The sequence below is a fragment of the Microbacterium sp. NPDC078814 genome (assembly GCF_040702645.1).
Lineage (GTDB): Bacteria > Actinomycetota > Actinomycetes > Actinomycetales > Microbacteriaceae > Microbacterium.
This window is the reverse complement of sequence record NZ_JBFBLT010000007.1, coordinates 112,964-155,194: the sequence shown is the minus strand read 5'-3', so window position 1 is coordinate 155,194 and position 42,231 is coordinate 112,964. Positions and strand designations below refer to the sequence as shown.

General features: G+C 69.0%; 45 protein-coding genes and 1 tRNA gene (1 of these 46 running past the window's edge). 16 read left to right on the top strand and 30 right to left on the bottom strand.

Features of this window, described 5'->3' with window-relative positions:
* Window positions 1–161 precede the first annotated feature (161 nt).
* The gene (locus tag AB0300_RS14940) at window positions 162–494 is read left to right on the top strand and encodes an ATP-dependent DNA ligase (protein ID WP_366216309.1); all 333 of its coding nucleotides are present in this window, start codon (window positions 162–164) and stop codon (window positions 492–494) included.
* Between the two features lie 83 nt (window positions 495–577).
* On the opposite strand, the gene AB0300_RS14935 is transcribed toward AB0300_RS14940, so the two are convergent.
* The 10 genes from AB0300_RS14935 to AB0300_RS14890 all read right to left on the bottom strand — a co-directional run bounded on the left by AB0300_RS14935 (window position 578) and on the right by AB0300_RS14890 (window position 6,405).
* Window positions 578–2,035 (bottom strand): right-handed parallel beta-helix repeat-containing protein, encoded by a 1,458-nt coding sequence (locus tag AB0300_RS14935; RefSeq protein WP_366216308.1) that lies wholly within the window; start codon window positions 2,033–2,035, stop codon window positions 578–580.
* A gap of 98 nt (window positions 2,036–2,133) precedes the next feature.
* Entirely contained in the window at window positions 2,134–2,367 is a 234-nt protein-coding gene (locus AB0300_RS14930) for a hypothetical protein (protein ID WP_366216307.1), read from the bottom strand.
* A gap of 37 nt (window positions 2,368–2,404) precedes the next feature.
* Complete coding sequence (locus tag AB0300_RS14925) at window positions 2,405–3,052, bottom strand: hypothetical protein (RefSeq protein ID WP_366216306.1); 648 nt, start codon at window positions 3,050–3,052, stop codon at window positions 2,405–2,407.
* A 138-nt stretch (window positions 3,053–3,190) separates the two neighbouring features.
* A complete protein-coding gene (locus AB0300_RS14920) occupies window positions 3,191–3,976 on the bottom strand; it encodes a hypothetical protein (RefSeq protein ID WP_366216305.1) in 786 nt (261 codons plus the stop codon).
* A gap of 8 nt (window positions 3,977–3,984) precedes the next feature.
* Entirely contained in the window at window positions 3,985–4,347 is a 363-nt protein-coding gene (locus AB0300_RS14915; protein ID WP_366216304.1) for a hypothetical protein, read from the bottom strand.
* 332 nt (window positions 4,348–4,679) lie between these two features.
* Window positions 4,680–5,234 carry a hypothetical protein gene (locus AB0300_RS14910; RefSeq protein WP_366216303.1) on the bottom strand — a complete coding sequence of 185 codons (555 nt, stop codon included), beginning with the start codon at window positions 5,232–5,234 and terminating at the stop codon, window positions 4,680–4,682.
* Between the two features lie 66 nt (window positions 5,235–5,300).
* Complete coding sequence (locus AB0300_RS14905) at window positions 5,301–5,423, bottom strand: hypothetical protein (protein WP_366216302.1); 123 nt, start codon at window positions 5,421–5,423, stop codon at window positions 5,301–5,303.
* On the bottom strand, window positions 5,420–5,596 hold the full coding sequence (locus AB0300_RS14900; protein WP_366216310.1) for a DUF3039 domain-containing protein: 177 nt from the start codon (window positions 5,594–5,596) through the stop codon (window positions 5,420–5,422). The genes AB0300_RS14905 and AB0300_RS14900 overlap by 4 nt, the downstream gene beginning before the upstream one ends.
* 50 nt (window positions 5,597–5,646) lie before the next feature.
* A complete protein-coding gene (locus AB0300_RS14895; protein WP_366216301.1) occupies window positions 5,647–6,138 on the bottom strand; it encodes a hypothetical protein in 492 nt (163 codons plus the stop codon).
* Window positions 6,139–6,207: 69 nt separating this feature from the next.
* Window positions 6,208–6,405: a DNA-binding protein gene (locus tag AB0300_RS14890; protein WP_366216300.1), complete on the bottom strand. Its 198-nt coding sequence runs from the start codon at window positions 6,403–6,405 to the stop codon at window positions 6,208–6,210.
* A 221-nt stretch (window positions 6,406–6,626) separates the two neighbouring features.
* Here AB0300_RS14890 and AB0300_RS14885 point away from each other — a divergent pair, with 221 nt between their 5' ends.
* Window positions 6,627–7,364, top strand: a complete 738-nt coding sequence (locus AB0300_RS14885; protein ID WP_366216299.1) for a helix-turn-helix transcriptional regulator — start codon at window positions 6,627–6,629, stop codon at window positions 7,362–7,364.
* On the top strand, window positions 7,351–8,463 hold the full coding sequence (locus AB0300_RS14880; protein ID WP_366216298.1) for a tyrosine-type recombinase/integrase: 1,113 nt from the start codon (window positions 7,351–7,353) through the stop codon (window positions 8,461–8,463). Before AB0300_RS14885 ends, AB0300_RS14880 begins: the two co-directional genes overlap by 14 nt.
* 62 nt (window positions 8,464–8,525) lie before the next feature.
* On the opposite strand, the gene AB0300_RS14875 is transcribed toward AB0300_RS14880, so the two are convergent.
* Together AB0300_RS14875 and AB0300_RS14870 are read right to left on the bottom strand one after the other, a co-directional pair.
* A tRNA-Ser gene (locus AB0300_RS14875) sits at window positions 8,526–8,616 on the bottom strand.
* 45 nt (window positions 8,617–8,661) lie between these two features.
* Window positions 8,662–9,708, bottom strand: coding sequence for a hypothetical protein (locus AB0300_RS14870; RefSeq protein WP_366216297.1), 1,047 nt, complete (start codon window positions 9,706–9,708; stop codon window positions 8,662–8,664).
* A 176-nt stretch (window positions 9,709–9,884) separates the two neighbouring features.
* Here AB0300_RS14870 and AB0300_RS14865 point away from each other — a divergent pair, with 176 nt between their 5' ends.
* On the top strand, window positions 9,885–10,667 hold the full coding sequence (locus AB0300_RS14865) for a hypothetical protein (protein ID WP_366216296.1): 783 nt from the start codon (window positions 9,885–9,887) through the stop codon (window positions 10,665–10,667).
* A 3-nt stretch (window positions 10,668–10,670) separates the two neighbouring features.
* Here AB0300_RS14865 and cydC read toward each other — a convergent pair whose 3' ends face one another.
* From cydC to AB0300_RS14840, 5 genes are read right to left on the bottom strand one after another with little or no spacing between them, the layout of a single operon-like run.
* Window positions 10,671–12,338, bottom strand: a complete 1,668-nt coding sequence (cydC, locus tag AB0300_RS14860; protein ID WP_366216295.1) for a thiol reductant ABC exporter subunit CydC — start codon at window positions 12,336–12,338, stop codon at window positions 10,671–10,673.
* Complete coding sequence (gene cydD / locus AB0300_RS14855; RefSeq protein ID WP_366216294.1) at window positions 12,335–13,993, bottom strand: thiol reductant ABC exporter subunit CydD; 1,659 nt, start codon at window positions 13,991–13,993, stop codon at window positions 12,335–12,337. The genes cydC and cydD overlap by 4 nt, the downstream gene beginning before the upstream one ends.
* Window positions 13,990–15,018 (bottom strand): cytochrome d ubiquinol oxidase subunit II, encoded by a 1,029-nt coding sequence (cydB, locus tag AB0300_RS14850; protein ID WP_366216293.1) that lies wholly within the window; start codon window positions 15,016–15,018, stop codon window positions 13,990–13,992. Before cydB ends, cydD begins: the two co-directional genes overlap by 4 nt.
* A gap of 14 nt (window positions 15,019–15,032) precedes the next feature.
* Complete coding sequence (locus AB0300_RS14845) at window positions 15,033–16,448, bottom strand: cytochrome ubiquinol oxidase subunit I (RefSeq protein ID WP_025105485.1); 1,416 nt, start codon at window positions 16,446–16,448, stop codon at window positions 15,033–15,035.
* Window positions 16,435–17,109, bottom strand: coding sequence for an ArsR family transcriptional regulator (locus tag AB0300_RS14840; protein WP_025105484.1), 675 nt, complete (start codon window positions 17,107–17,109; stop codon window positions 16,435–16,437). The genes AB0300_RS14845 and AB0300_RS14840 overlap by 14 nt, the downstream gene beginning before the upstream one ends.
* A 100-nt stretch (window positions 17,110–17,209) precedes the next feature.
* Here AB0300_RS14840 and radA point away from each other — a divergent pair, with 100 nt between their 5' ends.
* Window positions 17,210–18,577, top strand: coding sequence for a DNA repair protein RadA (radA, locus tag AB0300_RS14835; RefSeq protein ID WP_085605982.1), 1,368 nt, complete (start codon window positions 17,210–17,212; stop codon window positions 18,575–18,577).
* A gap of 18 nt (window positions 18,578–18,595) precedes the next feature.
* Here radA and AB0300_RS14830 read toward each other — a convergent pair whose 3' ends face one another.
* The 4 genes from AB0300_RS14830 to AB0300_RS14815 all read right to left on the bottom strand — a co-directional run bounded on the left by AB0300_RS14830 (window position 18,596) and on the right by AB0300_RS14815 (window position 23,104).
* Window positions 18,596–19,015 (bottom strand): hypothetical protein, encoded by a 420-nt coding sequence (locus AB0300_RS14830; RefSeq protein WP_025105482.1) that lies wholly within the window; start codon window positions 19,013–19,015, stop codon window positions 18,596–18,598.
* Window positions 19,016–19,255: 240 nt separating this feature from the next.
* Window positions 19,256–19,900 (bottom strand): hypothetical protein, encoded by a 645-nt coding sequence (locus AB0300_RS14825; protein WP_126894385.1) that lies wholly within the window; start codon window positions 19,898–19,900, stop codon window positions 19,256–19,258.
* Window positions 19,901–19,961: 61 nt separating this feature from the next.
* Complete coding sequence (locus AB0300_RS14820) at window positions 19,962–20,462, bottom strand: amino-acid N-acetyltransferase (RefSeq protein ID WP_025105480.1); 501 nt, start codon at window positions 20,460–20,462, stop codon at window positions 19,962–19,964.
* Window positions 20,463–20,572: 110 nt separating this feature from the next.
* Complete coding sequence (locus tag AB0300_RS14815; RefSeq protein ID WP_025105479.1) at window positions 20,573–23,104, bottom strand: ATP-dependent Clp protease ATP-binding subunit; 2,532 nt, start codon at window positions 23,102–23,104, stop codon at window positions 20,573–20,575.
* Window positions 23,105–23,278: 174 nt separating this feature from the next.
* On the opposite strand from AB0300_RS14815, the gene AB0300_RS14810 reads away from it, so the two are divergent.
* The 5 genes from AB0300_RS14810 (at window position 23,279) to AB0300_RS14790 (ending at window position 26,940) form a co-directional block, all read left to right on the top strand.
* Entirely contained in the window at window positions 23,279–23,887 is a 609-nt protein-coding gene (locus tag AB0300_RS14810; protein WP_366216292.1) for a hypothetical protein, read from the top strand.
* Window positions 23,887–24,639: a hypothetical protein gene (locus AB0300_RS14805; protein WP_126894384.1), complete on the top strand. Its 753-nt coding sequence runs from the start codon at window positions 23,887–23,889 to the stop codon at window positions 24,637–24,639. The genes AB0300_RS14810 and AB0300_RS14805 overlap by 1 nt, the downstream gene beginning before the upstream one ends.
* A complete protein-coding gene (locus tag AB0300_RS14800) occupies window positions 24,636–24,872 on the top strand; it encodes a helix-turn-helix domain-containing protein (RefSeq protein WP_366216290.1) in 237 nt (78 codons plus the stop codon). Before AB0300_RS14805 ends, AB0300_RS14800 begins: the two co-directional genes overlap by 4 nt.
* A gap of 162 nt (window positions 24,873–25,034) precedes the next feature.
* Window positions 25,035–25,376, top strand: coding sequence for a hypothetical protein (locus AB0300_RS14795; protein ID WP_366216289.1), 342 nt, complete (start codon window positions 25,035–25,037; stop codon window positions 25,374–25,376).
* A 142-nt stretch (window positions 25,377–25,518) separates the two neighbouring features.
* Window positions 25,519–26,940, top strand: coding sequence for a dicarboxylate/amino acid:cation symporter (locus AB0300_RS14790; protein ID WP_174235396.1), 1,422 nt, complete (start codon window positions 25,519–25,521; stop codon window positions 26,938–26,940).
* 161 nt (window positions 26,941–27,101) lie between these two features.
* Here AB0300_RS14790 and AB0300_RS14785 read toward each other — a convergent pair whose 3' ends face one another.
* Both AB0300_RS14785 and AB0300_RS14780 read right to left on the bottom strand, forming a co-directional pair.
* Window positions 27,102–28,832 (bottom strand): cation:proton antiporter, encoded by a 1,731-nt coding sequence (locus AB0300_RS14785; RefSeq protein ID WP_366216288.1) that lies wholly within the window; start codon window positions 28,830–28,832, stop codon window positions 27,102–27,104.
* 45 nt (window positions 28,833–28,877) lie between these two features.
* On the bottom strand, window positions 28,878–29,186 hold the full coding sequence (locus AB0300_RS14780) for a MerR family transcriptional regulator (protein ID WP_025105471.1): 309 nt from the start codon (window positions 29,184–29,186) through the stop codon (window positions 28,878–28,880).
* Window positions 29,187–29,315: 129 nt separating this feature from the next.
* Between AB0300_RS14780 and AB0300_RS14775 the strand changes: the two genes are divergently transcribed.
* From AB0300_RS14775 to AB0300_RS14755, 5 genes are all read left to right on the top strand, one after another.
* Complete coding sequence (locus AB0300_RS14775) at window positions 29,316–29,738, top strand: Hsp20/alpha crystallin family protein (protein WP_025105470.1); 423 nt, start codon at window positions 29,316–29,318, stop codon at window positions 29,736–29,738.
* Window positions 29,739–29,802: 64 nt separating this feature from the next.
* Complete coding sequence (locus tag AB0300_RS14770; protein WP_025105469.1) at window positions 29,803–30,030, top strand: DUF2795 domain-containing protein; 228 nt, start codon at window positions 29,803–29,805, stop codon at window positions 30,028–30,030.
* A gap of 36 nt (window positions 30,031–30,066) precedes the next feature.
* Window positions 30,067–31,104, top strand: coding sequence for an LLM class flavin-dependent oxidoreductase (locus AB0300_RS14765; protein ID WP_366216285.1), 1,038 nt, complete (start codon window positions 30,067–30,069; stop codon window positions 31,102–31,104).
* 516 nt (window positions 31,105–31,620) lie between these two features.
* Window positions 31,621–32,556: a hypothetical protein gene (locus tag AB0300_RS14760; RefSeq protein ID WP_366216284.1), complete on the top strand. Its 936-nt coding sequence runs from the start codon at window positions 31,621–31,623 to the stop codon at window positions 32,554–32,556.
* 100 nt (window positions 32,557–32,656) lie between these two features.
* Window positions 32,657–32,863 (top strand): hypothetical protein, encoded by a 207-nt coding sequence (locus tag AB0300_RS14755; RefSeq protein ID WP_025105466.1) that lies wholly within the window; start codon window positions 32,657–32,659, stop codon window positions 32,861–32,863.
* Between the two features lie 262 nt (window positions 32,864–33,125).
* Here AB0300_RS14755 and pheA read toward each other — a convergent pair whose 3' ends face one another.
* Window positions 33,126–34,076, bottom strand: coding sequence for a prephenate dehydratase (gene pheA / locus AB0300_RS14750; protein ID WP_029990079.1), 951 nt, complete (start codon window positions 34,074–34,076; stop codon window positions 33,126–33,128).
* A gap of 78 nt (window positions 34,077–34,154) precedes the next feature.
* On the opposite strand from pheA, the gene pgm reads away from it, so the two are divergent.
* A complete protein-coding gene (pgm, locus tag AB0300_RS14745; RefSeq protein ID WP_315109252.1) occupies window positions 34,155–35,798 on the top strand; it encodes a phosphoglucomutase (alpha-D-glucose-1,6-bisphosphate-dependent) in 1,644 nt (547 codons plus the stop codon).
* Window positions 35,799–36,643: 845 nt separating this feature from the next.
* Here pgm and AB0300_RS14740 read toward each other — a convergent pair.
* The 6 genes from AB0300_RS14740 to AB0300_RS14715 form a co-directional block, all read right to left on the bottom strand.
* Entirely contained in the window at window positions 36,644–37,462 is an 819-nt protein-coding gene (locus AB0300_RS14740; protein WP_060922883.1) for an ABC transporter ATP-binding protein, read from the bottom strand.
* A gap of 11 nt (window positions 37,463–37,473) precedes the next feature.
* On the bottom strand, window positions 37,474–38,508 hold the full coding sequence (locus tag AB0300_RS14735; protein WP_025105462.1) for an ABC transporter substrate-binding protein: 1,035 nt from the start codon (window positions 38,506–38,508) through the stop codon (window positions 37,474–37,476).
* A 30-nt stretch (window positions 38,509–38,538) separates the two neighbouring features.
* Window positions 38,539–39,390 (bottom strand): ABC transporter permease, encoded by an 852-nt coding sequence (locus tag AB0300_RS14730; protein WP_025105461.1) that lies wholly within the window; start codon window positions 39,388–39,390, stop codon window positions 38,539–38,541.
* 141 nt (window positions 39,391–39,531) lie between these two features.
* Window positions 39,532–40,635 (bottom strand): glycerate kinase, encoded by a 1,104-nt coding sequence (locus AB0300_RS14725; protein WP_366216283.1) that lies wholly within the window; start codon window positions 40,633–40,635, stop codon window positions 39,532–39,534.
* Complete coding sequence (locus AB0300_RS14720) at window positions 40,632–41,699, bottom strand: LacI family DNA-binding transcriptional regulator (protein WP_081811653.1); 1,068 nt, start codon at window positions 41,697–41,699, stop codon at window positions 40,632–40,634. Before AB0300_RS14720 ends, AB0300_RS14725 begins: the two co-directional genes overlap by 4 nt.
* Window positions 41,700–41,742: 43 nt before the next feature.
* Window positions 41,743–42,231, bottom strand: partial view of a sugar phosphate isomerase/epimerase gene (locus tag AB0300_RS14715; RefSeq protein WP_366216282.1) — the 3' portion only. The gene runs 276 nt beyond the window's last position; 489 of the gene's 765 nt are visible here — the last part of the coding sequence; its start codon lies off the right edge, out of view — the gene reads right to left on this strand; its stop codon occupies window positions 41,743–41,745.

The following is a 42,231-nucleotide window of genomic DNA, read 5'->3' as shown; positions in this document are numbered from 1 at the left end:
AACCGTCATCGTCATCTCAGTATTGGTCCGTTCTCGCCCCGTGCAGTGCGAAGGTCAGCAGTGCTGGTGTCTCACCCCATCCTGACGCACAGGGAAGTGGGGTGACCGTCCGTGCTGTTAGGTGGGATTGTGGGTATGACCACGAGCGATAGGAACCCGTGATGGGCAAGTTCATCTACGACGGCGGACCGAAGACTGAGATCGAGGACCGTGCGCTCACACACCTCCAGCTCGTCATCACCGCGAAACTCCGACGTGGTGAGCCGTTTGCGTTCACCTGGAAGGACGATGCGAGCATCGGGGGCGGCCGCACGACCGTGTGGGTTCACGCTGGTTCGTCTCTTGTTTTCAAGTATGCGGGCAGCCGACAGCCTGCTATCAACCGCGCATGGGTTGACGCTCTTGCCTTCACCGCCAACGCTCCCACCGGCTTGTACCTCGTACCGGAGCCCGCAAACACAGGAGCGGTCGAGCACTTGCCGGGTGTGGTCTAGGCCGCTCGTTAGTAGTTCTCTAATGGCAGGACGTCTCTCCGTGCGGCTATCCAATTGATAGAGCCACACGGAGAGACGTCACCTCAGGCGGTAGTGCCGTCGACGATGATGCCGCGCGCGGTGAGCGCAGTAATTAGCGACGCCAGGGCTGCGTTTCCACCGCGCGATCCGGCGACGGTCGGCGTTGCGACCGTATCTAGGTCGAGGCGGGAGGAGGCCGTATCGGCCAAGCTGCGGGCGCCCAGAGAGTTTTCTCGGTAGGTGTTCCCGACGAGCATGACTCGCGTGATGGCGGCCGAGTTCGTGGTCTGGAAGCCGTACCTCTGACTCACGCCCTCCGACGTGTTCCCGAGGTAACGGATGTTCGTCGAAGCGAGCTGCGGGTTGATGATGCAACCGGCGTAGCTTCCCGGGTTGCCGGTCCCGTTGTCGCGGATCGTGCAGCCAGTGATGGCGAGGTCATCCACGCCGGAGCGCACATGGAACCCGTGCTGGCTGTTGCCCTCAATCGTCACGCCCTGGAACTTGATGCCTCGTGAGATCGCGGTCCAGTCAATGAAGACACCGGGGCCTACGTTGTTTCGGATGACTCCGCCAGTCATGGTGAAGTCGCGAGCAGCTCGGAGGTTGAGCCCGCCGCCGAAGTTGACGCTGTCCACCCCGTTCCCTTCGATGGTGCAGCCCATCAGATCGATACCGCCCTGGTTCACCGTGGGCGTGTATGCGAACGCGACGAGGAAACCGAAGTGTCCGTTGCCGGAGAAGGTGCAGGAGACGAACTTGATGTTCTCGCACACGACGGTGCCGGTGTTCGGTTCGATGTCGACGCCAGCCCGCGGGTTGGTTCCCGACGTCGTGCGGAACGTGCATCCGATCGCGGTCAGCCCCGAAACGTGGCTCACCGACATGCCCTGCCTGTTGTTGCCGTAGGAGTGCACGTTGATGAGCGTGATGTTCTTCGACGCCCCGCCCTGGTGGCCGACGTAGATGCCGTCGCCGTTGCAGTTGAACACCTCGACGTCGCGGAGGGTGATGCGCTGAGCGTTCGGTGCGATGTAGAAGCCATGCTGGTGTTCCGACGAAGCAAACAGTGCGCGTTGCCCGTCGACGCGCAGCCCGTCGATCGTCACGTCCGAGACGCCGGCGATCACGAACGCACTTGAGGCCAGCGCGGCCGACTTCCGTACCGTCGCACGGTTGCCGTACACGCGGGTGCCGGTCGGCACAGTGATTGCGGCACCAAGCAGGAGTGTGGTTCCTGCCTCGAGCGTCACGGAAGCTCCGAACGTTGCGGCCTTACTGAGAAGTGCTTGGAAAGCCGGGGCATCATCTGCTGCACCGTCGCCGACAACGCCATGCGCCGAGGCATGAAGCGTTGTCGCGTACCGGTCATCCGCCACCGCCTGCGACGCAGATGGGGTGGCGGACGACAGGAACCCGGCGACCGCCTGGTCGTTCTCATCAGAGAGGACCGCCGCATCCAACACAGGCTGCGGAAGACGGTAGTCCGCAGTATCAACAGAAACAAGACGATTGGTCATAGGTGTCATTCCTTCGAGTAGGGGAGCGGTGTTAACGCAGTCGGCCCCGTACTGCATGAAGCAATACGGGGCCAACGGGTGTGTGCCGATTGAGGATTTCAGAGCGTGTCAGGAACCGAATCGTCAACTTCACGCACCATCGTGGTAGCCATCAGGATCTCGTTCTCACCGAGGACCGTGACCACGGAGTTGCCGACTACGGTCCAACCCTCGCCCTCGTTTCTGATGAAGTTCTCGTCGTGGATCCACGCGAGCTCGCTGTAGGTGAAACTCTGAGGGGAATCGGGCACCTGGAGCCCGGTACGCCAGTAGAAAATCTTCACTCGTTGCATTGGTTTCTCCTTCTTTCGGATGGTTCGTTCCGGCCGGTCACGCCGCCCGATATAGCTTCCCGCTTGCCGGATCCACGAGAACCGCTTTCGCCCCAGACGGTGCGCCGGTCGGCAACGTGTCCAGGATGATCGTTGGTGCCGAAATGCGCGCCTGAGCCGTCGTGACTGACACTGCCGCTCCCGTCGCCCGCAGCCATGCGGTGAGGGTGTTCACAGAGATGTCGGCCGACCCACCGGGCAGCAGGCCGATACTCGAGGTGCCACCCGTCAGACCTACCGCGACCTTCGCGCCGTTCGACAAGACCAGCTCGCCATCCTCCAACCACGCAGATCCCACCGTCACCCGGTTGGGCTCGACCGTGACGTTGCCAGCGGTGACCTTCCCGCCACCGGTAAGGTTCACGTTCCCCTGTTGCGTAGTGTTGCCGGTCTGATTCACATTCCCGGTGATCGTCCCTGGCCCTTCAAGCCGCCATGGACCCGTCCATCGATACTGCCCGTTACCGATCAACGTACCTACGATTTGCAGCGTCCCGTCTGAGTCGATCAGCAGCAGCCCGCCGATGAAACGAACCCGACCGTTCGTAACCGAAGACGCCTCAAGAGGGTTCGCCGTCTCCAACACCCTCACCCGCTCCTGCAACCTACGCAACTCCGCATAAACATCAGACAAGTCATCAGCCATAGCATTTCCCTTTCGTAAAAAAACGGGGTTACCGCGCACGTAAAACGTGAGCGGCTATCCCCGGCGACCGACAGGGTGCGGGAGGAGTCCCCCGCACCCTGTCGGTCGCCCTGTCAGATTCGATGGACTCCGGTTCGATCAGTTGTTGCTGCGTGCCTGCTCTGCGGCGGCTTCGGCGTCGGTGTGGATAGTGGGCTGCATCCCGTACTGCATGCCCATGAGGAACCATGTGAGGTTGTCGGGCCGCATGTTCTCACGCAGGCTCGCAATGAGGTGGTCACCGCCTCGTCGCTCGTGGTACTCACCGTCTCCTGCCCACTCGAACCAGTCGTTGCGGCGTTGGGCGGCGGGTACGATGCGGTAGCGGCGCAGGCGTCGCGCTACCTCGTACAGTCCGGTGATGGCTTCCCACGCTTCGACTACTCGCGGGTTGCTCAGCCAGTGCTCGGCGGCATTCGGGTCACGGAATGCGTCGTACTCGGGCGCGTGTGCTGTCTCGGTAGACAGTGTTGTGATCGCGGTCTTGAGTGCCGGTCGGATGATGCCCGTGATCCACTTCTCGCCGTGCTCGGCTAGTACGGTCTTGAGATCCTGTGCGGCCATATCCCGGCCTTGGTTGAGGATCTTCTGGTACGGGGAGCTGGGGTCACGCTGCGCAATCGACTGTGCGGCTGCTGCGAGTGTCACCTGTTCGGGGGTGGCTGTTCCGTCAGCGAGTGCACGTGCTGCTGACTGCTGGGCCGAGTCGCTGTCTGTTCCCTCCCCGATGACCTTGATCTTGGCGACGATCTCAGCGTGACGGGCGGTCGCTTCGAGAACATCCTTGGGCACCTTGACGCCGTTCTCGCTTAGGATGCGCGGGATCTCGGTGAGGGCTCGGATGCTGTCCCCGTCGATGCGGGAAATCTTCGTAGTTGCGTACATGGGTCTCCTCAGTTGTCGAACACTCGGGCCACGATGTCTTCGACTTCGCGGTCGCTGCTTTTCGTCTGGCTGGTGTTGAGTGCTCGCTGCTCGTTGCTCATCCGGCCGGCGAGTTTGGCTGCTGCTGCTTCGGCCTCTACCGTCGCGTTGGCGTGGGCGCCGGTTCCGTTGATCGCGGCGATGCGTCGGGCTTCACGAATGATGTCCGCGCGGAACGCGTCGAGGCTGTGACCGCTGGGCAGTCGCTCGTTTGACACGTCGGTGAGTAGCTGGTCGAGGTCGTTCGAGCTCGGCTGTCGACCGTGTGCAGCGTTGTCGAGGATGACCCGCACGGGGTGAGCCCGGGAGATGTAGTTGGGGTTCTCAGTCATGTTGGTGTTGCTCCTAGTTCTTCTCGTGGTCCGGGCAGGTGTTCGACCATCTGCCCTTGTGAAATGTCGAGGCCCACCCATCTGCGTGCGCTAGCCGGCTGACTGGTTCACGCCCGTTGGGTGGGCCTTCTGGGACGTAGATGTTGTCGCACTCGTCGCAGAGCATGACGATGGATATGGTCACGGTCCCCCTGTTCTCTGCACCTTCGGAAACACGGTGCAGTGTGTTTCGTGTTGTTCCTGTCGCACCCATGCCCCAGAGCCGGTGCGGAACCATCGGACCCACGGCCAACAGGTGTGGCACGTCGCCGGCATGATCGTGATCGGGCGATTCACCTCACACCACCAAGCACGTTCCCGGGAGCATCCGTACTCCCCCACTCGCCATCAGGAATCGGGGCCGTGTCCCAGTCGAAGACCGCACCCGATTGCTCATTCATGAACGGCTCGTTTTCGCTGAAACTGACACCCCCTGTATTCCCTGCCTGCCTGTCCTGCCTTGCCTGTGCTGTCCCCTGGGACATGTCCCCCGGGACATCCCCCGGGACATCCCCCTTTGAAGCTCTCTGCCTCGCCTTCTTCTCTCGCTCGCGACGTCGGTTGTTCTCCAACGTCTCGAACTCGGCTCTGCTGGTCTGGGTGGCTTGATAGTCGGCCATCAACCACCCGTTGGCGTCCTGCCGCCATAGGCCGGCTGCGACGATCCCCTTTACGCTGTTTCTGTTGAAGCGGGGGATGAAGTCGAGGTCGTCTGCCGTGACTCGTCCGTCCGTGCGGTTCTCCACCATCCACGCCCCAGCGCAGATGAATGCCTTGAAGTCGTCACCGGTCAAGCCCATGACTCGACGGTCGTTCAACCATCGGCCGGTAAATCGAAAGTCGCTCATCCCTCCTCCTTTCTCTGTTCAGTTGGGCACTGCCCCTCACCAGGCCGGCGGTGAGGGGCAGTGGGTCTAGCGCTCGACGCGATCGAAGCTCAGCCCGCCCGCGCGGATCAACTCGGCCTCGAGTAGGTCGTCCGCGATCGCGAACAGGTCCGGCCGCAAGTTGCGCGCCTGCATCTCGGTCGCGTTCATGACGGCAACCCGGCGTAGACGCTTTGGCACGGCAGGCACAGGCTCGCAGTCGTGTCCTCTGTAGACCCCCCACCCTGGGACGACGGGACGAAGATCACGCCACAGAGAGCACGGGCAGGTTCGCCGTTGACCACGCCTGCGAGGATCGCCGACTTGTGTACCCAGTGATTCACGACATCGGTTCGTGTGTGGGTCGGAGTCGGACGCGTGATCGTCTGCGCGCTCACTGTTCCCGCTCCCGAAGCGCTTCCTCCGTAGCCGCATCGCGCTTCAGCAACCTAGGCTCGCCTTTCAACAACAACGCTGCGGCAACAAGGTCTTCGGCCACGTCCATCGCCCAACGCGCCACATCCGGGTCTTGGTCGGCGCGAAGTTCCTCACGGATGTAAATGTTCGGAACCCCGTTGTCGTAGAGCTCGACGCGGCCATCCGGGTGGAGGCGTCCACCGCCATAGATCTCCACGTCCCGGATCGTCCGAGAGAAGGAGAAGACAGTTCCCTCCACCTCGTCTTCGATGTCGAGGAACTCGAGTTCCTCGGTCCACGAGGGCGCTGCTGCGGACACCTCAGGGTGCGCGCGGAGATAGGCGGCCGAGTACTCTTCCCAACCGGGGTCGCGGCGGGTTGGGGGTGGAGTTGCTGCTTTGCTCTCCACCCCCGCTGCCAACAAGGTGCGCTTGGTGCGCGAATCTGCTTTACTGGTGTGACTAGTCATTTCGAATCTCCTTCATTTGACTACTTGGCTCAGATCCGGTTGCCGCCGGTCTGGGCCTTCTTTTTCTTGTTAGGCGGGCACACGCGTATCGGTGCGCGTGTACTGGTTGGCGTCGAGATAGGCCTTGCAGTCCGCGACGCGATAGCGGACGTACTTCCCCACCTTGATGAACCGCGGACCGCGACCCAGGTAGCGATCATTGGCGAGCATCTTGGTCGACGTCTTGAACCACTCCGCGACCTCTTCCGGTGTAAGCAGCTCATCCATTGCTTCTCCTCTCGTGTAGCTGCCGCGATCACATCGTTGGGATCGCTACTCACTGTCCTCGTAGGCGGTTACGGCCTGTCCCCGGTTCCCTGATGGGCCTTGTCGGGCTGTTACTCCAGCAAGCTGTCAAACTGACAATCGCGCGAGCGCTCGTCTGTTATATCTACAGCGTACCCCCTGATTCCCCCAAATGGCAACTGGTACCACCTAGGATTGTGAAAATGACGAAGCCAAACCCCATCGGCGACCGAATCGCCCTCTTCAGACGGAAGGCCGGGTTCGACAAGGCGGCCGATCTGGCGGATGCGATCCCGAACGAGCGCATCACTACATCGGTCATCCAGAACATCGAGAGCGGACGAAAGGCGGACATCTCGGTCACACAGTTGCTTGAGATCGCGTTCGCCCTGGAGATCTCGCCGCTGTTTCTGCTGGCACCCATGAACGACCGGATGGCGCGCGTGGACCTTCCCAACGTGAGCGAACCCATCTCATCGATGAGGGCAGACGACTTCGACCGATGGATCTCGATCCTGTCGGGCGCGTCACTCCCGACGCTTCGCACGGGCAAGGATTGGGCGTGGACCGCGAGCGTGTCAGCGCGGCTGCTCCGCGATCTCGTCGAGGCGATGCACGAGTGGGACGAACTCGGTGATCGCCCCAGTGGTGACGACGCGATAACGCTGACCAACGGTGGCGTCGTAATTTTCGACGAGACGGAACACTACGAGCGCCAACTGGAGACGATTCTCGCTCGAGTCAGTGGCCTCCTTAGCCGACTTGGAAGACTCCCCGCGGTAGACCTCAGTTGGCTTCCGGACGCGCTAACGAGTGAAGTTCGCCAGTACGAAACTGCCCTAGCCGCAGAGTTTGATCGGACTCTGGCCGATGAGCGACGTGTCAAGAACCTACAAGACGCGGAGACGCTGCAACCGGACTCGCGCGATGGCGACGATTGAGCCGTACACGGCAGGCGGGAAGACGCTCTATCGCGTCCGCTACCGGACGCCCGACCGAAAGCAGACATCGAAGCGTGGCTTCACGACGAAGCGTGATGCACGCGAGTTTCTGCACAGCATCGAGTCGTCGAAGAGTCAGGGGACGTTTGTTGACCCGGCCGACAGCAAGGCGACGATCGGCGCTCTAGGGGCCGATTGGCTCGCTGGCCAGTCACACCTCAAGCCGTCGTCTCTGAGGCCCGTCGAGAGCGCCTGGCGGCTGTACGTGGAGCCCCAGTGGGGCAAGCGCAGCGTCGGCGCCATCCGGCACAGCGACGTGCAGGCATGGGTGACCACGCTGACGGCTGAGCTGTCGGCGACATCCGTGCTGAGGATCTACGGCGTACTCGCCGGCATCCTCGATGTGGCGGTGAAGGATCGGCGCCTGTCGTCCAACCCGGCTCGAGGTGTGAACCTCCCGCGAAAGGTCGCTCAGAGGAAAACCTACCTGACGCATGAGCAGGTCGCCCACCTGTCGACGGCAGCCGGGACGAACGGCCTGCTGGTCGAGGTGCTGGCCTACACGGGGCTGCGGTGGGGCGAGGTGACGGGGCTGCGTGTTCGCGACGTTGATCTGCGGCAACATCGCCTGAACGTGCATGAGAACGCCGTCATGGTCGGTTCCGTCGTTCACGTAGGTACGCCCAAGACTCACGCGTCTCGGTCGGTCCCCTATCCAGCGTTCCTCGCTGACCAAATCGCGCTCCTTGTCGCGTCACGACGAGGAGCCGACTCGATCCTGTTCGGAGACGGTCACGATCACATGCGCCTACCCAACTCTCGGGATGGGTGGTTCGCGGCGTCGGTGAAGCGAGCTCAGGCCAAGGATCCGACGTTCCCGAAGGTCTCCCCGCACTCATTGAGACACACGGCGGCGTCACTGGCCATCTCGGCCGGCGCGAACGTGAAAGCCGTGCAGAGGATGCTTGGACACGCCTCCGCAGCGATGACGCTGGACGTCTACAGCGACCTGTTTGACGACGATCTGAACGCTGTTGCCGACGCTCTCGATCAGGCTCGGTCCAAGGTGAATGTGTCCACTGAGGTGTCCACGGACTAGCGCCGGAAACAGAAAAAGCCCCGCGATCCCAGTGTTTCCAACGGGATGCGGGGCTTCTATTCTGGCGGTGACGGTGGGATTTGAACCCACGGTAGGGGGTTACCCTACACAACTTTTCGAGAGTTGCACCTTCGGCCGCTCGGACACGTCACCGCGGATCAGTTTACGACACCGGGGCCGAGCGCGCGAATCGGCGGGTCACCAGGCGGCGGCGACCTCGGCGTGGGCGCGGAGGATGCCCTCCGTGGAGCCGGCGGGGGCGCGCCCGATGCCGCACTCCGTGGCGACGCCGAACTCCGGCGCGAACGGGACGGCGGCGGCGATCCGGCGACGCGCACCCTCCGCGCCGTCCTCCCGGTGCACGAGGCCGAGGTAGAGCTCCTCGACCGGGGTGAGCGCGGTGAGCGGGGCGAAGTAGGCCTCGTCATCGTGGCCGATCGGCACGGGAAGGTGCAGCCACGTGAGCGGCCGGTGGGCCGCGGCGATGACGGCGTTGGCGTAGCCGACGAGGGAGGCGGCGTCGGTCGGCTCGAAGAAGTGCTTCTCCCCCGCGTCGCCGTAGCAGAGGTGCACGCCCACCTCGACGTCGTCCGGGACGGCGTCGACGAGGGCGGCCAGACGCGAGACGAGGCCGTCGAACGGGTCGCCGGGCCACCACGCCTCCATGACGGCGCCGTAGCCGGAGGCACCCTCGAGGATCCCCATCTCGCTCGCGACGTCCCACTGCACCGCGAGGTCCTGGTGGGGGATCACGGTGAGGATCTCGTCGAGCTCGCGGAGCATCGCGGCGGTGTACACGGGCTCGATCGCGGCCCGGTCGTCGCCGTGGAAGAACGAGGAGATGACGGCGAGCGGGGTGGGCAGCGACACCTGGAACCGGGTGCCCGCCGCGACCACTCCCTCCTCCCGCAGCCGGGTGAAGAGCCCGTACGACTCGATCGCCGCGGAGGCGTACCCCAGCGGAGGCAGCGCGATGGTCGCCGGGTCCACGCCCTCGGCGATCCGGAGGCCCCGGGCGTCGATTCCGGCGGGGAACGGGATGGGCTCGTCGCCGATCCGCTCGATGCCGTCCGCCTGGCCGATGACGTCGGGCTGGAACATGATCCAGTGGAACCGTTTGCCCACCTCGCCGTCCGGGATGCGACGCAACCGGTCGCCGAGCAGCTCCGCCGCGGTGCGCATCGTCGTCTCGGCGTCGTCGAAGTTCACACTGCCCACGAGAAGGGCACCCTGGGGCTGCGTCATGGCCTCAGGATATCCCTCGCCGACCCACCCCCTTCCGGCCGAGCCACCCCTCTGCGTGCGGCCGAAAGGGGGTGGGACACACGCAAGGGGGTGGGTCGGCGAGGGGAGGTCGGGATTAGGATTGCCTAAGAACCCGCCGCCTCCGGGGGCAGAACGACGGGAAGGATGCAAGCAGCATGGGATTCATCACGTCTGCGGCGCTCGCCGAGACCGGATACGTGGTCCTCGACGACGAGACCACCCCGGTGGACCCGTCCGAGTGGCAGGACCTCGAGTACGTCGGCTGGCGCTCCTCCGGCATCACCCGCTTCGCACCCCTGACGAGCTACGCGGGCGAGATCGACTGCAACGGCTTCTGGAACCACACGCCGCCGCGCACCGACAAGGACGGCGTCTGGATTCCCTCGCAGGTCGCGATCGCCTCGACCCTGCAGCGCCGTGCCCTGGCCCCCGGCGCCGGCGTCGGCCGCTGCCGGGTCATCGAGCTCCAGCCGAACGACTACGCCGACGCGATCTACAACCTGCACCAGGACGACAACAACCGCCTCAACGAGCCGGGCACGGGCTGGGTGGTCCGCGGGTATTACAACCTCACCGACGACACCGACTCGATGCTCATCCTCCGCTCCGACCGGTTCGACCCGGCCACCGAGGTCCGGCTGCCGCTGCGCGCCGGCTCCCGGATCATCGTCGACACGCAGCGCTTCTGGCATGCCGTGTGGCATCGCGGGACAGGCCCCCGGTACGCGCTCATCACCTCCTGGACCAGCGGCCCCGAGCTCGATGCGTACATCGCCGCGCACCACGGCGACCCGCATCCGCCGACGGTCGACCTCGACCCGCGTGTGGTGGACGAGGCCCAGGTCGAGATGCACCGCCGGATCGAGGAGCGCCGTCGCGCGTTCGAGGCGCAGGGCATCGTGATGGAGCCGCCCGCCGACATGAACCTCGTCGGCTGAGGCTCAGACCGTCCGGCCGCCCTCGATCCGCACGGCCCGGTCGACCGTCCCCGCGGGCGGCGCCACGTGCGAGATGAGCAGCACCGACTGCTCCCCCGTCGCCTGCAGCAGGTCGCGCAGGAGAGCGTCTGAGGCCTCGGGGTCGACGCCCGCCGTCGGCTCGTCCAGCACGAGCACCGGGAAGCCGCGGAGCAGCGCGCGAGCCAGAGCGATCCGCTGCGCCTGACCGCCGGACACCAGCGCACCGCGGTCGCCCACCCGCGCATCGAGCCCTCCGCGCTCGCGCACCCACGCCGCGAGTCCCACACGGTCGAGCACGGCGAGGAGTTCTTCGTCGGTGGCCGTGTCCCTGGCGAAGAGGAGGTTCTGCCGCACGTCCTCGTCGAAGAGCTGCGGCTGCTGCTCGCATAGGCCGACGACGCGGCGCAGCGACGGTCCGGACAGCGCCGCCGCGTCGAGATCGCCGATCCGGTACTCGCCGTCCACGCGGAGGAAGCCCACGAGCGCGGCCGCCAGCGAGCTCTTGCCCGCCCCGCTCGCCCCGGAGACGAGCACCCGCTCGCCGGGCGCGAGGTCGAGGTCCACCCCGGTCAGCGCCGCCGCTCCTCCGGGCCAGTGCGCCGTGGCTCCCCGCAGCGTGAGCGCGGGGACGCCGTCGACCGCGACGTCCTCCCCCGCGTCGGTCCGCAGCTCCGGCGGCATCTGTTCGGGCAGCACGTCCACGATGCGCTCCGCACTCGAGCGGACGCTCCGCCACGAGGCTGCCGCGATGGGCACGGCGCCGAACACCTCGAACACGACCATCGGCACGAGCACGGCGACCGCGAGCCACGGAGCGTCGATGGCTCCGGTGGCGAGACCCGGGGCCGCCACCGCCAGCGCCCACACCGAGGCGGCGCCGGCCATCAGCGAGACGACGCCGGCGGCGACGGCCTGCGCCAGCGACGCCCGGCCGACGACCCGACGCAGGGCGGCATCCGCGACGCGGATCCGCTCTCGGGCTTGTGACTCCGCGCCGAACGCGAGCAGCACGTCGAGGCTGCCGAAGTAGTCAACGAGGGCGGCGGACACCTCAGCCCGACGCGCCGACACCGCGGCCTCCGCACGGGAGCCGAAGATCCAGCCCAGCCCGACGGCGGCGAGCGCGGCGACGAGGAGGCAGACGGCGAGGGTCAGCGCGGCGGGCGGCGACACGAAGGCGAGGAAGCCGACGGCCCCCAGGGCGACGACGCCCGAGGCGGCGAGCGGCTGCACGACCCGGAGCGGGAGGTTCTGCAGGTTCTCGACGTCGTCGACGAGGGCCGCGAGCACCTGGCCCCGGTCCGTCGCGCCGAGCCCCGCCGGCGAGAGCGGGATGAGGCGGCGCACCATGTCGGACCGGGTCGTGGCGAGCTGTCGGAGGGCGGCGTCGTGACCGCTCAGCCGCTCGAGGTACCGCGTGACGGCCCTGGTCACGGCGAAGAACCGCACCCCGACGACCGCGATGGACAGCGGCACGAGGGAGTCGACGATCGACGCGCTCACGATCAGCCAGCCGCTCACCGCGAGGAGGCTCACGGCGGCGGCCGCCGACAGCACGCCCCAGATCAGCCCGGGGAGGAAGCGGCGGAACGGCGGCTGCGCGAGCCGGAGCACCTCCCGGACCCGGTCGCTGCGGGTCGTCTCGTTCATGCGCTCACCCCCAGCGCCACGATCCGGTCGGCGATGTCCCTGGCCGAGCGGCGGTGCGAGACGAGCAGGACGGTGGCGCCGGCATCCGCTCGCGCGCGCAGCGACCGCCACAGCCGCTCCTCGGTGTCGGCGTCGAGGGCGCTGGAGGGCTCATCGAGCGCGAGCATCCGCTCCGGCATTCCGTCGTGGCGGTACAGCGCCCTGGCCACCGCGACGCGCTGCGCCTGTCCTCCCGACAGCCCTGCGCCCTGCACACCCAGCACACGGTCGGCCTCGATTCCCTCGGCGCACGCGGCGTCAAGCGCCCGGCGAACACGGGCGAGGTCGGGACCGGCATCCCCGAGGGCGACGTTCTCCGCGACCGTGCCGCGCATCAGCCCCGGCGTCTGCCCGGCCCAGGCGAGCCAGTCGGACGGTGCGAGCTCGGCGATGTCCCGTCCGCCCCAGGTCGCCGTGCCCGTGGACTCCACCGCCCCGCGGAGGGCGGCGAGCAGACTCGACTTCCCGGAGCCGCTCGGCCCCTCGATCAGGGTCACCGACCCCGGCTCCGCGACGAAGGACACCGGCGGGAGGTCCCGCACGCGGAGTCCCTCCACCACGAGTTCCCGCCCCGCCGGCACGACGTCGACCCGGCTGCCGGACGAGTCCACGGGGTTCGGTCGTGCGTCCGTGCCGAGGTCGTGCGGGCGCATGCCGCCCCGGTCCCGGTCGCGCGCCGCGTCCAGCACGTCGAACACGTCTTCCGTGGCCGCGACGCCCTCGGCCGCCGCGTGGAACTGCACGCCTACCTGACGGATGGGGAGGAAGGCCTCCGGGGCGAGCAGCAGCACGAAGAGACCGACCTCCAGGCTCAGGTCGCCCGACAGCAGCCGGAACCCGACCGCGACCGCGATGAGCGCGACCGCGAGCGACGACAGCAGCTCCATCGCGAACCCCGACAGGAAAGAGAACCGCAGCACCTTCATGGTCTCGCGGCGGTACTCGTCGGCGGTCGCCTCGATGCGGTCGGCCGCCCGACGGTCCCGGCCGAACAGCCGCAGCGTCGACAGCCCCTGCACCGTGTCGGCGAAGCGGGCGGCGAGGTGCTGCAGCGTCTGCCACTGCTTCTTCTGCACCGTGCGGGTCGCGATGCCGATGAGGATGAGGAAGAGCGGGATGAGCGGCAGGGTGATGACGGCGGTGAGCCCGCTCGGCCAGTCCTGCCACCACATGACCGCGACGAGCACCGGCGTCGCGATGACGGTGAGCACGAGCTGCGGGATGTACCGCGCGAAGTACGCGTCGAGGGCTTCCAGGCCGTGACCGGCGGTGACGGCGATCTGCGTCTGATTCCGCTGCGCGAGCCACCCGGGGCCGAGGCGTCCGACGGCCGCCACGAGCGCGGCCCGCAGCTGCATCCCGGTGCGGGCGGCGGCCTGCGTGCCCGCGGCGTCGGAGGCGGCGATGAGCAGACCCCGAAGGAGAGCGGCCCCGAGCAGCCAGACCAGGGTCACGGTGACATCGCGCCCCGCGATCGCCCCGACGACCGCCTCGGTGAGGAGCCACGCGAAGGCGATCGTCACCGCGGTCTGGAAGACGCCGATCGCGGCCGACGCCAGGAGGAACCCCCGGGCGGCGGCCGCGTATCGGAGCAGCCTCGGATCGACGGGTTTCACGCGTGCGCCGGAGCCCCCTCGATCGACCGGCGGGTGACGCGCTTGCGGAACACCCAGTAGGTCCAGGTCTGGTACGCGATGACCAGCGGGAGGGCGATCAGCGCGGTCCAGCTCATGATCTGCAGCGTATACGGAGTGCTGGACGCGTTGGCGATCGTGAGACTGTACGCCGGATCGATGGTCGACGGCATGACGAACGGGAACAGGGCGGAGAACAGCATGACGACGGCGAACATGACCGTGAGCATGCCGGAGAAGAACGCCCACCCCTCGCGATGGACCAGCGAGAAGCCGACCGCCGCGATCAGGCTGACCGCCGCGAGCGCACCGGCTCCGATGACGAGCCAGAGCAGCGGAGCCTCGCGGCCCATCGCGATCGCGACCGTCCAGATCACCGTCGCGGCCGCGACGAGGATCGTCGGGATGGCGGCCTTCTTCGCGAGCTTCTGCGCGTCCTCGTGCACCTGGCCGTCCGTCTTCAGCGCGACGAACAGCACGCCGTGCAGGAAGAAGAGCAGCAGGGTCGTCACGCCGACCAGCAGCGCGTACGGGTTGAGCAGCGAGAAGAAGCCGCCGACGTAGATGTGGTTCTCATCGATCGCCACCCCCTGCACGATGTTGCCGAAGGCGACGCCCCAGAGCAGCGCCGGGACGACCGAGCCGATCACGATCATCCGGTCGAAGCCCTGCTTCCACTTCCGGCTCTCCCGCTGATGGCGGTACTCGAACGAGACGCCGCGGAGGATGAGCGCGAGCAGGATGAGCAGCAGCGGCAGGTAGAACCCGCTGAACAGCGTGGCGTACCACTCGGGGAACGAGGCGAAGAGCGAGGCCCCGGCCACGATGACCCACGTCTCGTTGAGGTCCCACACGGGACCGATCGTGTTGATGACCTGTCGGCGCGACACGTCGTTCTTGCCGAGGAACGGCAGCGACATGCCGACACCGAAGTCGAACCCGTCGAGGACGAAGTAGCCGACGAACAGGAAGGCGACCACCCAGAACCAGATCGTTGCGAGATCCATGATGCTCGTTCCTCTCAGTACACGACCGACGGCAGCTGAGCCGTCTCCTCATGGGGCTGTTCGTCGGTGTCCGGCCCCTTCTGGGCGGCCTTGACGATCAGCCGGACCTCGACCACGGCCAGCGCGGCGTAGATCGCGGTGAAGGCGATCAGCGAGATCAGGACCTCGAGTCCGCTCACGCCGGGCGAGACGCCGTCGCGGGTGGACATCAGACCGAACACGATCCAGGGCTGTCGACCCATCTCGGTGAACACCCAGCCCATGATGTTGGCGGCGAGCGCGAGCGGGAACGACCAGATCGCGACCTTCCACATCCACGGCGCGACCGGCTTGGTGGCCTTCTTGCGGGTGACCCAGAGGCCGGCGACGGCGACGAGGGCGGCGGCCATGCCGAGGCCGATCATCCAGCGGAACGACCAGTAGGTGATCCACAGAACAGGGGCGAAGTCGGTGAGACCGGTGCTCGCATAGGTCTGGGCGTACTCGGCGTTCAGGTCGTTGATGCCGTGCACACAGGCGTCGAGCGTGTGGGTCGACAGCAGCGACAGCAGGTACGGCACCCGGATCGAGAACAGCTCCGAGCTGCCGTCCGGCGTGCCCAGCGTGAAGATGCTGAAGGAGGCATCGGCGCCGCAGACGGTGTTGAACGTCGCCTCGGCGGCGGCCATCTTCATCGGCTGCGCGGCGTACATCGCCAGACCGAGCTGGTCGCCGGTGAGCACGACGCCCGCGGTGGAGAAGATCATCGCCCAGAGGCCGAACTTCAGCGAGACGCGCATGGTGTCGAAGTGCTGCCCGCGGGCCAGGTGCCAAGCGGACACCGAGATGACGACACCCGCGGCGAACATGAGCGCGCCGAAGATGGTGTGCGGGAACGCGGCGAGGGCGACGGGGTTCGTCAGCAGCGCCCAGAAGTCGGTGAGCTCGGCGCGGTTGGTCACCTCGTTGTACGTGTAGCCGACCGGGTTCTGCATGAACGCATTGGCGGCGATGATGAAGTACGCCGACAGGATGCTGCCGATCGAGACGCACCAGATGGTGGCCAGGTGGATCTTCTGCGGGAGCTTGTCCCAGCCGAAGATCCAGAGGCCGATGAAGGTCGCCTCGAAGAAGAACGCCAGCAGGCCCTCGAAGGCGAGCGGGGCGCCGAAGACGTCGCCGACGAAGCGGGAGTAGTCCGACCAGTTCATACCGAACTGGAACTCCTGCACGATGCCGGTGACGACCCCCATCGCGAAGTTGATGAGGAAGATCTTGCCGAAGAAGCGGGTGAGGTGCAGGTACTGCACCTTGCCGGTACGTACCCACGCCGTCTGGAAGATGGCGGCGACGAGCGCCATGCCGATCGTCAGCGGGACGAAGAGGTAGTGGTAGACGGTCGTCAGGCCGAACTGCCATCGGGCCAGGGCGAGCGGATCAAGCCATTCCATGAGCGACTCCCGTTCTGTTCGACGCCTGCGCGGCGGTGTCGCGCAGCTGCACGGTGCATTCGGAGGGCAGCGCGGCCTCGCGCACGCACTCGGCTTCGAGCGGACCCCCCGCTTCTGCAAGGATGCCCTGCATCAGCCCGAGATGCACCTGGCACAGCATCGGGCGGTCCTCCGGCCGGCCGGCCGCGTGCGGGCACGGACTCAGATCGACGGTCAGACCGCGGTCGTCCACGACCGGCTCGAAGCCGCTCTCCTCCAGGTGCTCGACGAGCGCGTCGAGCTGGTAGGTGGCGTCCTTCCCGAGGGCGGTCCCGGTGCCGGGGAGGACGCTCCGGAGCAGGTCGCCGCGACGGGCGGCGGCCTTGGCCTTGTTCCGTGCGACCGGGCTGGAGGCGTCCGGGGCCCCGGTGGCCGCGCGGTACAGCGTGCGCGGGCGCCCCCGGGTGGTGCGGTGCTCCACGGTCGGGATGACGTAGCCGCCCTCGATGAGCCGCTGCAGGTGCTCGCGCACCGTGTTCGGGTGCAGGCCGGTGGCCTCGCACAGGTCGCCGATCGCGAGTTCTCCGGAGGCACCGGAGTGCCCGGCCTCGAAGAGGAGGTGCAGGATGCGCACCCGGGAGTAGCTGGAGATCGGCCCGCAGACGGACCCGCCGTTGGACATGTCTCAATTATCGGCCGGGGCCGGCGGCCGGCGGGGGAACCGGGCCGTGAATAATCGCCTGGTCGATAGGGATGTCTGATCCCGCCGATAGCCTGGGGGCATGGCCACCCGGAAACCCGCTCCCCCCGCGTACGTCTGCACCGAGTGCGGGTGGACGACGGCCAAGTGGGTCGGTCGCTGCGGGGAGTGCCAGCAGTGGGGCACGGTCCAGGAGCAGGCCGCGCAGACCGGCATCCTCCGCCGTGTGAACGCGCTCGCGCCGACCGCCGATCGCGCGGCGCGCCCGATCACGCAGATCACCACGCAGGACGCGCCGCGCCGCACGAGTGGGGTCGGCGAGTTCGACCGGGTGCTCGGCGGCGGCATCGTGCCGGGAGCCGCGATCCTCCTCAGCGGCGAGCCCGGCGTCGGCAAGTCCACCCTGCTGCTCGAGGTCGCCGCGCAGGCCGCGCGGAGCGGGCGACGGGTGCTCTACGCCAGCGCCGAGGAGTCGCCGGCCCAGGTGCGCCTGCGAGCGGAGCGGACGGGCGCCCTGCACGACGAGCTCTACCTCGCGAGCGAGACCGACCTCGCCACGATCCTCGGCCACATCGACGAGGTGCAGCCGCAGCTCGTCATCGTCGACTCCGTGCAGACCGTGTCGTCGTCGCTCACCGACGGCGCGGCCGGTCAGCCCAGCCAGGTGCGGGAGGTCGCCGCGACCCTGATCCGGGTGGCGAAGGAGCGCGATCTGCCGATCATCATCGTCGGCCATGTGACCAAGGACGGCCAGGTGGCGGGGCCCCGGGTGCTGGAGCACCTCGTCGACGTCGTGTGCCACTTCGAGGGCGACCGGCAGACCTCGCTGCGCTTCATCCGTGCCCTCAAGAACCGCTTCGGTCCCACCGACGAGGTCGGCTGCTTCGAGATGACCGGAGACGGCATCGCCGAGGTGCCCGACCCCTCCGGCCTGTTCCTGTCGCAGGGCGCCTCCGAGCCGGGGACCTGCGTGGCCATCTCCCTCGAGGGCCGTCGCGCCCTCCCCGTCGAGGTGCAGGCGCTCACCGTGCCGAGCAACGCGCCGAACCCCCGGCGCATCGTGCACGGCCTCGACTCCTCGCGGGTGGCCATGGTGCTGGCGATCCTCGAGCGCCGGGCGGGCGTGCCCACCGGCAGCCTCGACGTCTACGTGTCCACGGTCGGCGGGGTGCGCTTCACGGAGCCCGCCGCCGATCTCGCCATCGCGATCGCCGTCGCCGGGTCCATCCAGATGATCTCGGTGCCGCGCACGGTCGCTGCCGTCGGCGAGCTCAGCCTCGCGGGCGAGGTGCGGCCGGTGACGCAGGCGGCGCAGCGGCGCTCCGAGGCCGCCCGGCTCGGCTACGAGCAGGTGGTGGACGACCGCTCGAAGACCCTGCGCGCGGCGCTGGGCGACGTGAGGGCGCGGAACAGCGCCCGTCGCCCCGACCGCGACATCCCGCCGTTCTGAGTCGGAGGGGCGCCCGGGTCAGGCGTCGAGCGCCTTGAGCAGCTCCACCGGGTCGGCCTGCATCGGGTGAGGCCCGGCGATGTCGAGGAACACGGTCGTGATCGGGTGGGCGGAGAGGAACGCGCGCAGCCAGGCGGCGTCGTAGATGCCGACCCCGGGCGGCAGGTTGGCGGGCTTGTTCTTCGCGTCGCTGAAGAGCAGCAGGGCGAGGTCACCCGAGTTCGGGTCCCGATAGGTCCACACCTCGCCGCTGTCGAGCGGATTGTCGCGCGCTCCCGGCTTGATGAGCGGGACGACGGTGGTGCCGTGCCGCAGCGCGAGGGCCACCGCGGCGACGTCCTGCTTCTCGAGGGCGAGCGCCAGAGCCTCGGACCGGAAGTCCTCGGGCGCCGGCTTCTTCTTCGCGCTCTTCCCGGACTTCGCCTTCTTCGCTGCCATGCCTCCAGCTTAGGCATCGGGGCGGCGCGGCGGCGCCGGGGAAAGATTGGGCCCTCTCGAGTCCTCCATTGGGGACTGGGGTACTCGAGAGGGCCCTCGGACTCTCGAGCGGCGGTGTCGAAGCGCTGGGGACGCTGTAATTCGACGCCACTGGGGATGGCATGTTGCCGCATAGCGGGAGAGTCACCTCTATGGTATCCCAAAGACCGGGCCCTGTCAGCACAAGTGCCCGTCGCGCGCTCAGAACAGGAGGATCTGGGTGGTCGTGGCGCTGGGGAACCCGCCGATCGAGACGCCCACGTGATACGAGGCGCCACCGCCGGGAGCACGCTGACGGTTCTCCTGTGCGCAGGTCTCGACACTGGACCGGGTGCGGTCCCAGACGACCGGCTCCTTGCTCACCACGGTGGACCCGGCGGTGAGCGTGGCGATCATGCTGCTGGGGTTCTCCTGGCAGTCCGTCGAGCGCCACCACTCGTCCGAGCCGCTGGAGATCGTGAACACCTGGGTCGTGGAACCCACGTCGATCGTGCAGTCCTTCGTGCCCTTGTTGGTCAGGGAGATGGAGAGCTTCGGCAGAGCGCCGTCGGGATAGGACTCCGCATCCGTGACGGCCGTGACCTCGATGTCCTTCGCCTCGCAGGGGACGACGGCCGGAGTGGCATCCGCCGACGGCGAGGGGGCGGGCGAGGCCGATCCGGACGGTGTGGGCCCCGAGGAGGCGGAGGAGGTCGGTGCGGGTGCCGGCTCCTGCGCCCCCGTGGACGCCCACGGCCGGGCGATGAGGAGCCAGACGGACGCGCCGACGATCGCGAGGACGAGGATCAGCCCGAGCAGTACCGCCAGACGCCGACGACGGTACACGGCGGCGGAGTGACGGGGCATGCCTCCAGGTTAAGCGATCCCCGTCCGCGAGCCTGGGAGGCGCGAGGCGGTGGTCCGGGGCTCAGAGCACCTTGAGCATGCGCGTGTTGCCGAGCGTGTTCGGCTTCACATGCGCGAGGTCGAGGAACTCCTCGACGCCGGCGTCGCCGCTGCGCAGGAGCTGCGAGTACACGTCCGGATCGACGACCTGCTCCCCGATCGGGGTGAAGCCGCGACGCCCGAAGAAGTCGACCTCGAACGTGAGGCAGAACAGGCGGGTGAGCCCGAGCGACCGCGCGTTCTCCTCGAGCCGCTCGACGATCGCCCGACCGACGCCGTGGTGGAGCCAGTCGTCGCGGACGAGCAGGGTGCGCACCTCGCCGAGGTCTTCCCAGATCACGTGCAGAGCCCCGCAGCCGATCAGCTCCCCGTCCGCCTCGGCGACGACGAACTCCTGCACGGCGCCGTAGAGCACGGCGAGATCCTTGCCGAGCAGGATGCGCTGCTCCACCATCGGCTGGAGCAGGTTCCGGATGCTGACGATGTCGGCGCTGCGGGCCGGCCGGACGATGTACGCGCTCACCCGACCAGCCTAGGACCCGCTCCTCCCGACGACTCCCAGACGCGGCGGAGTGGGGACGACGAAGGGGCGGACGCTGTCGCATCCGCCCCTTCGGGTGACCGTGTCGAGGATCAGTCGTTGCCGGTGATCGCCAGGTCGGGCGTGCCGGAGATCGCGCCGCCGCCGGTGTTGACGCCGACCGCGACCTTCTCCCCGCGCGGGCCGTGCTCGAACAGGAACTCCCCGTCCTTCGCATCGACCTTCACGTGGTCGCCCGAGTCGAGCTCGCCGTGCAGGATCTTCTCCGACAGACGGTCCTCGATCTCGTGCTGCATCGCGCGACGCAGCGGACGGGCACCCAGGGCCGGGTCGAAGCCGATCTCGATCAGACGCTCCTTGGCGGACTGCGACAGCTCGATCGTCATGTCGCGGTCGAGCAGACGCTCGCCGAGGCGCTTCGTGAACAGGTCCACGATCTGCACCAGCTCGTCCTTGCTCAGCTGCGGGAAGACGATGATGTCGTCGACGCGGTTGAGGAACTCGGGCTTGAAGTGCCGCTTGAGCTCCTCGTTGACCTTGCCCTTCATCCGCTCGTAGCTCGTGGCGTTGTTGCCCTCGATCTGGAAGCCGACGGGGCCGCCGGCGATGTCGCGCGCACCGAGGTTCGTGGTCATGATGATGACCGTGTTCTTGAAGTCCACGATCCGACCCTGACCGTCGGTGAGGCGACCCTCTTCCAGGATCTGCAGCAGCGAGTTGAAGATGTCCGGGTGCGCCTTCTCGATCTCGTCGAAGAGGACCACGCTGAACGGCTTGCGCCGCACCTTCTCGGTGAGCTGGCCACCCTCTTCGAAGCCGACGAACCCGGGAGGGGCACCGAACAGCCGCGAGACGGTGTGCTTCTCGCCGAACTCGCTCATGTCGAGCGAGATGAGCGCGGCCTCGTCGTCGAAGAGGAACTCCGCGAGCGCCTTGGCGAGCTCGGTCTTTCCGACGCCCGTGGGGCCGGCGAAGATGAACGAGCCCGAGGGACGCTTCGGGTCCTTGAGGCCGGCACGCTGACGACGGATGGTCTTGGAGAGCGCCGCGATGGCCTCCTCCTGACCGATGACGCGCTGGTGCAGCGCCTTCTCCATGAAGACGAGTCGGCTGGACTCCTCCTCCGTCAGCTTGAACACGGGGATGCCGGTCGCCTGAGCGAGCACCTCGGCGATCAGGCCCTCGTCGACGACAGCCTGGGTCGCGACGTCACCCGCACGCCACTGCTTCTCGAGACGCAGCCGCTCGGCGAGGAGGCTCTTCTCCTCATCGCGCAGGGAGGCGGCCTTCTCGAAGTCCTGCTCCTCGGAGGCGATCTCCTTCTGCTCGCGCACGGCGGCGATCTTCTCGTCGAACTCGCGCAGCTCGGGCGGGCTGGACAGGATCGACAGACGCAGACGTGCGCCCGCCTCGTCGATCAAGTCGATGGCCTTGTCCGGGAGGAAGCGGTCGGAGACGTAGCGGTCGGCGAGGTTCGCCGCGGCCACGATCGCGCCGTCGGTGATCTGCACCTTGTGGTGCGCCTCGTAGCGGTCGCGCAGCCCCTTGAGGATGTTGATCGCGTGCGGCAGCGTCGGCTCGTTCACCTGCACCGGCTGGAAGCGGCGCTCGAGCGCGGCGTCCTTCTCGAAGTGCTTGCGGTACTCGTCGAGCGTGGTGGCACCGATGGTCTGGAGCTCACCGCGGGCGAGCAGCGGCTTGAGGATGCTGGCCGCGTCGATCGCGCCCTCGGCGGCACCCGCACCCACGAGGGTGTGGATCTCGTCGATGAAGACGATGATGTCGCCGCGCGTGCGGATCTCCTTGGTGACCTTCTTCAGACGCTCCTCGAAGTCGCCGCGGTAGCGGGAACCGGCGATGAGCGAGCCGAGGTCGAGCGAGTAGAGCTGCTTGTCCTTCAGCGTCTCGGGCACATCGCCCTTGACGATCGCCTGGGCGAGACCCTCGACGACGGCGGTCTTGCCGACGCCGGGCTCGCCGATCAGGACGGGGTTGTTCTTGGAACGGCGGGAGAGGATCTGCATGACCCGCTCCGCCTCCTTCTCGCGCCCGATCACCGGGTCGAGCTTGTTGTCGCGCGCGGCCTGCGTGAGGTTGCGACCGAACTGGTCGAGCACCTGCGAGCCGCCCTGCGCACCCGACGGGGTGTCGTTGGACTGCGCGCCGACGGACGCGGGCTCACGGCCCGGAGCGCCGGAGAGCAGCTGGATGACCTGCTGCCGCACCTTGTTGAGGTCGGCGCCCAGCTTGACGAGCACCTGAGCGGCCACGCCCTCACCCTCGCGGATGAGCCCGAGGAGGATGTGCTCGGTGCCGATGTAGTTGTGACCGAGCTGCAGGGCCTCGCGGAGGCTCAGCTCGAGCACCTTCTTGGCGCGCGGCGTGAACGGGATGTGCCCGGTCGGCTGCTGCTGACCCTGGCCGATGATGTCCTGCACCTGCTCGCGCACGGCGTCGAGGGAGATGCCGAGCGACTCCAGCGCCTTGGCTGCGACGCCCTCGCCCTCGTGGATGAGGCCGAGCAGGATGTGCTCGGTGCCGATGTAGTTGTGGTTGAGCATCTTCGCCTCTTCTTGGGCGAGGACGACCACTCGACGGGCTCGGTCCGTGAATCTCTCGAACATGTTGACTCCTTATTCGCACGGGGCGAAGACGCATGAAGCGCTTGTACATCGAGAGTAACGACCAGAAATGGCGGGTATGCCCGTGTTCGCCGTGGGCATAGCGAGGCCTTGACGGGTTTATCGACAGTCGTTATGTTAACGAAAGTCGATAAACACCGGGTGGGAGGAGCCGACGTGCGGAACAAGGAACGAGTGCTGTCGACGGGGGACCGCGTGGCGCTGGCGCTGTTCATCCTGGCGGGAGCTTTCATCGCGATCACCTCCGTCAGCATGGCCACAGTGCGGATCGTGGAGCTCACGTCAGGAGCGACGATCCCCGTCAGCGTGGAGTTCATCGATGCACCCGCGATCGCGACCGCAGGCGACGAGAGCCTCCCCGTCCTCATCGATACCGGGGTGGTCACGGTGACCGATCTCCCCGCGACCGGAGTCGTGCCCGGCGTGCTCGGCCAGATCGCGTTCGCGGTCACCGCGGCCGGACTCGTCGCCGCTCTGATCACCCTGAGCCTGCGCATCCTGCGCGGGACCGTCTTCGATCGCACGAACACCAGACTGGTGATGGGGGCGGCCATCCTGGCCCTCGTGGGGGCGGCCGCCGCCCGCTTCTTCGACAACATGCTCGCCGGCGCCGCCATGGCCCATGTGACCGAGGGGTCCTTCGACACCGCGGTGCTCACCGTCGAGCCGTTCCCCTATCTCCTCGGGGCCTTCGCCGCCGCCATCGTGGGAACGGTCTTCGTCGTCGGGGACCGCCTGCAGCGCGACACGGAAGGGCTGGTCTGATGATCTCGTTCGGCTCCGAGGCCGTCTGGCCGTCTCTGCTCAACATCGGGATCGCGCTCGCGGTCTGTGCGGCCGTCGTCGCCCTCGTCGTCTGGAACAGCCGCCGCCGTGGCAGCCGCACGGTCGCCCTCGACGCGGCGCTCACGCTGTCCGGATGGTGGATCACGCTCTCCGCACTGGGCGCGGTGGTCATCGTCGTCAAAGCGTTCGCCGTGGACTGGGCGGAGCTGCACGGTGCGACGACGATCTTCCTCGACTGGCCCTCGAGCCTCCCGTGCTCGGAGTACGGCGACAGCACGACGACGATGCTCAGCTGCGGCGGCACGGAGCTCTCGGACTTCACGGTGGGCCACGCGTCGCTCGGGCTGCGCCTCCTCGCCGCGGCCGCACAGCTCAGCAGCCTCGCCCTCACGACGATCCCCGCGGTGGTCCTCGCACTCATCTGCTTCCATACCCTCCGCGGCCGCGCGTTCTCCCGCACCGTGACCCGCGCCCTCGTCGGGGGTGCGATCGCGTTCGGGGTGCTGGGCGTGCTCTCCGATCTCCTGAGCGGAATCGCCGCCACCACCGGACTGCGCGAGGCCCTGCCGGCGGACAGCACCTGGTATCCGCAGACCTACTGGCTCACCGTCACCCCGCTGCCGTTCGCCGCGGCGCTCGGCCTCCTCGCCCTCGCCGCGGTGTTCCGTCAGGGCATGCGCGTGGAGCAGGAACGGGCCGCCCTGGAACGCGAGACGGAGGGCCTGGTGTGAGCCCGGCGGAGAGCGACGACGAGTCCACGGGCATCCACTGCCGTCTCGATGAGCTGCTGACGGCCCGCGGGATGACGCTGACGGAGCTGAGCGCCGCCGTCGACGTCAGCATCGTGAACCTGTCCGTGCTGAAGAACGACCGCGCCCGCGCGATCCGCTACTCCACGCTGCGGGCCATCTGCGAGGCGCTCGACTGCGAGGTCGGCGACCTCCTCGTCCTCGCCGACCGCTGACTTCTGCCGGCCCACCCCCTTCCGCGCGCCCCGGTCCCTTACGGACGCACGCAGAGGGCCGGGACGCACGAAGAGGGGTGGGTCGGCGGGAGGGCGAGCACGATCGCACAGCGCTCCGCAAGCCCCTTCTATGAGTCGGCTGTGAGTGGATAGCGTCGTCGCATGATCAGCACCCGCATCCCCTCGCGTCGCGGCCTCCGCCTCCTGGCGATCGTCCCGGCCGCTGCCCTGGCCTTCTCCCTCGCCGCCTGCGCGGGAGAGAGCCGCCCCTCGGTCGACGAGGTCGCCGACGGCATCCAGAAGGTCTTCGAGGGCACCCCGCAGGAGGAGGCCATGACCGACGACGCCGCCACCTGCCTGGCCGAAGCCCTGGTCGACTCCGACCTCAGCGACGAGACGCTCGGCTACATCGCCGACGGCGAGGACAAGCAGCGGGACGAAGCCGACAAGGCCCTCACGACCCAGATCATCCAGGACAACGTCCAGGACTGCGTCACGCCCTGAGGGCGGCACGCAGCGAAGGGTGACGGCCTGGGAGGGCGGCCGTCATCCTTCGTCATATCCGCCCAGGGAATTCTCAGGCTCTCCTAGCGTTGAGCCTCATGGCGTGCACCCGGCGCGCCGCGATTCTGGAGTCCCCACCTCAATGAGCACCACCGCACGCGCCCAGAAGGCGCCAGACACCCGCGGGCCGGTCCGGAAGCTGCTGACCTCGTTCGGCTTCCAGATCATCGCCGCCCTCGTCCTCGGCATCGCCGCCGGTCTGATCGGCCGTCAGCTCGGCGCCACGGCCGAGAACCCGACCGCCCTGTCGGCGACCCTCGACACGATCGGCAGCTCGTACGTCACGCTGCTCCGCGCGGCTGTCGTCCCGTTGATCTTCACCGCGATCGTCGCGAGCATCTCGAACCTCCGCCGCGTGCAGAACGCCGCCCGCCTCGCCGGGCAGACGATCCTCTGGTTCGCGATCACCGCCTTCATCGCGGTCATCATCGGCATCGTCCTCGGCCTCGTGATCCAGCCGGGCAGCCGCGCCGGCGAGGGCCTGGAGCCGGGCGAGCCGTACACGGTCGGCACCTGGTGGAACTTCCTCCTCGGCCTCATCCCGCAGAACTTCCTCGGCCTGACCGTCAGCACCTCCCCCGGAGCCACCGAGGGCGCGTTCACCTCGAGCGTCGGCTTCAACATCCTCCAGGTGATCGTGGTCGCGGCCGTCGTCGGCATCGCGGCGCTCAAGGCCGGCAAGAAGGCGGAGCCGTTCCTCGTCTTCACCGAGTCCCTGCTCAAGGTCATCCAGCGCGTGCTGTGGTGGATCATCCGCATCGCCCCGCTCGGCACATTCGGCCTCATCGGCTCCGCCGTCATCAAGTACGGCTGGGAGAAGCTGGCGTCGCTCGGCTGGTTCGCGGCCGCGGTCTACATCGGCCTCGCGCTCGTGCTGTTCGTCGTGTACCCCATCCTGGTGCGCACGCACGGCCTCTCCATCAAGCAGTACTTCTCGGGTGTGTGGCCGGCGGTGCAGCTCGCCTTCGTGAGCCGCTCCTCCATCGGCACGCTCCCGCTCACGGAGCGCGTGACCGAGCGCAACCTCGGTGTGCCCCGCTCCTACGCCTCGTTCGCCGTGCCGCTGGGCGCGACGACGAAGATGGACGGCTGCGCCGCGATCTACCCGGCCATCGCCGCGATCTTCGTCGCGCAGTTCTTCGGCATCGAGCTGAACTTCGTGCAGTACCTGCTGATCGTGATCGTCTCGGTCGTCGGTTCCGCCGCCACCGCCGGCACCACGGGCGCGGTCGTCATGCTCACGCTGACGCTGTCCACCCTGGGTCTGCCGCTCGAGGGCGTCGGCCTGCTGCTCGCGATCGACCCGATCCTCGACATGGGCCGCACGGCGGTTAACGTCGCCGGTCAGGCGCTCGTCCCCGCGATCGTCGCGAAGCGTGAGGGCATCCTCGACGAGGAGCTCTACAACGCCCCGCGCGAGGGCCTGCCCTTCGCCGACGACTCCGGCGACGACGCTCCCGAGGCCGACGCCGCCTCCACCCCGGAGCCCGCCGGCGCCCGCTGACCCGGTCTCTCGACGAGCGCCCCACCTTCCTCTCGAAGGTGGGGCGCTCTTTTCACCCACTTCCCCTGTCGACCCACCCCTTTGCGTGCGCCCCGGCCCTTTACGCACGGGCGGAAAGGGGTGGGTCGACCGGAACGGGGTGGGTCGGCGGGAAGGAGGGGTCAGTTGCGGCTCAGGGGGCGGGTCGCGCCGCGGGTGTCGAGCGCCAGCTCCTCGGCGTCCATCGCGGCCAGCAGCTCCCGCATGATCTCCTCGTCGAGCTCGCCGGCGTCCCGCTCCGCGACGAGGATCTCCCGCCGCACCTGCAGCCATCCCTTGGTCAGCGCGACGAGGTCGTCATAGGAGGGGCGGGCGACGGTGTCCTCGACCTGCTGTGCGTCGTCGGTGTCCTTCTCCACCCGGGTCATGCGCTTGGTGAAGGCATCGAACATGCCGAGGTCGACCTCGCCGTGCTTCTGCTCCCACTCCCGGCGCTTCTCGGCGAGGTACGCCTTGCCGGCCTCGCGGCTCTTGGCCTTGACCATCTTCAGCGCCGCGACGTCCTCCGCGTGCTCCTCATCCCCCGCGATCTCGAGCCGCCGGATGAGCAGCGGCAGGGTGAGCCCCTGCAGCAGGAGCGTGCCGACGGTGACGATGAAGGCGACGACGACGATGGCGTGCGAGGCCTCGGTGTCGAGCCCGGCCAGATCGGCGGCGGCCACCGCGATCGCCAGGGTCACCACGCCCCGCATGCCGGCCCACGAGATGACCGCGTTGTCCTTCCACGTGAGCCGCAGGCCCGCCATGCGTTCCCGCACGATCTGCGTCCGCAGCTCATCCGTGCTCTGATCGCGCCACCTCCGGGACCGCCGTCGCCGTTCGTCGAACTCCCCGGATGCGATGCCGCGATCCATGCGGGCGAGCCGGCGGCGGTCCTGGAAGTTCGACCACGCGCTGATCGGGTAGATGTAGAGCGGCCGCACCACGAGCACCACGAGCAGCACGGCGCCGGAGAGCAGGAGGATGTGCCCCACCGACTCGCTGCCGAGGTCGCTGAGCACCCGCGGGAACTGGAGGCCGATGTAGGCGAACACGAAGCTCTCCAGCAGCAGGTCGGCCGAGAGCCACAACGGCGCCTCCTGCTGCCGGGTCGTGTAGTCGGTGCGCGGGGCGTTGAAGCCGACGAACAGTCCCATGGCCACGACCGCGAGGACGCCGGAGCCGAGCAGGTGCTCCGCGATGTTGTACGCGCCGAACGGGGCGAGCAGACCGAAGGTGCCGATAACCACCGGATCGCCGATGCGCATGCGCAGCTGATGCAGGACGATCCCGAAGACGAGCCCGATGCCCACCCCCACGCCGACCGCGAGGAGGAACTGCCCGATGCCTCCCCAGATCGACACCGTCGCCCCGGCGAGGATGGCCGCGAACACCCGGTAGAGCGTGAGCGAGGTCGCGTCGTTGATGAGGCTCTCCCCGGACAGCACCGTCATGATGCGGCGAGGTAGACCGAGACGACGGCCGATCGCCGCCGCCGACACCGCGTCCGGCGGGGCGACGATAGCGCCCAACAGCAGCGCGCCGGGCAGCGTGAGCGACGGCAGGATCCACCAGGCCACGAGTCCGACGGCGAACGCGGTGAGCAGCACGAGCCAGATCCCGAGGCGCCGGATCTGCGGCAGGCTGCGCTTGAACCCGACGAACGACACGTCGAGGGCGGCGGAATACAGCAGCGGCGGCAGGACGAGCCCGAGCAGCAGGTGCCCGTCGATCTCCAGCTCCGGCACGAACGGCAGGAACGAGGCGGCGAGCGCAACGACGGTCACGAGCAGCGGGGCCGGCCACCCCCGCGATCGCGCGACGGCCGCCACGGCGACAGCTCCGACGAGGACGTAGAAGATCCCGGCTTCCATGCGGAAAGCGTAGCGGCGTCGTCGGCGCCCCCTGTCCGCCGGTCGTCAGTCGCGAGCGGAGCGCTCGCGTTCCGGCGCCTCCGCGTCGAGAGCCTCCCGGAGGCCCGCGTTCTCATCCTGCAGGTCGAGGACCCGCGCGATCCCGGCGATGTTGATGCCGTCACCGCGGAGCTCGGCCGCGCGACGCAGGCGGGTGATGTCGTCGTCGCTGTACCGGCGCGTGCCGCCGTCGCTCCGGGCGGGCGCGAGAAGGCCCTTGCTCTCGAAGAGCCGGATCGTCGCCTCGGGCAGGTCGACGAGCTGCGCGGCCACGGCGATGCCGTACAGCGGGGTGCGCGAGTCGCGTGCGGTCATGAATGTCCTCGTCTCCGGATCGGGGTTGCGAAGATTCCTGCGTGTGTTCTATAACAAATCTATACCTCAGGTGCAGATAATCTGCACACCACCTCAGCCCTTGCAGGGCCGCACGAAAGGAGACATCTCATGGCACTGACCTTCGATCCCTTCAGCCAGCTCGACCGCTTCGCCGCGAGCGTCCTGGACTCCGTGCGCGCGCCCCGGTCGATGCCGGTGGACCTGTACCGCGACGGGGACCGCTACATCCTGCACGCCGATCTCCCCGGCGCCGACCCCGGCTCCATCGACGTCGACCTCGACGGCGGGCAGCTCACGATCCGCGCACAGCGTACGGCCGACACCCGCGAAGGCGTGCGCTGGCTCGCCCGCGAGCGCGGCGCCGGATCGTTCCTGCGCCAGTTCTCGCTCGGCGACGGAGTGGACCTCGACAACATCAGCGCCTCGTACGAGAGCGGTGTCCTGTCGGTCGTGATCCCCGTCAGCGAACGGGCGAAGCCACGCAAGATCGTCGTCGAATCCGGCGAACAGCGCCAGGCGATCGACGCCTGAGCACCCGGGGGCGGTGCCGCGGCACCGCCCCCCTCTCATCCTCTTCTCACGGAAAGGACGAACCATGGCACTCTCCCCGACCCTCGACCGCTTCCTCGCCGAGATGGAGTACCCCGCGACCCGCGACGACCTCCTGCGCGAAGCCGCGCGGGAGGGACTGCCGAACCACGACCGTGCGGCGCTGCACGACCTGCCGGAACAGAGCTTCAGCGCCGCCTGGCTCATCCGCTATCGCCTCGCCAGGAACGCGCTCGCCGACGCGCTCACCCCCGCCTCGCGCCTCGCCGCGTAGGGAATGCCGGAGCGGCCGCCGAGGTTGCATCCGGAGATGAACGACGTCGCCCTCTCCGTCCTCGACCTCGTGCCGGTCCGCTCCGGCCAGACCAGTGCCGAGGCCATCACCGCCTCCCTCTCCCTCGCCGCGACCGCCGACCGGCTCGGCTATCGCCGGTACTGGTTCGCCGAGCACCACAACATGCCCGCGGTCGCGTCGACCACGCCGCCGGTCCTCATCGCGGCCGCCGCCACGCGCACCTCGCGCATCCGCCTCGGCTCCGGCGGCGTGATGCTGCCGAACCACGCGCCCCTCATCGTCGCCGAGCAGTTCGCCGCCCTCGAGGCCATCGCCCCCGGCCGCATCGACCTGGGCCTGGGCCGCGCGCCCGGCAGCGACCCCGTGATCACTCAGCTCCTCCGCGGGTCAGGGACCACCAGCGACGTGGAGCAGTTCCCCCGCCACGTGCAGGACATCGCGGCGCTCTTCACCGCCGACGGCGCCACGGTGCGCTTCACCTCCGGCGGCGAGTACACCGTGCGGGCGACTCCCGCCGCGACCGGGCTGCCCGAGGTGTGGCTGCTGGGGTCGAGCGACTACTCCGCACAGCTCGCCGCCTCCCTCGGCCTGCCGTACGTGTTCGCGAACCACTTCTCCGGACAGGGCCTGGAACGCGCGCTCGACCTCTACCGCACGAACTACCGTCCGAGCGAGGAGCACCCGGAGCCGCGGACCTTCCTCACCGTGAACGCCGTCGCCGCCCCGACCGCAGAGGAGGCGGAGGCCCGTGCCCTGCCGCAGCTGCGGATGATGGCGCGACTCCGACTCAACCAGCCGCTCGTCGCACTGGAGACCGTCGAGCAGGCCCTCGCCGCGGAGCACGACGCCGCGACCGATCAGGTGGTCGAGGCCGCGCGGTCGCGGTGGTTCGTCGGCACCGGGGAGTCCGTCGCCGCCGAGGTGCACTCCTTCGCGTCGACCTACGGGGTGGACGAAGTCATGCTCTCCCCCGTCGCCGGGGCCTATGACGCGGAGCCGAAGGACTCGGCCGCCGGGCGCGCGCAGACGCTGGAGCTCGTCGCGGGGGCGTGAGTCGCGTCGCGGGACGGGGGCGTTCCGTCGCGGGATCACGAACGCTCCCCCACGCCGCCCAGGCGGCGCGTTTCTAATCCCGCGTCCGGTTGCTCCCGCGTCCGGTTGCTTCCGCCCTGCGGGACCGATAACGCTCCCTTGCGCGCTTCTCCCGGCGCCTTTCTGATCCCGCGTCCGGTCGGTCACTTGGTGCGGGATCGATAACGCTCCCCTGAGCGCTTCCCGCGGCACCTTTCTGATCCCGCGCGCCGGCCGTCGTCGCACCACCCCGTGCGAGCGGGAATCGGGGCCCCGGCAGGTCCCGCAACGCGCTCTTTCGCTCCGTCCGGGAGCCTCTCGCTGTCTCGGCATGCGGGACGGGAAACGTGCCTTCAGCGGTCGCTGGAGGGACACTTCTGATCCGGCGCGAGGAAGAGACCTCCGCCACAATCGCAAGTCGATTCGAGTTGTCCACAAGAGCCGGAAGGAGGATGATCGACCGTCCGGACGCCGACCCTGCACGGACAGCATGGACGCATGCGACACCGGATTCCTCTCCCGCCTGACCTCGGCCCTCATTTCGCCGTCCGTGACGCCGCGGCCATCGGGGTCGGGCGGAAGAGATACTCCAGCCGAGACCTCGCGCGGCCGTTCGCCGGAGTGCGGTCGGCGAACGAACCCGCCACGTTCGACGATCGAGTCGCCGCGTACCTTCCACGCCTCCGTGAAGGCCAGGCATTCGCCGGACGCACGGCCCTCCGGCTGTGGGGGCTTCCCGCGCCCGTCCGATGGTCGCCCGATGAGCCCCTCGACGTCGCCGTGCACACCGGGACCTCACCGCCAAGGACGGTCGGTGTCCAAGGGCGCCGCATCGCCCCGGGACGGGCGGACACATGGCACATCCACGGAGTTCCGACGGTCGATCCGGTCAGCGCACTGTTCCTCTGCGCGCGGGAGTTCGTGTTCACGCCGGTCGTCGTGGCGCTCGATGCGCTGGTCACATCGTCCGACGTCTATCCGGGGCTGCGGATGGGCCGGCCGGTCGCGACCATCGAGAGCATCGATCGACAGCTGACGCGATGGGGGCGGTTTCCCGGGTGCGGTCGCATACGCGATGGGCTGGCATTCGCACGACCGGGCGTGGAGTCGCCGAAGGAGACCGAGACCCGGCTGCTCCTCACGAGCTTCGACCTCCCGGAGCCCGCGATCCAGCACGTCGTCTCCGTGGACGGACGCTTCCTCGCCCGGGTCGACCTCGCCTACCCCGAATGCCGCATCGCCATCGAGTACGAGGGCGATGGCCATCGGACGGACCGTGATCAATGGCGGATCGACATCCGGCGTCAGCGCGACCTCGAGGACCACGGATGGCTCGTGATCCGCGTGACCGAGCTCGATCTGCGCGACGGTGGCGCTGCCCTCGCCGCCCGTGTGCGTCGCGCACTCACGGTTCGCCACGGCATCCCTGGATGAGACGTGCTCATGGCTGGGCGTTCGGTCCTCTCCGCGATGAGGGGGCTGGCTCCGGATGTCAGGGAGGCGTAGCCTCGGCGGCAGAGAGAGGGGTTCGACGATGAGCACCAAGACACTCGCACTCTGGGTCGCGTACGGGACGAACGGGGTGGTGGGGAGCATCCGCCACGATGAGAACGGCTATGTGGTGACCATGGCGGGAGCGGACGCGGCGGCCGGGACCTATCCCAGCCTCGCCTCCGCGAAGGGCGCGCTGCACGCCCGTATGCTGCCGGGCAGCGCCTGGCCGCGGTTCCAGGAACACTGACCCGCTCCTCGTCGTGCGGGATCGAAACAGCACCTCCCGAGCCGGTACGAGGTGCGATTCTGATCCCGCGATACCTGCGGCTGTGGGGGATCGCGGCGGCGGGGTGCGCCGGGTGGAAAACGGGCGCAGATCGTTCGGCGAACGTGTGTTATCGATCCCGCCAACTGGGGGCGCGGCATGCCGGATCGAAATCGGGCGCGGGCCGGTACGGGAACGTGCGTTATCGATCCCGAACGCAGGATGCACGCGCGTGCGTGCGGCGTCAGGACTCGGGTTCGCCGGAGAGGATGCCGCGGAGCCAGTCGCGGGCCTCGATGAAGATCTCGTCGGAGTAGCGGTCGGGATACTGCACGATCTGCCGGTCAGCACGCGGGTACGACCCGAGGAACACCACACGGGGGCTGAAGCGGCGGATCCCGAGCAGCGCGTCGGCCATCCGCTCGTGCTCGATGTGACCGTCCGCATCGATCACGAACCGGTACCGGCCGAGCTCGTCGCCGATGGGCCGGGACTCGATGAGGGAGAGGTTGATGCCGCGCGTCGAGAACTGCTCCAGCATCTCGAGGAGAGAACCAGGGTGGTCATGCGGGAGCTCGACGATCAGCGAGGTCTTGTCGGCACCGGTCGGCGCGGGCGAACGCGTGGTGCGGGTGACGAGGACGAACCGGGTCACGGCCGCCGCGTTGTCGCCGATGCCCTCGGCGAGCACATCCACGTCATAGTGCTGCACGATGCCGGGAGCGGCGATCGCGGCCTGCGCGGGCGAGGTGCCGTCGAGGACGCCGATGGCCGAGGCCACGTTGCTCGCCGCCGGCACATGCGAGTGGGTCGGGAGGTGTTCGCCGAGCCAGCCGTGACACTGCGCGTAGGCGACGGGGTGCGCGGCGATGACCTCGACCTGGTCGAGAGTGGTGCCGCGCGGCGCGACGAGGACGAAGTTCACCCGCACGAGGTACTCGCCGATGATCCGGAGCCCCGGCAGAGTCGCCAGCGCGTCCTGCGTGGTGGACACCCCGCCCTCGATGGAGTTCTCGATCGCGATCATGGCCGCGTCGCTCCGCCCTTCGAGGACGTCCGCGAGCGCCTCGCCCACGTTGTGCACCGGTCGCCAGTCCTGCCCCCTGGCCTCGGCCACCTGGTCGAGCGCCGCCTCCGTGAAGGTTCCGGCTGGTCCGAGATAGCTGTAGGTGCGGCGTGCAGTCACGGCGTTCAGCCTATCCCTCGGTGACTCATGGGGTTCCCGCGTGTCAAGGCGGATGCGCGTATCCGCTGCACGGGGCAGACTGAGAGCATGAGCAGCCGTGCCGGCCTCCCCGCGGAGGAAAGTGACCTGATCGACGTCGACGAGCTGATCGCCGCCTACTACGACCGCGTGCCGAATCCGGATGTCGCGAGCGAGCGGGTCGTGTTCGGCACCAGCGGGCACCGCGGCTCGTCGCTCACGAAGAGCTTCAACGAGAACCATATCCTCGCCACGACGCAGGCCATCGTCGACTACCGCGCCGCGCAGGGCATCACCGGTCCGCTCTTCCTGGGGCGCGACACCCACGCACTGTCCCTCCCGGCGGAGCGCAGCGCCATCGAGGTCCTGCTCGCGAACGGCGTGGACGTGCGCGTCGACGCCCGGGACTCGTGGGTGCCGACCCCCGCGCTGAGCCACGCGATCCTCACGTACAACCGCGACCGCGCCGCCGATGACCCGGGCCGCGCGGACGGCATCGTCGTGACCCCCTCGCACAACCCGCCGCGCGACGGCGGCTTCAAGTACAACCCGCCCCACGGCGGTCCCGCCGACACCGATGCGACCGGCTGGATCGCCGACCGCGCGAATCAGCTCATCGCGGGCGGCCTGACCGAGGTGCGCCGCGAGCGCTTCGCCGACGTGGACTGGGACGCGATCACCGGATACGACTTCCGCGACGCCTATGTGCGCGACCTCCCGTCGATCATCGACATCGAGGCGATCCGCCGCGCCGGCGTGCGCATCGGCGCGGACCCGCTGGGCGGCGCGTCGGTGGAGTACTGGTCGCTGATCGCCGAGATGCACGACCTCGATCTCACGGTCGTCAACCCCGAGGTCGACCCCACGTGGCGCTTCATGACCCTGGACTGGGACGAGAAGATCCGGATGGATCCGTCGTCCCCGTCGGCCATGGCATCGCTCGTGGCGAAGAAGGGCGACTACGACATCCTCACCGGGAACGACGCCGACGCGGACCGGCACGGCATCGTCACCCCCGACGCCGGGCTCATGAACCCGAACCACTTCCTCGCCGTCGCCATCGACTACCTCTTCTCGCACCGGGAGCACTGGCCGCGCGATGCCGCCGTCGGGAAGACGCTCGTGTCGTCGATGATCATCGATCGCGTGGCCGAGTCGCTCGGGCGGCGTCTGCTGGAGGTTCCGGTGGGCTTCAAGTGGTTCGTGCCCGGACTGCTCGACGGCTCGGTGGCGTTCGGCGGCGAGGAGTCGGCCGGCGCCTCGTTCCTGCGCCACGACGGCTCCGTGTGGTCGACCGACAAGGACGGCATCCTCCTCTGCCTGCTCGCGGCCGAGATCCTCGCGGTGACCGGCAAGACCCCGTCGCAGCGCTACGCGGAGCTGGAGGACGCCTTCGGCGCTTCCGCCTACCAGCGCGTCGACGCCCCCGCGACCCCTGAGCAGAAGGCGACGCTCGGCAAGCTCGCCCCGGAGTCGGTGACCGCGACCACCCTCGCCGGCGAGGACATCATCGCGAAGCTCTCGCACGCCCCCGGCAACGGTGCGGCGATCGGCGGCCTCAAGGTGCAGACTCCGCACGCGTGGTTCGCCGCGCGCCCGTCCGGAACCGAAGACGTCTACAAGCTCTACGCCGAGAGCCTGCGCGGTCCCGAGCACCTCGCGGAGGTGCAGGCCGAGGCCCGCGCCGTGGTTTCCGCCGCCCTCGGCGACTGATCCTCCCTCCCCCGGCGCCGCGTCCGCGCGTGCTCCGGGATCGAAACCGCTCCCCTCGGCCACCGCCGGGGGGAGTTTTCGGTCCCGCCCTCCGGGCGCCGGCGAGGGACCCTGGTGATCCGGTCCACCCCGAGGCCGGGCGGACGAGCCCGCGGCGGGATCGGAAACGGGCCTGGCAGGCATCGGGGAGGGACGTTGTTGATCCCGTCACCCCGGGGCCGGGCGGGAGCGGACGCGAAAAGCCCGTGGCGGGATCGGAAACGGGCCTGGCACGGACTGGAGAGGGGCTTTCTTGATCCCGCTAGCCGGGGCGCGGCGGGAGCCGACGCGCAAAGCCCGTGGCGGGATCGAAAGCGGGCGCGGCAGGCACCGGGGAGGGACGTGATCGATCCAGCCACACCCGGGCGACGATTCCGCTCCCGGGACTTGCTGACAATGGGACGGTCGTACGGTGCACCACCCGGTGCGGGATCAAGAACGACCCTCGTCAGCGTTTCGCAGGAGCATTCTTCATCCCACGCCGGACCGTCGGTTCCGTGCACGCTCGGGCGATGAGGCCCCTCCTGTTGTCGCGGGTCGGTCCGTCGGCGCCGATCCGTCCGCCCCTCCTCTTGCGGGATCGAAAACGGGCTCGTCGGGGGTCCCGGACGGGCCTTTTCGATCCCGCTCCGCCGACCGCCCCTGCTGCGGGATCGAAACCGGGCCCGGGGGACGCTGGGGAGGGGCGGTTTTGATCCCGCACACGGGCGAGGGGCGAGGGGCGGGGGCGCGGGCGGGACGGGGGCGGGGGCGGGGCGGGACGGGGGGCGGGGGCGGGACGGGGGCGCGACGGGGGCGGAGGCGGGTCAGTCGGCGTCGGTGGAGGAGCCGAGGAGCTCGCGGACGCGGCTCGAGACGCGGTGGAACTCCTCCGTCTCCAGAACATCGGCGTAGCCGCGGCGGGCCGGGAGGTCGACGCGGTGCTCCTCCAGGATCCGCCCGGGGCGCGGCCCCATCACGATGACGCGACTGGCGAGGTAGACGGCCTCCGCGACCGAGTGGGTCACGAGCAGCACGGTCGTGCCGGTGGCGCTCCAGATCCGGTTGAGCTCGACGTTCATACGCTCGCGCGTGAGGGCGTCGAGGGCACCGAAGGGCTCATCCATGAGCAGCACCCGCGGCTCGTGCAGCAGCGCACGACACAGCGACACCCGCTGCTGCATGCCACCGGAGAGCTCGTGCGGCAGAGACTTCTCGAAGCCGGTGAGACCGGTCATCTCGATGAGCTCGTCGGCGCGGGCCTGAGCCTTGCGCATGTCCATCCCACGCATCTCGGCCTGCAGGAGGATGTTGCCGCGGACGCTGCGCCATTCCAGAAGCGCCGCCCGCTGGAACACGTAGCCGATATCCTGCCGCGGACCGCGGACCTCGTCGCCGCGCAGGCGGATGCTGCCGCGGCTCGGAGCGGTGAGTCCCGCCACGGCCTTCAGGAGCGTCGACTTGCCGCAGCCCGAAGGTCCGGCGATGGAGAGGAACTCCCCCTCCTCGACGCGCAGGTCGACGCCCTCGAGGGCCGTGACCTGGCGCCGCTTGGAGGCGAAGGTGATCGCGAGATCCGAGACCTCGAGCGCCGGAGCGGTGCTCGTGGCCGCGGGTCCGCGTTCCTGCTGAACGTGGGTATCCATGACGATCGGTCTCACTTCCCGGGGGTGAAGGCGTCGTCGAAGTAGGTCTCCACGTCGCCGTCGCCCGAGATGAGCCCGGCCTCGGACAGCACCTCCAGCGTGGACTCCCAGTCCTCGGTGGCGTTCGCGCCGGGAGCCTGGCCCTCGGTGGCGTCGGTGTGGAGCAGCTCGATGGTCTCCTCCCACTGGTGCAGCAGCACCTCCTGCGACGGCATCTGCGGGTCCTTGCCCTCCATCGCGGCCACCGCCGCCTCAGGGTCCTCCTGCGCGGCCTCGAAGGCCTCGGAGGTCGCCGCGACCAGCGCCTCGACGAGCTCCGGGTCGTTCTCGATGGTGTCGGTGGGCGCGATGAGACCGTTGCTGAAGAAGTTCAGGCCGGCATCGGAGTAGCGCAGGTACTCGACGTCCTTGCCGCTCTTGTCGGCGATGGTCGGGCCCTGGTCGTGCGCGAAGCCGATGAGGCCGTCGACCTTGCCCGAGAGCATGGCGGCGATCTTGCCCGCGGCGTCGAGGTTCTGCTGCGTCACATCGCCCTCCTCCAGGCCCACGGCCTCGAGGTACATCGGGAAGGTCGTGGTCGGGGCGTCGCCCGCGGAGACCGCGATGGTCTTGCCCTTGAGGTCTTCCGGGCTGGAGATGCCGGAGTCGGCGAAGACCTGCACCGCCGACGGCGTGGTCTGCAGGAAGACGCCGACGCTCTTGATGCCGACGCCCTTGTCGATGTTCGCGAGGACGGCGGGGGTGTCCGCCCAGCCGAAGTCGACCTGCCCCTGCCCGACGGCCTGCGCGGTCTTCGTCGAGCCCTGGCCGGCCTTGATCGTGAGGTCGATGCCGTGCTCCTCGAAGATGCCCTGATCGACGCCGTAGTAGAACGCGGCGTGCTCGCCGTACGGGTACCAGTTGAGCATGAGGGTGACCGGCGTGAGCTCGCCGCCGTCACCGTCGCCAGAGCTCGCCGGGGCCGTCGATCCTCCGCAGCCGGAGAGGGCGAGCACCGCGGCGGACGCGAGGGCGATCGAGCTGAGGATGGTGCCTGACTTCTTCATCAGTGCCTTCTTTCGTGGGGGCGAGGGGGGTCAGAGTCGAACGGTGGCCGCGGCGACGTCGCGCTTGGAGGCGTGCCACGGGATGAGGAAGCGCTCGGCGATCTGGATGATGCCGAAGAGGATGACGCCGAGCAGCGACATGATGATGAGCGCGGCGAAGAGCATCGCGGTGTCGAGGTTGCCGTTGGCCTGGAGGATCACGTAGCCGAGGCCCTCGTTCGCGCCGACGAACTCGCCGACGACGGCACCGGTGACCGCGAGCGTCGCGGCGACCTTGAGGCCGGAGAGGAGCTCGGGCAGAGCCGCGGGCAGCCGCACCTTGAGGAAGGTCTTGAAGCGGCTGGCTCCCATGGTCGACGCGAGCTGGAGGATCTCCGGGTCGACGGTGCGCAGACCCGCGAGGCCCGAGATGACGACAGGGAAGAACGCCATGAGCACCGCCACGAGGATCTTCGGCTCCGCCCCGAACCCGAGCCAGACGACGAACAGCGGGGCGATGGCGATCTTCGGGATGACCTGCGCGAAGAGGATGACGGGATAGAGCGTCTGCTCCAGGCCTCGCGAGTAGACCATGAGCACCGCGACGAGGACGCCGACGACGACCGCGATGACGAACCCGATCACGGTCTCGTAGGTGGTGACCCAGGTGTTCTGCGCAAGGTAGGCGGCGTTGTCGGTGAAGGCGGCCCAGGTGTCGGCAGGCGACGGGATGATGAAGGCCGGCACCCAACCGAGGCTCGTGGAGACCCACCAGAGCGCGAGTACCGCGAGCACGAAGACGAGCGGGTGCCAATGGCGGCTCCACCAGCGGACGATGCCCGGAGGCTCGGGACGATCGGCGGCCAGCGCCAGGGTCATGGTCGCGGAGGGGGCAGACGACATGGGGTCCTCGACATCTTCGTGAAGGATTCGGGAAAGCGCATTCCCGTTCGGTGTTGCGAGTCTATGCCGACGGTTCTGCCGTGTCAACGCATGGCCGTGTCCCCGCCGTCGTCGCCCCCACGGGCGGGGCGTCCGGGCCGGTCACCGCGTCCGCGCGAGAGCCGCGCCCGCGACCCGGAGCCAGCGTGCGGGATCGGTCAGGGCGGCGGTCGTCGACCCCGCCAGCGCGGTCAACGACACCGCCTCCGCGAACAGGCTCGTGTCCGCATCCTCCGCGATCCGTCCTGCGGCGAGCAGCGGTCGCGCCCCCGCCTCCGCCGCGAGCGCGGCGAGGAACGACGGCACCTTCCCGTCGCCTGACTGTCCGTCGTAGGATCCCTCGCCGGTGATCACGACGTCGGCACCCCGGACGGCTCCGACCAGATCGATGAGCGCGGCCACCTCGGCCGCCCCCGGGGCGAGGACCCCGCCCCAGCGCACGAGAGCGGCGCCCGTCCCGCCGGCGGCCCCCGTGCCCGGCAGCTCCGGGTCGACGGGCAGGAGGACGGCGAGATGGGCGAGCGCGTCGTCGACACGGGCGATGTCCTCCGGCGCCGTGAGGCCCTTCTGCGGGCCGAACACCGCTGCCGCGCCGCGCGGGCCGGTGAGCGGATTCGTGACATCGGTCAGCACGCGGACATCCGGCGCCCCACGCAGGGCCCCGAGCTCCGCCGTGACGATGTCCGCCAGACCACGCGCGCCCCGCGCCACCGGTTCGCCGTCGGCGTCGAGGAAGCGTGCCCCGAGGGCGGTGAGCATGCCCGTGCCCCCGTCGGTGGAGGCGCTGGAGCCGATGCCGAGGATCAGGCGCGAGACGCCGTGATCGAGGGCTGCGGCGATCGCCTGGCCGAAGCCGGTCGTGTCGGCGTCCCCGGGGCGCAGACCGTCGAGGAGCTCGATGCCCGAGGTCGAGGCGATGTCGACGACGCCGGTGCCGCCCGGGGCGTCGGTCGTGCTCGGCAGGAGCAGCCACGACGTCTCGACGGGAGCGCCTGCCGGACCGTCGACCGTGACCGGCATCCACTGTGCATCCGGTACGGCCGTCGCGAACGCCGCGACGGTCTCCTCCCCGCCGTCGGCCATCGGACGCAGCACGATGTCCGCAGCCGGCTCGACCTCCCGCCAGCCGTCGGCGAGCGCCGCAGCGGCCTCCGCCGCCGTGATCGTGCCCTTGAAGCTGTCCGGCGCGATGACGACCCGGGTCATGCCCGAAGCCCCGGGGTGCTCGCGCGTACGACCACCTCGAGCGGGAGCGTCGGCTGCTGCCAGTCCTCGTCGACGATCGCGCGGAAGGCCTGGTAGCCGGCGTCGCTCAGCGGCACGCAGACCGTGGTGAGGGCCGGCGTGACGTCGCGGCTCGAGGGCACGTCGTCGAAGCCGCAGACCGCGATGTCCGTGCCGACCTCACGGCCCGCTGCACGGATGGCCGCCATCGCGCCGATCGCGACGACGTCGCTGATGCCGAACACGACGGTACCCGCGGGGACACCTGTGGCGAGGGCTTCGGTCATCGCCGCCGCCCCGGACTCCCGACGGAAGTCACCGCGGACGGTCTGCGCGACCTCTCCGCCGCCCTCCGCGAATCCGGCCCGGAATCCCGCCAGCCGGTCGTCCGAGGTGCGCACGCCCTCCGCCGCCCCGACGAGTACCGCCGAGCGGTATCCGAGTTCTGCCATGCGACGGCCGAGCGCGGCGGCCCCGGCCCGGTTGTCGATCTCCACCCGGCGGTCGCCGTCGCCGTCCGCGCCGAACGCGACGACGCGGCCGCCGAGGCGGGTGAACTCGGCGAGCTCGCGAGCGGTCTCGGCCTGCCCCTCCTCCTGCGTCCGCGAGGCGGCGAGGATGAGGCCCTGCGGACGCTGTCCGCGCAGCGCCCGGACGATGCGCGCCTCCCGCGCCGGGTCGCGCTCGGTGATGGCCACGGTCACGACGAGCCCCTGTTCGTCGGCACCCCGGGCGACGCCCGAGGCGATGAGGCCGAAGTAGGGGTCGGCGATGTCCGCGACGAGGAGCGCGATCACCGGTGAGCGTCCGCGGGCGGTCGCCTGCGCGGAGACGTTGGCCGTGTAGCCGAGGGCTTCGGCGGCGGCCTCCACCCGCTCCCGGAAGGGCGCCGCGACCTTGCGTTCGGAACCGTTGAGCACGCGAGAGGCTGTTGCCAGGGACACTCCGGCCTCGAGCGCGACGTCGTGCAGCGTGGGTGCCGGTCCCCGGGCGTGACGGGGGCGACGCGCGGCCGGCGGCTCTGCCGGTGTGGCGGACGGGGTCATGCTCCGAGCCTACCGACGGGAACGGAACCGCTTCGAGGGGCGCTCACGGCTGCCGCCCCAGGAACCCGAGGAGGACGGCGGCTTCCCCGGCGAGGAGCTCAGGGGCGTCATCGGGCACGAACTCCAGCAGCGCGTCGCGCGGCGGGTGCGCCGAGGCGGCGGCGTCCGCGAAGAACCGGGTCCACAGGGCGGACCGCGAGCGGAGCGGGTGGCGCTCGGTGCGCGGCCACCAGGAGAAGACATGAGCGGCGGAGACACGGGGGCCGAGCCGGCGGAACTCCTCGAGCGCCACGGGGACGGGGGCGCCGACCGTGGGCTGCCAGTACGTCGACAGCATCGGGTGGTCGACCTCGTGCAGCAGCTCGAGGGTGGCCGGCGCGGTGTCGGCGAGCGTGCCGCCGTGGAACTCCAGGGCGAGTCCGATGCCCCGGGCGCCCGCTTCGACCGCCGCCGCGCGGAGCCGCGTCACGACCCGGGCACGCTCGTGCGCGGAGACCTCCGCCGAGCCGTGTTCACCGGCCCACACCCGTAC

Coding starts and splice junctions, on each gene's coding strand:
- AB0300_RS14830 (WP_025105482.1), bottom strand. CDS start 19,015: ATGGCAGCGAAGAAGGCGAAGTCCGGGAAGAGCGCGAAGAAGAAGCCG.
- AB0300_RS14775 (WP_025105470.1), top strand. CDS start 29,316: ATGGCACTGACCTTCGATCCCTTCAGCCAGCTCGACCGCTTCGCCGCG.
- AB0300_RS14760 (WP_366216284.1), top strand. CDS start 31,621: ATGCGACACCGGATTCCTCTCCCGCCTGACCTCGGCCCTCATTTCGCC.
- AB0300_RS14925 (WP_366216306.1), bottom strand. CDS start 3,052: ATGGCTGATGACTTGTCTGATGTTTATGCGGAGTTGCGTAGGTTGCAG.
- AB0300_RS14790 (WP_174235396.1), top strand. CDS start 25,519: ATGAGCACCACCGCACGCGCCCAGAAGGCGCCAGACACCCGCGGGCCG.
- AB0300_RS14735 (WP_025105462.1), bottom strand. CDS start 38,508: ATGAAGAAGTCAGGCACCATCCTCAGCTCGATCGCCCTCGCGTCCGCC.
- AB0300_RS14930 (WP_366216307.1), bottom strand. CDS start 2,367: ATGCAACGAGTGAAGATTTTCTACTGGCGTACCGGGCTCCAGGTGCCC.
- cydB (WP_366216293.1), bottom strand. CDS start 15,018: ATGGATCTCGCAACGATCTGGTTCTGGGTGGTCGCCTTCCTGTTCGTC.
- AB0300_RS14940 (WP_366216309.1), top strand. CDS start 162: ATGGGCAAGTTCATCTACGACGGCGGACCGAAGACTGAGATCGAGGAC.
- AB0300_RS14845 (WP_025105485.1), bottom strand. CDS start 16,448: ATGGAATGGCTTGATCCGCTCGCCCTGGCCCGATGGCAGTTCGGCCTG.
- AB0300_RS14895 (WP_366216301.1), bottom strand. CDS start 6,138: ATGACTAGTCACACCAGTAAAGCAGATTCGCGCACCAAGCGCACCTTG.
- AB0300_RS14780 (WP_025105471.1), bottom strand. CDS start 29,186: ATGACCGCACGCGACTCGCGCACCCCGCTGTACGGCATCGCCGTGGCC.
- AB0300_RS14740 (WP_060922883.1), bottom strand. CDS start 37,462: ATGGATACCCACGTTCAGCAGGAACGCGGACCCGCGGCCACGAGCACC.
- AB0300_RS14915 (WP_366216304.1), bottom strand. CDS start 4,347: ATGACTGAGAACCCCAACTACATCTCCCGGGCTCACCCCGTGCGGGTC.
- AB0300_RS14755 (WP_025105466.1), top strand. CDS start 32,657: ATGAGCACCAAGACACTCGCACTCTGGGTCGCGTACGGGACGAACGGG.
- AB0300_RS14805 (WP_126894384.1), top strand. CDS start 23,887: ATGATCTCGTTCGGCTCCGAGGCCGTCTGGCCGTCTCTGCTCAACATC.
- AB0300_RS14840 (WP_025105484.1), bottom strand. CDS start 17,109: ATGTCCAACGGCGGGTCCGTCTGCGGGCCGATCTCCAGCTACTCCCGG.
- AB0300_RS14765 (WP_366216285.1), top strand. CDS start 30,067: ATGAACGACGTCGCCCTCTCCGTCCTCGACCTCGTGCCGGTCCGCTCC.
- AB0300_RS14935 (WP_366216308.1), bottom strand. CDS start 2,035: ATGACCAATCGTCTTGTTTCTGTTGATACTGCGGACTACCGTCTTCCG.
- AB0300_RS14890 (WP_366216300.1), bottom strand. CDS start 6,405: ATGGATGAGCTGCTTACACCGGAAGAGGTCGCGGAGTGGTTCAAGACG.
- AB0300_RS14920 (WP_366216305.1), bottom strand. CDS start 3,976: ATGTACGCAACTACGAAGATTTCCCGCATCGACGGGGACAGCATCCGA.
- AB0300_RS14785 (WP_366216288.1), bottom strand. CDS start 28,832: ATGGAAGCCGGGATCTTCTACGTCCTCGTCGGAGCTGTCGCCGTGGCG.
- AB0300_RS14730 (WP_025105461.1), bottom strand. CDS start 39,390: ATGTCGTCTGCCCCCTCCGCGACCATGACCCTGGCGCTGGCCGCCGAT.
- AB0300_RS14725 (WP_366216283.1), bottom strand. CDS start 40,635: ATGACCCGGGTCGTCATCGCGCCGGACAGCTTCAAGGGCACGATCACG.
- AB0300_RS14905 (WP_366216302.1), bottom strand. CDS start 5,423: ATGAACGCGACCGAGATGCAGGCGCGCAACTTGCGGCCGGACCTGTTC.
- AB0300_RS14795 (WP_366216289.1), top strand. CDS start 25,035: ATGATCAGCACCCGCATCCCCTCGCGTCGCGGCCTCCGCCTCCTGGCG.
- AB0300_RS14885 (WP_366216299.1), top strand. CDS start 6,627: ATGACGAAGCCAAACCCCATCGGCGACCGAATCGCCCTCTTCAGACGG.
- AB0300_RS14865 (WP_366216296.1), top strand. CDS start 9,885: ATGGGATTCATCACGTCTGCGGCGCTCGCCGAGACCGGATACGTGGTC.
- pgm (WP_315109252.1), top strand. CDS start 34,155: ATGAGCAGCCGTGCCGGCCTCCCCGCGGAGGAAAGTGACCTGATCGAC.
- AB0300_RS14870 (WP_366216297.1), bottom strand. CDS start 9,708: ATGACGCAGCCCCAGGGTGCCCTTCTCGTGGGCAGTGTGAACTTCGAC.
- AB0300_RS14770 (WP_025105469.1), top strand. CDS start 29,803: ATGGCACTCTCCCCGACCCTCGACCGCTTCCTCGCCGAGATGGAGTAC.
- AB0300_RS14720 (WP_081811653.1), bottom strand. CDS start 41,699: ATGACCCCGTCCGCCACACCGGCAGAGCCGCCGGCCGCGCGTCGCCCC.
- cydC (WP_366216295.1), bottom strand. CDS start 12,338: ATGAACGAGACGACCCGCAGCGACCGGGTCCGGGAGGTGCTCCGGCTC.
- radA (WP_085605982.1), top strand. CDS start 17,210: ATGGCCACCCGGAAACCCGCTCCCCCCGCGTACGTCTGCACCGAGTGC.
- AB0300_RS14880 (WP_366216298.1), top strand. CDS start 7,351: ATGGCGACGATTGAGCCGTACACGGCAGGCGGGAAGACGCTCTATCGC.
- AB0300_RS14815 (WP_025105479.1), bottom strand. CDS start 23,104: ATGTTCGAGAGATTCACGGACCGAGCCCGTCGAGTGGTCGTCCTCGCC.
- AB0300_RS14910 (WP_366216303.1), bottom strand. CDS start 5,234: ATGAGCGACTTTCGATTTACCGGCCGATGGTTGAACGACCGTCGAGTC.
- AB0300_RS14825 (WP_126894385.1), bottom strand. CDS start 19,900: ATGCCCCGTCACTCCGCCGCCGTGTACCGTCGTCGGCGTCTGGCGGTA.